Consider the following 54,712-nt stretch of genomic DNA (forward strand, 5'->3'; position numbering starts at 1 on the left):
GATGTGACTAACGTCCACCGCCGTCCGGCCCGCGTTCGTGACGATCGCGATACGCCCCTCTTCCTTGGGCCGGGTTGAGAAATTCCTAACAAAAATCAGAATTCTAATAAAGAGAAATATTTTGTCGCCGTTGCGTTGACCCCGGACTTGGGTGTTTCGCCAGAAATGACGCAAGGGATTGTGGCCGAGCGGTCAATCCGGTGCCGTCGGCACCGGCGTATTCTGAGCGACCGCCTTGGCCGGCGCGGCCGTCGTGGAATTGCGGCCGCCATTGGCCAGGTTGCGGCGAAGCGATGGCGGCGCCGCCTGCAGGGCAAAGATGATCGCGATCTGGGTCCGGTTCTGAAGGCGGTATTTGCGCATGATGTTGCCGATATGCGCCCGCACCGTGTTCTCCGAGATCTTGAGCTCGTACGCGATGTTCTTGTTCTGCATTCCGCGGGCGATCAGCGTCATCAGGTCCCGCTCGCGTGGCGTTGGTGTGATCGAATATTTCGGATCCGGACTCATAACTGCTCCTCCGTGGCCATTGGTCGATGCGAACACTCCAGCATATTCTCACTCCGTCTTGAGTGCCTCGATCGGGCTGAGCTTGGATGCCTTGTGGGCGGGATAAAAGCCGAAGATCAGGCCGGTCGCGATCGAGAAGGCGAGGGCAAGGCCGATCGCCTGACCGTCGATCGAGGTGATCCATCCTGCCATGCGAGCGACCGTCATCGAGAGCGTGACGCCGGCACCGACGCCGATCGCGCCGCCGAGCAGGCAGAGCACGAGGGCCTCGCAGAGAAACTGAAGACGGATGTCCCGCATCCGCCCGCCAAGCGCGCGGCGGATTCCGATCTCGCGCGTGCGCTCGGTGACCGAAACGATCATGACGTTCATGATGCTGATGCCGCCAACGAGCAGCGAGACCGAGGCGATGGCGACGAGCAGGAGCGCGACGGTGCGGATCGCTCCCTGCTGCGCTTCCATGGCGGCGGCCGGATCCTGGACCTTGAAGTCGTCCTCCTGGCCAGCGGGAATGCGGTGGCGCTGCCGCAGCAGGTTTTCGATCTCCGTTCGCGCCCCCGCCATCTGTCCGTCCGCGGCCACCTTGGCGATGATATAGGCGACCGAATCCCGGTTGATGTTGCTTGCGCTGCCGAGGAAGCGCAGCTTGGCCGTGGTGAGCGGCACGAAGGCGACGTCGTCCTGCGCCGGTCCCTTGCGATCGAGAACGCCGACCACTTCGAGCGGCACCTTCATGATCCTGATCTGTGCGCCGATCGGGTCTTCGCCGGGCGCGAACAGCTCATGCGCCACCGTGCTGCCGAGGATCACGACCTTGCCGGCGCCTGCCTCCTCGCTGCCGGAAAAATAGCGCCCGGTCGCAAGCTGCCAGTCGCGCACCATGAAGTGCCCGGTCGTCGTCCCGTTGATCGTCGTGTTCCAGTTCTTGCTCTCGTGAATGACCTGGGCCGTTCCTGCAATCGAGCCGGCCGCTGCCTGGATCTCGGGGATCTGCTCGAGGATCGCCTGCACGTCGCTCTCGGTCATGGTCAGCTTGCTGCCATCCTTGAGGCGCACGCCGCCCTGGTAGACCGCACCGGGGTTGATCATCAGCACGTTGGCGCCGATCGAGCGGATCTGCTCCTGCAGGCGAAGCTGCGCGCCGGACCCGATCGCAAACACCGTCACGATCGAGGCGACGCCGATCACGATGCCGAGCATGGTGAGGATGCTGCGCAACGGATTGAGGCGCAACGCGTGCAAAGCGATTTGAAAGCCCTGGAGCATGGTCATGGCGCAGCGTTCCGTTTCGGCAGGATCGGGACCAGCGTTTCGTCAGCGACGAGCTCGCCGTCGTGCAGGCGGATCGTGCGCCGGCACTGGGTCGCGATGCCGGGGTCATGCGTGATCATCACGATGGTCTGGCCGGACCGGTTCAGCGCGGCGAACAGGGCCAGTATCTCGGCGCCGGTACGGCTGTCGAGCGCGCCGGTCGGCTCGTCGGCGAGCACGATCAGCGGGGAGGCGATCAGGGCGCGCGCGATCGCGACGCGCTGCTGCTCACCGCCCGAGAGCTGTCGCGGGAAGTGGTGGGCCCGGTGCACCATGCCGACGGCCTCCAGGCTCTGCTCGGCGCGGGCCAGGCGTTCCTTGCGGCTGATGCCGCAATAGACCAGCGGCAGCGCGACGTTCTCAATCGCATTGTGGCGAGCGAGCAGATTGTAGGACTGGAATACGAAGCCGATGCTGCGGGCGCGCAGGGACGACCGGTGGTCTTCCGAGAGATCGGCGACGTCGGCTCCCTCGAGATAGAGCGCGCCCTCGCTCGGCAGGTCGAGCAGCCCGATCATGTTCATCAGCGTCGATTTTCCGGAGCCCGAGGGTCCCATCACCGCGACGATCTCGCCTCGTTCGATGTCGAAGCTGACATTGCGCACCGCAGTCACCGCTACTCCGTCGGCGCGATAGGTCCTGGAGACCGACTGCAGGCTGATGAGGGGCGGGAGGGCCGTCATGATCCGAACCTTATGCCGAGAAATTCCATGCCGGCCGGCCGGATGGCCTGACCCACGGCGACCTGGCTGCCCTCGACGAGGTCTCCGCTCCTGAGTGCGACCTGTTCGGTGCCGGCCGCGCCGACGGTCACCGGAATACGCCGGAGTGAGCCGCTGGCGGTGCGCGCCCACACGGCGCTGCGCGCCGCGGCGTCCGGCCGCGTGCCCGAGGGCTGGAAGCGCAATGCAGCAAGCGGCACTTTCAGCACGTCGTCCTGCCGCTCGATCACGATCTTTACCAGGGCGGTCATGCCGGGCAGCAACGCGCCGTCGAGATTGGAGGTGGCCAGGACGACGGTGTAGGTCACGACGTGCTGCTGGTTCTGCGGTGCCTTGCGCACCTGCCGCACCACCGCCTCGAAGCGACGGTCCGGGTAGGCATCCACCGTGAAATGCGCGCGCTGGTCGGGGGCGATGCGTCCGATATCGGCTTCGTCGACCTGCGCGTGGATTTCCATGTCCTCCAGTCGATGCGCGACCACGAACGTGGTGCGCGATTCCAGTCCGACCGCGAGCGTCTGGCCCTCGTTGACGAACCTGCCGACGACGACGCCATCGATCGGCGAGCGGATCACGGTGCGGTCGAGATCGGCCTGGGCCGCAGCGAGAACGGCCGCCTTTTCCGGCACGGCCATGCGTGCCTGCTGCAATTCCGCCTCGATCCGGCGGACGTCGGCCTGCGCCCCATCCACTGCATAGGAGTTGAGGGACATCAGAACCTCGGCCTCGCGTTCCTGGGCCAGACGCGCGGTGAACTCCGTCTGCGCGTCGTCGACCGTCGTCGTGGCCACCACGTTTTGCGACTGGAGTGCCTGCTTCCGCTGCAAGGTCTTTTGCGCCGAGCTCTTGACTGCCTGGGCACTCTCGAGCTTGGCGGCGAGCACGTCCCGGCTACCCCTTGCGTTTTGCAGATCGATCCTGGTGCGATCGAGCTTGGCCCGTGCGACGTCGACCAGAGAATTGGCAACGGCCAGAGAGGCCCGGGCTTCGTCGACCTTGGCCGCAAAGCTGCGCGGATCGATCAGGGCGAGCGGCTGATCCTTGCTGACCGTGTCGTTGAAATCGACATAGACCCGGGCGAGCTGCCCGGACAGCTGGGAACCCACCTCGATCGTCTTGACCGGCTGCAGGGCTCCGGTGACGGTGATGGTCTGCTCGATGCTGCCGCGCTGGATTGAGGCAAAGCGGAATACGGGGGCGTCCGATCCGAAGCTCCGTGCTTCCAGCCCCACGGGTCTGAGCAGCCGTTGGCTCGATGCGTAGGCAAGGGCCGCCTTCTGCGCCGCGGCCCCGGCCGCGTCGGTGATGACGGCCGGCCCCGCGGCGTAGACCGCGGCGAGGCCACATGCAGTTCCGAGCAAGGCAATAACTGGCACAAATCGCATATCAAAAACCCGCCTCTTGAAATGGCATCGTTGGCGGCAAAGGCAGAGATCGCGCTATGGTTGTAAACCCGCTATGGTTGTAAATCTTGAAAAACGCGGGCGATCGTCAGTGTGTCGCCGCTGCCGGGGCGACGGTCGGGTGCGCTTGATGATCCAGAAGTAAAGTCCGCGGGTGCTATTTTTCACGACTTGCCCGAAATGCATACGGAGCGTATCGATATGACGCGCGCGGTATCGAACTCGACAAGCTGACTGAACGTCTCGTCTGCTCTGGCCGAAGCGGCCAGCGCCCGGCGTTCAAGTCGGCACGTGGGTGGCGACGCCATGACGCACTCGGCGATACCGAAGTTCCCACGCCAGATCGTCGCGTTTCCGGTCGTCGCATTCCCAATCGCAGCATTGCCGATATCGCGCCTCGCCATGATGCCGCAGGTCGCGAGGGCGCATCCCCGCAATCACGAAACCCGATGTGTGAACACCTTCACTCGTCTTGAACGGGTGTTGGGCCTAAGACGTCGAAGCGGCGGATCGGAGCGACTCGCTCGATCCCCGCGAATTCATCCGAGCACCTTGATCTCGCTTGCAAGAAGAATGGATGGCTCGTTGCTTGTTCATCGAGCCCCAATCCGGGGAGCCCGTTTCCATGAGTTCAGGTCAAGCCACAGTTTATGTCATTGACGACGAGATCCAGATTCGAACCGCGATAGGAAGTCTCTGCGAGGAGACCGGGCATCAGGTGAAATTGTTTGCGTCGACCGACGAGTTTCTCGGGGAGACTATTTCCGGCGGGCCTTCATGCCTTGTGCTCGACGTCCGCTTTCCCGGCACGGCGCCGACCGGCCTCGAGCTTCAGCGCCGGCTCGCCGAGACGGGCGTGCTTATCCCGATCGTCTTCATCAGCGGCCATTCCGACGTCCGCGTCTCGGTCGAGGCCATGAAGCGCGGCGCAGTCGAGTTTCTTCCAAAACCCTTTCGCGAACAGGAGATCCTCGACGCGATCAGGCACGGCATCGAGCGCGACCGCAGGCGGCTCGAACGCGAAGATAGCGTGCGCGAAGCGCGCCAGCGCGTCGAGACGCTGACGGCGAGGGAGCGGGAGATCATGCTGTTGATGGCCGAAGGTCTCGTCGCCAAGCAGATCGCGGCGAGGCTCGGGGTGAGCGAAGTGACGGCCAAGGTCCATCGCACCAGGATGATGCGAAAACTGGAGCTTCGCTCGCCGATCGAGGTGGTGCGGTTGGTCGACAGCATGGGACGCGAAGAAGAGACGACACGAACCGGCACGGGACAACCGTACAGCTAGTGCCGCAGGCACCAAGGCGCCGCGCAACGTCTAGTCCGTACCGATTAGCATGAACTGCAGTCTGTCGCACGCAGCACGATCGGTTCAAAGTCGGTCCTGCGATGTCGGCCTCCTCCAAGACGGCATCCGAACCCAGTCAGAGATCTTAGCCAGAAAGGATATTCCATGCGCAAATTGTTTTTTGCTTCCGTTGCCGTGCTCGCCCTCTCCTCCGCCGCGCAGGCCGCCAACACTGCGACCACGGTGCAAGTGGGCGTCGTGAACGGTTCCAGCGTCTCGCAGCAGGGCCTCACCAACGACAGCTCGTCGACCAGCCAGCTCGGCATCATCAACAGCGCGACCACGATGCAGGGCACCAGCGCGGCCTCGCTCAACAACGGCAGCACGGTCAACCAGGTTGGCGTGCAGAACTCGGCGACGACCGGCCAAGTGGCGTTCGGCAACAACGGCAGCGCGATTACCCAGAACTCGTTCGGGCCTGCCGCGCTTCAGAACAACGCCGCCGCCGTCGGACAGCTCAGCGTGTTCGGCGTCAACAGCAGCACCGTCTCGCAGACGGCGCACTAAGCCAGCCCCGTTTGGCCGGACGCGTCATCTGCGGCGCGTCCGCGCCATCCTTGAAAGCACCGCCTCGGGCGGGACGACTCGGTGAGAGCTTGTCCGCCGACTTTCGCGGAGGAAATGTCATGCATCAAAAATATCTCGTTGCCACGATCGTCGCGTTCGGCTTGCTGACCGCTGTCGATGCCCAGGCCGGCAACTCGGCCAGCGTGCTGCAATTCGGCACCACCAACAACTCCTTCATCTCGCAGAGTGGCGGCACCAACAACAGCGCCACCACGATGCAATTCGGCGCCACCAATACTGCGACCACCCTGCAGACGGGCTCGCTCCTGACCGTCAACACCTCAGTGATCGGGCAGGGCGGCACCACCGCGACGGCGTCCAACACCGCGTTACTCGGCCAGGCCGGTGGCTCCAATTCGAGCCTGATCGGCCAGATCGGCGCGAACAACGCGGCGGCCGTCGGACAGCTCGGAATCCTGAACGGCTCGACGATTTTGCAGCAGACTCCTTGATCGCAAATCCATTTTCAGTCGCGAGGCATGTCATGAGACATTTTTCCGGCGCCGCCTGCGGCGCGTTTCTCACCTTGTGTTGCATAGGCGCCGGATCGGCCGGTGCCCAGACCGCCGACATCAAGACCATCGTGTCGCTCGGCGGCCCGCCGGTCGTGCTGAACCAGAACAGTCAACTCAACATGGCCGGCGTGTTCATGATAGGCAGCAGCACCAGCGCGACCGTCACTCAAAACGGCACGAACAACGCGACCGGAATCCTGCAATTCGGCGGGACGACGTCGGCATCGGTCGGGCAGGCGGGCGTGAACAATGTCGCGTTTGTCGGCCAGGCCGGCCAGTCGACCAGCAGTTTCCTGTCCCAGTTCGGTGCGTTCAACTCGGCGACTGTTGTCCAGAATAGCCATTGAGTTGGGCGCGACCTCAGCGTCGTCAGAAATGCAATGGGGGCAAGGCAATGATATGCGGTAGACTGCTCCTGGCATTGGCGGCATTGCTCGCCGCCGTCAGCGTCGCGTCCGAGGCATCCGCCGGATCTGTCCAGCGCGGCGTGACGAACCGGAACGTGAGCATCGAAACGATCGTGCAATTCGGCAACGACGTCCAGCCGGTCACGATCGAGGAGAACAGCAGCATCAATATTGCGCGTGTCATCCAGATCGGTGGCACGGGAACGGTCGATGCGACGATCATCCAGAACGGCACGCGAAATTATGTCGATGTGATCCAGGTGGGTGGCACCACCAATTTGGCGATCGGTCAGTCGGGTGTGAGCAACATCGCCGATATCACTCAGGTCGGCAATTCCACCAATGCCCTCCTGCTCCAGATCGGCGATATGAACACGGGAACGGTGCGACAATTCGGGCGCTTCAACTGGCTGTCGATATTTCAGTTCAGCCGGTGATCAGAAGGTGAGGTGCAATATGAGGTTCATCGTACTTGCAGCAGGAATGAGCATCATGATGGCAATGGCAGCGAGGCCGGCCGGAGCCGGCGAGTCAGGTGACGGCCACACCACGATGGTTCAGGACGAGAACGGCACGTCCGTCATCACCCAGAGCGGCGATCCGGCGCAGGCTGAGGTCAAGATCGAGAAGGAGCCTGGGCGCACGACGGTCTATCGTCGCAGCGGCGGCAACACCGCCATTGTGACGCAGGGCACCGGAAATCCACAGGACATGCTGGACTGGCTACGCAAGCAGCAGGGCCGCTGACGCACGAAGGCCCATCGTCCGTGATGGACGATGGGCCTCATCGTGAGCGGGCGTTACCAGCTGCGATAGACGCCGGTCAGGGTGCCGTTGTTGTTGCCCTCCGGGCCGACATCGCCCTGCGTCGAGCTCGGCGCGGGATGGTTGGTGCCGTTGAGCGCACTGTAAGGTCCGGCCACATCAGGATAGTACGCGCGTGGCTGAACCGGTTGGTAAGCGGGGGCGGTGCGATCCCAACCCGCGCGGGATCCGTTCCAATCATAGCCCTGGGCCGAGGCGGCCGTCGTGCCCGCGACGAGGGAAGCCGTGATCAGGCAGAGGAGTTTCGATTTGTTCTGCATTGGAGATGCTCCTTGCTGGTGTCGGGAGCCAACGACCGCAGTGCGGGAGCGTTCCGGGTGTTGTCGGCCGAAGCGATCAACTCCGATCAACTGGTTATGAAGTCCGTTTCCCGGGAACACGAGCGACATCAGCCGGAATCCCGGGCGTCTTCCCGCAGCTTGTTCCCTGTTCATCCCGTGCCTTAACCAATAATTAATTATACGTTTGCGGGTGGGCGACAGCCCGGCCTAGCGTGCGGTGGGGAGCCGCTATTCGCGAAGCCAAACGAGTTGGTGCGTATCATGATGTCGAGATCATTTGGGGCGTTGCTCGCCTCGCTCAGCGCAGCCGCGCTGCTCCTTGCCCCCAGCGTCGGTTTTGCCAGGCCGGGTGGCACCGTCGCGCATGCCGCCACGCCTTCCGGTCCGGCGGCGCGTCCGCCGATTGCGCCGGGCGCCAGGTTCCGTGGCCGCAACACGCCCTGGGTCTACTGGCCGGGCGGCGGCGGGTTCTACTATGACAATGCTGGCTACGGCCAGCCTTTCGCCGAGACCGCCCAACCCGTCTCCAGCGACGTGCGCTACACCTATACGTACGACGTTCCCTGGGACTGGACGCATCGCTTCCCGCCCAACGTGGTGCCGTCAGACCGGCCCTACGTGCCGAGCTGTCCGACGGAGCAGGTCACTGTGCCCGGCCGCGGCGGCGGCGAGCACACCGTCAACATCATGCGCTGCTACTGAGCAGCGAGTTCGGCTCAGCTAGCCCAGCTCAAAACTGGTCACGCCGAAGACGCGGTCGATCCGCAGCGGCGCGACCGGCCCCGTGTACATCCGCGCCGTCTCAAACACCGGCTTCAGCCCGAGCGATTCCGCGAGTGCAATCGCCTCGCGATTGACGGCGGGAACGTCGAGGAAGATTTCGCCGCCGTTTGCGCTTTCCAGCAAGGCCTGCACGATCGCGTCCGCCGCCGCGCGGTCGTCGGCGACGAGCGGGCCGATCTTGCGGCCGATCCGGCACGGCCGGATCACGCCCCATGCAGCGAGCTTGCCGTCGCGCAGCAGCGCGCGCCCGACATGTCCTGATGTGCCGATCCAGGCACGCAGGAAGGCACTGCGCGGAGCCGGAAAAACCGTTGCATCGTCGGCTTCAACGAGCGCGAGCGGGATCGTGTCGAGCGCAACGACATCGGCGGGCGGCCTCGATGGCGCGGCGACGAAGCCGCCATAGCGGACATTGGCGTGAGCAAGCTGGAAGCCGGACTTTCTGTAATTGTCCTGCTGTGCCACGACGCCGTCGAGGCCGATCACGCGAGCGCCCGCATGCGCGATCGCCGCGTTCCACATGCGCAGGCCGTGGCCTCTGTCGCGAAAACCCGATCGCACGATGTAGAAGCCGAGAAACGCGAAGCGATCGTCGTAGTTGACGCAGGAGACGGTCGCGACCGGCTCGCCGTCGATCTCGCCGACGAAGAAGCCCTTCGCGTCCGGGATCGCGAAACAGGCGGCGTCGGAGAGGCCCGGATTCCAGCCCTCGGCCGCGGCCCAGTCGACGGCGATGGCGATCTCCTCGGGGCGCAAATTGCGGATCTCCAAATCGCTCATCTTTCAAGTCGCCTTCGACGGTGGACCTTCCGGCCGGTCCGGCGGTAGAAGGCCTCATGATAGGCCGGGCCCACGGCTCGCCTCCACGATATCACAAGGATGATCGCTCATGGCAGCAGAGATGGCAGCAGAGAAGGTCGCACTCGTGACCGCCGGCGGCAGCGGCATGGGGGCAGGGGCTGCGCGCCGGCTCGCAGCCGACGGCTTTCGCGTCGCCATCCTGTCTTCTTCCGGCAAGGGCGAGGAGCTGGCAGCCGAGCTCGGCGGGTTGGGGGTCACCGGTTCCAACAAATCGAACGACGATCTGAAGCGGCTTGTCGATGGCGCGATGGCCAAATGGGGACGCATCGACGTGCTCGTCAACAGCGCGGGCCATGGGCCCCGGGCGGCGATCACGGAGATCACCGACGAGCAGTGGCACACCGGCCTCGACACCTATCTGCTCAACGTGATCCGTCCTACCCGGCTGGTGATGCCAATCATGCAGACGCAGAAGGGCGGCGCCATCATCAACATCTCGACCGCCTGGGCGTTCGAGCCGAGCGCGATGTTTCCGACCTCTGCGGTGTTCCGCGCTGGCCTCGCCGCCTTCACGAAGATCTTCACCGACACCCATGCCGCCGACAACATCCGGATGAACAATGTGCTGCCGGGCTGGATCGACAGCCTGCCGCAGCTGGATGCACGCCGCGACAGCGTGCCGATGCAGCGCTACGGCAAGGTCGAGGAGATCGCCGCGACGATCTCGTTCCTGGCGTCCGACGGCGCGGCCTATATCACGGGACAGAACATCCGCGTCGACGGCGGACTGACGCGTTCGGTCTGAGACGCGGAGCGTCGAATCGCGCGCGGGTTGTCGCGATGCGACAGTGGTGTGCGTCGCGCGTCACGGAGCAGGGATGACGCGTGGCCCTCCAGTCACACCCGACACGCGTTCGCGTGCCGCACGGCTCACACTACGTCACAGTCCCTATGAACTTCGCCGGAGCCCAAGACGGCGAGGGACCGGCAGCCTATGTCCAATCTGCGCCGGACAACTTCCGCACGCGCATTCGAAACGCGAGATCAATCGCGCGGGGCAAGGAGACTGGAATGAAGAAGTTTTTGCTGGCGGTTGCCGCGGTTGTTTTGGGCTCCGCATCCGTGCAGGCGGCCGACCTCGCGGCGCACTACACCAAGGCGCCAATGATGGCGACGGCCTACAACTGGACCGGCTTTTACGTCGGCGGCAATGTCGGCGGGCAATGGGGCAGCGCCGATCCGGCCACCTCGACCGCGTTCGATCCCGCCGGCTATTTCGCGGACACCAGTGTTACCGCGATTGCTGCAGTCGGCGCCCAGCGTGTCAACAGCTCCAGCGTCACCGGCGGTCTTACCGCCGGCTATAACTGGCAACTCAACAACGCCGTGCTCGGCCTGGAAGGCGATATCAACTATTTCGGCTTCAAGGGCAGTGCGACGGGTTCGGCGCTCTATCCGTGCTGCGCACCGACCGGCTTCACCGTGTCGTCGTCGGTCTCGGCCGACTGGCTCGCCACCATCCGCGGCCGCATCGGCTTCCTCGCGGCTCCGACCTGGCTGCTCTACGCCACCGGCGGTGCGGCGATCGCCGAGGTGAAGGGCAATTTCAACTTCGTGGACACGTTCGCTGCGGCGACGGAGTCGGCCGCGTTCCGCGACACACGCCTCGGCTGGACCGCAGGTGTCGGCACCGAATATGCCTTCGGCGGCGGCTGGTCGCTCAAGGCGGAATATCTCTACGTCGACCTCGGACGCAGCACCGTGACCAGCACCAATCTGCTTGGCGGCGCGTTTCCGACCAACGTCTTCACCCACTCGGTCGATCTCAAATCGAACATCGTGCGCGTCGGCGTGAACTATAAGTTCGGCGGACCCGTCGTTGCCAGGTACTGAGCATTCCCGTTCCGACCTGGCGTGGAAAGCCCCGGCTTAGCCGGGGCTTTCCGTTTTTCGCTAGGCGGACTCAGTGCGATGCCACCAGATGCGCCAATGCTGGCAGGATCCTGTAGCGCGCGATCTCGTGCGGATATTCGCCCCGATTGGCGAGCAGGACGATCCCGATCCGCTGCGCCGGCACCAGGCCGATATAGCCAGAGGCGTTGTTGAGCCCACCCGGCTTGTCGACGACGGTGACGCCCGGCAGACGCACCGTCTCCCAGGCCATTCCCTGCCCAAACTTGTCGTCGACGCGGAAAATCTCGTGCTGCGTCATCCGCAGGGCCTCGCGCAAGTGAGGCTCGGTCGACCGCCCATCGACGCAGGCCGCAACGAATGCGGCGAGATCCCGCGGCGAAGAAAACATCTGGCCGGTGCCGGGGAAATCAAAATAACTCTGCTGGTTGCCGATGGGGCCGATTGCCATGCCCTGATCCGAGTAGCCCTGGACCGCGAGCTGCATCCAGGCGTCGTCCATGGCGGCACGGCTGTCCTCGCCGCGTTCGGGCACGGAGGTCGCATTCATGCCGATCGGCTTGAGGATGTGTTGTTCAAACAGGGTTGCGATCGGAGCGCCGTAACAGCGCTCGAGCACGAGTTGAAGCAGCACGTAGCCGGCGTGGCTGTAGACGCGCTGCTTGCCGGGCGCTTCGCCGGCTTGCGGTCTCCAGCTGTTGAACATGTCGATGAGCTGCGCGCGGGAAAACGTGTCGCTCGGCCACGGCGGATGATCGGTCGGCAGCAGCATGCCTGAGGTGTGCGTGACGAGTTCGCCGACAGTGATGCGGCGAACATAGTCGCCGGTGAGCTCCGGCTGATATTTCGCCAGACGATCGTCGAGCCGCAGTTCGCCGCGGAGGGTGCCGAGCGCAACCAGCGTCGCCTCAAACGGCTTGCGTAGGGAACCGAGGTTGAACAGCGTGTCCGGCGTGACCGGCCTTCGCGTGGCGCTGTCGGCAAAGCCGTAATTGAAGTACTCGACATGGCTGCCGGCATAAAGTGCAGCGGCGAGACCGCCCGGCTGGTCCGGCGTCGCGGTCGGCGTCAGTTCGTTCGCAACGATGTCGCGCATCTGCGCGATCATGTCGGAATCCGCGGCGGCCCCGCGCGGCCATGCAAGCGCAAGGGGAACGAGCGCGGCCCGGGCGAGCGCCCGTCGGGTGAGATACGATGAGGTGACAACAGACGACACGGCTCTGGCGCAAGATTCGATGCGCCCCCGGTCCCTTGTAGCGGGAAGGACCGAGCCTCCCTATTCACGATTGCGCGTGGTGGGTTCCGCGCGAGTGGTCGGTAGCCCGGATGGAGCGAAGCGCAATCCGGAAAGTGCCGCAGCCGAGCTAGCGGCCCCGATTCGCTTCCCTTCATCCAGGCTACCAGTCGGCGAATTTAACTTAGCTAATTGGCTAACAATTGTTGACGCGAGATCATGGCAGCCCTATAGTTAGCCCCATGGCTAACCAACTATCCCGGCTCGATCAGGTTTTCGCGGCCCTTGCCGATCCCACCCGGCGGGCGATCGTGATGCGGCTCTGCGCCGGCGAGGCGTCGGTCGGCGAACTCGCCGATCCCTTCGCGATGGCGCTGCCGAGCTTCATGAAGCACATCCATGTGCTGGAGACGAGCGGTCTCGTCCTGTCGGAGAAATCCGGTCGCGTGCGCACCTGCCGCCTCAGTCCTGACGCGCTCCTCACTGCGGAGGACTGGTTCCAGCACCAGCGTGCGATCTGGGAGGCGCGGCTCGATCGCTTCGAAACCTATGTGATGAAGCTGAAGAAAGAGCGGGCGGCTGCCAAACGGCCGACCAAGACAAGTAGCAAGACGATCGACAAGACAACCAGACGGAAAGGTTCCTGACGATGACGAATTCTGCCAATCCCGCTCTGTCGCAATGGTCGCTCGACCGTGAGATCGTGATGTCGCGCGTGATCGACGCGCCGCGCGATCTGGTGTTCGAAGCGTGGTCCGACCCGAAGCATCTGCCGCAATGGTTCGGCCCGAAGGGCTTCAAGCTCGAGACCTTCGAGATCGACGTGCGGGTCGGCGGCGTCTGGCGCTTCAACATGATCGGCCCGGACGGCACGGTCTACCCGAACCGCATGCGCTTTCGCCGCATCGAACGGCCGTCGCTGATGGAGATGGATCACGGTACCGACCAGGACGAGGATCCCGGAATGTTCCGTTTCACCGTCACCTTCGCCGAGCAGAGCAACGGCAAGACGGTTCTGATGATGCGGCAGCTGGCGTCGAGCGCGGCGCAGCGCGACGGCATGATCAACTTCGGTGCCGTCGAATACGGCTACCAGACACTCGACAAGCTCGCGGCCTATGTGAGTGGGATGAAGAGGTAGGGCGAGCAGCCACTTCCTCTCTCATGCGGAGGAGGCCGCGGAGCGGCCGCCTCGAAGCACGAGGACCATTGGTGAAGCCTTCATTCTTCAAGGCGCGGGCCCCTCGGGATGAGGGGCGCTTCATTCCTTCGCGTCGTCCGTGACGATGTCGCCGAGTTTCTGCCAGCGCTGGCCGTCGAACTGCACCATCTGGAACTGCTTGTTGACGCGGTAGTCCGTCGGCGTCGTCGTCACCGAGATGCCCGGCAGCGTCAGGTCGAGTGCGATGTTGTTCAGGCTGGCGGCCTGGCGCATCACGTTCTCGCGCGTGAGATCGTCGCCGCATTGCTTCAGCACCTGCACCAGCAGCTGCGCGGTGATATAGCCGTAGACGTTCAGGTTCGAATCCTTGTCGCCCTCCGGGTAGTACTTGGCCATGAAGGCGAGATATCGCTTCATGCCGGGATCGTCCTTCCATTCGGGATCGGCTGAATCCTTGACATAACCGACGCTGACGACGCCCTTGGCGTTGTCGAGTCCGGCAGGTTTCAGCACCGCGCTGACCGAGGAGGCGTTGATGTCGATGATGTGCAGCGGCTTCCAGCCGATCTCGGCCACCTTCTTGATCGCCTGCGCGGCCTGTTTCGGCGTGGTGGCGCTGAACAGCACGTCGGCACCGGCATCCTTCAACCGCAGGATCTGCGAGTCGATGGTCGGCTCGGTGATCTCGTAGGACGTCTCGGCGACGATCATCTTCGCTTTGTCACCGAGACCTGCCTTGAAGCCGGCGAGGTAATCCTTGCCGAGATCGTCGTTCTGATAGAGCACGCCGATCCTGGCGTTCGGATGGTTCTTCAGAAGATATTGCGCGTAGATCCGGCCCTCGACGAGGTAGGACGGATTGAAGCCCATGGTCCAGGGGAAGTTCTTCGGATCGGTGAAACGCGCCGCGCCCGTTGCCGCGAAGAGCTGCGGGACCTTCTTGGCGTTGAGATATTTTTGCACGGCGACATTGGGCGCCGTGCCAATGATCTGGAAGGTCAGCAGCACCTCGTCGCTTTCGACAAGCTTGCGGGTCTGCTCAACCGTCTTCGGAGGCGAATAGGCATCGTCATACTGGATCAGATTGACCTTGCGGCCGTTGACGCCGCCCTGGTCGTTGATCATCTTCATGTAGGCGGCCTGGGTCTTGCCGATGACGGCATAGGCCGAGGCCGGCCCGCTGAGCGGGACGGTCTGGCCGACCTTGATCTCGGTGTCGGATGCGCCGGGATCGTATTTCTTCTGGGCCTGTGCCGCCGGGATCGATAGCGCGAGAACGATCGCGACTGCCGGGACACGGTTGAGAAGTACGTTTTTCATTTCCATTCCCTGTTCGTGACCGTCACTCGCCCTTGAGACCGGCCTCGCGGATCAGCCCGGTCCACTTTTTTGTTTCGTTGTCGATGAACTGACCGAACTCGGCCGCGGTGCCGGCGCGCACTTCGAGGCCCTGGGCGGTCAGCTTGTCCATGACCACCGGCTCGGCCAGCGCGCGCAAGACTTCGGCCTGCAGCTTGTCGACGATGGCCCGCGGCGTCGTCGAAGGCGCCATGAAACCGTACCAGCCGGCCGCGGCCACGTTGGGAAAACCCTGCTCGCGCAGGGTCGGCGCTTGCGGATAGAGCGCGCTGCGTTCGGCCGAGGCGACGCCGAGCACGATGAACTTTCCGCTCTGGATGTAGGGCAGTGCGGTCGGCAGCGCCGTCAGCGTGGCATCGACGCGGCCGGCGAGCAGCTCGGTGTAGGACGCGGCATCGCCACGGAAGGGAATGTTGAGACCCTTGACGCCGGCATCCCTGAACAGGAGTTCGCCGGCAAGATGCGGCTGCGAGCCGGCGCCGGGCGAGGCGAAGGTCAGGCCATCCGGCTTCGATTTGCCGTAGGCGATCAATTCGGGAAGCGTCTTGAACGGCGCATCCGCGCTGATGATCAGGAACAGCGGCGCGATCACAGCCATCGCGACGGGCTGCAGATCCTTGCGCTCATAGGTCAGCTTGCCGAACAGCGCTTCGGCGGTCGCGTAGGGCGCCGCGACATAGAGGAGGGTATAGCCGTCGCCCGGCGCATGCGCGACCGTGTCGTTGGCGATGCGGGTGCCGGCGCCCGGCTTGTTCTCTACGATGAACTGCTGGTGCAGGTTGCGGCCGAACTCTTCGGCCAGCAGCCGCAGCGAGATGTCGTTGGAGCCGCCGGGCCCGTAAGGCGAGATCAGCCGCACCATACGCGACGGCCAGGCGTCCTCAGCGCGTGCGGCGAATGGAAGTCCGGATATCGAAAGAGCGAGGGTGCCCAAAAATGTTCGCCGTGTGATGGTCATGGTGGCCTCCCGATGGCGGAGCGCCGATTGTCTTGTTCATCGCCTGGCGCTCTTCTTGTTCTGCTTTTGTGTTTCGGTCGTCGGTGCCGCCCCAATCATGGTGCGGATGCTGTCGGCAAGAGCGGCAATGCGCGGGCCGATCTCGCCCTCCAGCTGGCCGGGCTGGAGCCGGAATGCGGGGATGCCGCAATTGATCGAAAAGGCCTGCTTCGCCTCACGCGCATGAAACAGCGGCGCGGCGACGGCATGGATCGAGGCGATGTACTCGCCGAAGCAGGTGCAGAAGCCGCGGCTGATGCATTGTGCGAGGCCGGCGCGGTATGTCTCTCGGACGGCTGACCACAGCTCGGTATCCTCGCTTGCAATGCGCTCTTCGAGCAGCGCGGCATCGGCCTGCGGCAAGGTCGCCGCCGCGGCACGGCCCATCGCCGTCATCACCACGGAAATGGGCATGCCGATGTCGGGGACGTGCGGGCCGACGTCGCCGGAGCGCGCGGTCTCGACATAGATCATGGAGGTCGCATCGAGCAGGCCAATCGAGACCGTGCCGCGCACGCTTTGCGCCAGCTCCTGCATCATGGGACGTGCGACCTGGCGGAACTGCATGTCGGCGAGCAGCGGATGCGCCATGCGAAGGGCGCGCGCGCCGACGCGATATTTGGCGCGTTCGGAATCGTAGCGGAGGTAGCCGAGCTCGGCGAGCGTATGCGTCAGCCGCGCCACCGTTGGACGCGGAATCCCGGTCAGCGTCGACAGCTCCATGTTGCCGAGCTGCGTCGCTCCCGCCTTGAACGCTTCGAGCACCACGAGACCCTTTGCCAGCGTCGTCGCGAACGCGGCGTCGTCGATGCTGTCCGCCAGCACGGCGGCAGCGGACGAGGAGGCGCGGATCGGTTTGGACGCGGTTTTGGCCATCCAGGATTAATGAACCCGGTCGGGGCGGTTGTCCAATAGATTCATGAAATTGTATTTTGTGTCCACTATCCGGACACGCGGCGGCGTTGCCCGTGCGGATAAAATGTGCGCGACGAGCTCCGCCGCACACAGATTCTCGTCGTGATTCCGTGGGTTGTTGTGACAGGATTATTACGACTGAATGTCATATCGATTACAGCGGAGCGATTCATGTTGCAGTGGCAGGCGCGGACAAATCCCCTCGCGTGGTGGTGGGGGTCCCTGACGCTGGTCAGTGCTGCCAACATTCTCGCCTGGTTCATGCTGTACCGCGCGTTCTATCCCACGTCCGCCGGCAGCATCAGTGGCGGCTCCGACATCGGACTGATGTTCCTGCTCTGCGCCGGCTATGTCTTCGGCTGCGCCTTCCGCTCGTTCCTGCCGCGCGCCGACGTGCAGCGCATCTGTCTGTTCGACACCTGGCTCTCCAGCGTCTTCGTCGGCCGCACGGTCGCGACCGTGGCCGAACTGTGCTTCGCGGCGCAATGGGCGGTCATCCTGCATCAACTCGGGACCATGACGGGCGCCGAGACGGTTGTGAACATCGCGTGGGTGATCGTGCCCATCATCATCATCGCGGAGTGCTTCTCCTGGTATGCGGTGGTGACGACAAACTTCCTTTTCAACGCGATCGAGAACTCGCTGTGGGCGGTGACATTCTTCCTCGCGGGCATCGCGCTGTGCCGGCTGATGCCGGAATTCCAGGGGCCGGTGCGCTGGGCGCTGATTGCCGGCATCGTCGGCATCGCCTGCTTCCTTGCCTTCCTCGTCACCGTCGACGTGCCGATGTATCTCAGCCGCTGGCGGGCAGGGTATGAAGAGGGCAACCGGTTGCTCGGCTTCCTCGAAGGCCTGCATGACGTCTCGACGCGCTGGGTCGTGACCCACGACATCGCGCACTGGAAGGGCGAGCTGACCTGGATGTTCCTGTATTTCACCGCCGCCGTGTGGTCGAGCCTTGCGCTTTGTGCGCTCTACGCGATGGAAGGCTATCTCACGCGCTATCTGGCTTGAGCAATCAGGCCTCGCCGAGATCGACCTCCGTCAAGATGCCCTGGCGCAGCGCCAGCCGGACCAGCTCGATGTCGGATCCGACGCCGAGCTTGTCCTTGATCAGGGAATGCAGGTTCGCCACCGTCTTCGGGCTGACATGGAGCGTCTCGGCGATCTCCTCTGTCGTATTCTCGGCGAGCAGCAGCCGCAGCACCTCGAACTCGCGCGGCGTGAGGACGTCGGCGGCAGAGCTTTCCCCAGCCAGCCGGCTCAGCGCGAGCTCATGGTCGATGTCGGGGCTGATCGCAATCTTGCCGGCAAGCACGTCCATCACGGCGCGCACCAGCGTCTCCGGCGGACTGGTCTTCGTGACGTAGCCCCTGGCGCCGGCGCGGATCGCCTGCACGGCAAAGCCGGCATTCTCGTGCATGGTGAAGACGAGGATCCTCGCGCCCTTGTCCCACTGCCTGATGCGCCTGACCGCCTCGATGCCGCCGATGCCGGGCATGCTCAGATCCATGATGACGAGGTCGGGCGCCTCCGATTTGTAGAGACGATAGGCCTCGGCGCCGTCGGCGGCTTCGGCGATGACGCGAAGTCCCGGCTGCTTCTGGAGCACGGAGCGATAGCCCTCGCGGACGACGGAATGGTCGTCGACCAGCAGAATGGTCGCGCCGGCCGCGCTCATGCGGCGTGCTCCAGCGGCGGCCGATCGGCGGCTGCGAGCGGAATGACGACGCGCAGTGCGGAGCCGCCGTTCGGCTTGGCCTCGAAGCTCAATTGGCCGCGCAAGGCCGCGACGCGCTCGCGCATGCCGAGCAGGCCCATTCCGGATTTCGCGACGGGATCGGTCGTGCGTCCGTCATCGTCGATCGCAAGCGCGATCTCGCTCGCCCCCATCGTCAATTCCAGGCTGACCCGCGTGGCGACGGCATGCTTGGCGGCATTGGTGAGCGCCTCCTGCACGATCCGGTAGAGGCTGGCGCTGATCGTGGCCGGCAGGGTCTCGAATGCGCCGTCGAACCGGATCGAGAAGCGCGTCTCGCCGCGGCTGCGCCCGTTCCAGCCCGCGACCAGGCCTTCGAGGCTGGCGACGAGCCCGAGCTCCTCGACATCCGGCGGCCGCAGCCGGAACAGTGTGCCGCGCAACGTCTCCATCATGCCGGTTGCGGTCCGCGCGATGCCGTCGCATTCGCCAAGCAAGGAAGGGCAGTCCTGCGTGGCGGTCTGGCGGGCGGAGGAGGCGAGCGCCCGGATGGCGGCGAGCGACTGGCCGAACTCGTCATGCAGCTCGCGCGCGAGATGGCGGCGCTCCTCGTCCTGGAGCGCGATCAGCTTCCGCGTCAGCTCGCTGCGTTCGGCAAGTGCGGTCTCGAGGCTTTCGGCGAGATGGTTGAAGCCGTCGCGGATCGCGGAGAGCTCGGCAAGGTCGAACGGCGGCAGCCGCGTGGTGAGGTCGTTGGCGGCAATCCGCTCCAGGCCGGTGCGGATCATGCGGGTGGGGCGCAGCGCGCGTGCCAGCGCGGCGTAGACCAGGGCGCAGAGCAGCGGCAGCGCGATCGCCAGCGCCAGCATCAGGCGGCCGGCCTCGTGCCAGGCCTCCGCCGTCTGCACGGCCGGCTCGACCGAGACCACGGCGTCGCCAAGCTTCGCTCCGCGCACGATCACAGGCCGTGCCGCTTCGCGGCCGGGGTCGAACAGGCTGCGATAGAAGGCCGTGAAGGCTTGCGGCGGTGGGTTTGCCGGGGCGGGCGCGCCGCTGCAGAAGCGCTGGAGGATGTCGCCGCTCGTGCCGCGGAATGCCAGGCACAGGCCGGGCGTCATCACATAGGCCGAAACGGGGTCGAGGTTGGGAAAGTCCGAGCGCGGGCTGGCGACCCACTGGATCTTGCCCTGCTGTAGCTCCAGCGTCTTGGCGACGATGGCGGCGATGTCGTCGAGGCGCGCATGCGCCGCGCGGTCGGCCGTAATCAGGAAATAGGCGGAGATAACGGCGAAGCAGGCGGCCGATATCGCGGCCACGCGCAACGTCAGACGGACTTTGAGATCGAACCTCGGGCGGTTCCACATCGGCGGGCACCTGGTGCGAACGGGTTGTCGCGCCCGCATTAAACGGCAGAACGCACCTAGCGCAAAGCCGCTAGGCGCCAGTGCGGTGCACCGTCGTGAAATTTTCCCGGTCATCGCCGGGACCGGCGCTGCTGCGAGCCCTGATTACGCCGTCCAGATTGTGCGCCGCTCCGTCATACGAGGCACATTTATGCACCTGCGCCGGTTGATCCTCTCAGTCTGTCTCCTTGTCGTCCTTCCGCCGGCTTATGCGCTCGGTGCCGAGACTGCCGTCGGCGTCGCCATGGACGATTTCAGTTATACCGATACGTCAGCGGAGCCTGCCAACCAGACCGCCGCCCACGAGCGACGGCTGGCGGCCTTCATGGCTGCGCTCCGGCAAGATATCGGCGGAGACCGGCGCTACCGGCTCGTGCCCTCGGCCCAGGACGGCGCGGCGTTCAAGGTGATCGGCGGCATCCAGAAGACGAGCACACTGGTGCAATGGGCCAAGGTCGCCGTGATCGACGTTGGCGCCAGGAAGGTCGTGATGGACAAGCTCTACACCTTCCGCGGCGACAATGATGAATCATGGGAGCGTGCCGAGATCTTCGTGTCCCGCGAGATCATGGCCGCGCTCGGCGCACCCGCGCCGATCGCGCTGGCGGTGTTCGAATTCGAGCTCGAGGACAACACCGCGGCGCCGGCCGCCGGTCTCGCGGCCGCAGATGCATCCTATCTGGCCGAAGTGACCGGCAGTGTGCGCGATGCCCTTGGCCAATCCGGCCGCTACCGCCTCGTCGATGTCGGCAGCGCGAACGAGGAGGCGGTAAAGGCACGCGCTTTACGCGACTGCGGCGGCTGCGAAGCGGCGATGGCGCAAGGGCTCGGTGCGGATCAGTCTCTGATCGGGGTGGTGCGGCGGGTCAGCCGCACCGAATACACGCTCGGCTTCCAGGTGCGCGATGCCAGGACCGGCGCGGTGCTGGCACGCGGCGACAGCGGCCTGCGCCTGGGCGCGGACTATTCCTGGAAACGGGGCGCCGTGCGGCTGGTCAGCGACCGGCTGATCGAGAACCAATAGCAGCGCTCATCGATCAGAACGTCAATTGCACCTTCATCGACTGCGAGCGGTCGCTGGCGAGCTCGAACGCTGCGACCGCGTTCTCGAACGGCATGGTCGCCGTGATCAGCGGCTTGACGTCGATCAGGCCTTCGCCCATCAGCCGCACCGCCAGCTCGAATTCGGGATCGAAGCGGAAGGTGCCGCGGAGCTGCAATTCCTTGGCGACGATGGAGTTGATCGGCAGCGTCATTTCGCCGCCCAGGCCGAGCTGCACCAACGTGGCCCTGGGCCTGAGCACGTCGAGCGCGGTGCGGAGTGCGGCCTGGTTGCCCGAGGCTTCGAACAGCGTGTCGAACACACCCTTGCCGGTGCGCCACGGATCGAGCGCCGTCGCGCCGGCCGCGACATTGATGGCGTAAGTGGCGCCGAGCTTTTTGGCGACCGCAAGCGGCGCTTCCGCGACATCGGTGACCACGATCTCGGCCGCGCCGCCGAAGCGCGAGACCAAAATCATCAGCGCGCCGATCGGGCCGCAGCCGGTGATCAGCACGCGCTTGCCGAGCAGGGGCCCGGCCTGCTTGCCGGCATGCAGGCACACCGCGAGCGGCTCGGCGACCGCGGCTTCCGCCAGCGATAGCTCGTCGGCGATCGCAACGGCCTGCGCCGCATCGACCGTGATGAATTCGCGAAAGCCGCCCTGCACATGGGGAAAGCGCATCGCGCTGCCGAGGAAGCGCATGTCGAGGCACTGGTTGCGCATGCCTTCCTGGCAATGCAGGCACCGGCTGCACGGCTTGCTCGGATTGACCGCGACCCGAGTGCCCGGCTTCACGTTCGTGACGCCGTCACCGATGGCTGCGACCACGCCGGCGATCTCGTGCCCCAGCGCCATCGGTTGCTGGATGCGCACGACACCGAAGCCGCCGTGATGATAGTAGTGCAGATCGGAGCCGCAGATGCCGCCGTTCGCGATCTTGACGCGGACTTCGCCCGGACCGGGCGCTGCATCGGGGTAGCTATCGATCCGCAGATCTTTCGGTGCGTGAATGACGACGGCGCGCATGGTTAGCTCCCTCAGCGTTTCGCGGCTCACATCGCAGCGATCATGCCGCCATCGACATAGATGATCTGGCCGTTGACATAGGTCGAGGCATCCGACGCCAGGAAGATCGCAACGCCCACCAGCTCGTCCGGTCGGCCCCAGCGCTTGGAGGGAACGCGGCCCATCAGCCAGTTGTTGAAATCAGTGTTGTTGACCAGCGCCTCGTTCATGTCGGTCAGCATATAGCCGGGGCCGATCGCGTTGGCCTGGATGCCGTGCTGGGCCCATTCCACCGCCATCGAGCGGGTCAGGTTCTTGATGCCGCCCTTGGCGGCGGTGTAAGGCGCAATCGTGGGACGCGCGAGCTCGCTGCCGAGCGAGCCGATATTGATGATCTTGCCGTGCTTGCGCGGGATCATGCGCTTGGCCGCTTCGCGGCCGATGACGAAGGCGCTGGTGAGGTTGGTCTCGATCACCTTGCGCCACTCGTCGGTGGTGAACTCCACCAGCGGCTTGCGGTGCTGGATGCCGGCATTGTTGACGAGGATGTCGACCGCGATGCCCTTTTTGTCGAAGTCGTTGAAGGCGGCGACGATCGCAGGCTCGTCGGTGACATTGAACGGGGCGCCTTCCGCCTGATGTCCGGCGGCACGAAACTCGGCGACGGCCTGCTCGACACGCTTGGGATCGACGCCGTTGATGATCAGCTTGGCGCCGGCCTTGGCCATGCCCTCGGCAATGGCGCGGCCGAGGCCGCGGGAGGAGCCGGTCACGAGCGCGGTGCGGCCGGAAAGATCGAAGAGGGCGGTGCTCATCTCAAGAATCCTCAGACGTTGGAACGGCGCACGGTCAGATCGGAGCGGTCGAAGACGGCGGGCAGAAGGTCGACGCCGAGGCCGGGGCCTTCCATCGGATAGACAAAACCGTCCTTGATCGTGGGCATGGTGGTCACGAGCTCGTTGTACCAGCCCTTGTAGAAGGCGCGCACGGATTCCTGGATCAATGTGTTGGGCTGGCTGAACGACATGTGGATGGCGGCGATGAAGCCGATCGGGCCGATGCAGTCGTGGGGTGCGAAGGGCCGGTGATAGGTCTCGGCCATCGCCGCGATCTTGCGGCCCTCGGTGAGGCCGCCGGTCCAGCACAGATCCGCCATCACCACATGCATAGCGTCGCGGTCGAGCATGTCCTTGTAGGGGAAGCGCGACCCCAGCGTCTCGCTGGCGCAGACCCAGACGTCGGTGCAGCGGGCATATTCGGCCAGCGCCTGCGGCGAGTTCATACGGATCGGGTCTTCGTACCAGGTCGGCTTGTAGGGCTCGAGCGCGCGCGCGATCTGTTTTGCGGTTGGCAGGTTCCACAGCGAGTGAAGCTCGACCATGATCTCCATCTTGTCGCCGACCGCCTTTCGGATCTTCTCGAACGGCTCGATCGCCTGCTTCATCTGCGCGGCGGAGATGTAGAGACCCTTGTTCTCCTGCGCCGCCGGATCGAACGGCCAGATCTTCATGGCGGAGATGCCGCTCTCCAGCAGGTTTTCGGCAAGCGCGTCGGCGCGGTGCATGAAGCCGTCGAGGTCTTCGTAGGGACTCTTGGCAGCGCCAAGATTCCAGTTCGCGACCGGGCTGATATTGGTGGAGCGGACATATTGGGTGCCGGCGCAGGTGTTGTAGATGCGCTGCTTGTCGCGGCAGAGGCCGCCGAGCATCTGATGGACCGGCTGATTGCAGACCTTGCCGAACAGGTCCCACAGCGCGATGTCGATTGCCGAGGCCGCGCGATATTCGACGCCGGTGGACGACTGCGCCATCGGCAGGTTCAGCATGTCGCGATGGATCGCCTCGATGTGCAGCGGATTGCGGCCGAGCAGGCGGCCGGCAAAGGTGTCGTGGATCTGCGCCTCGACTGCGCCGGCGCCGTAAAAGGTTTCGCCGAGACCGATCATGCCCGTGTCGGTGTGGACGCGCACCCAGATGACGTTGGAGAATTCTTCGGTGCGCAGCGTCTCTATCGACGTGATTTTCACGGCAACTCCTCCCATAGCAGGCGCGCGCAGCGCCGTCTTGTTGTCATTGCGCACCGCAACATGGTGCGGGCAGGCGTCAAGTCTTACGCCCGCTTGTAATATATCACAACATGTTTTAGGGATATCACCAACAAGGCGGCCGCCCTGCAACGACGGCGCGGGCTGAGGGAGAGACGACATGGCAACGCGCAAGCGCGCGCTCGAGGTGGTGAGGAACGACGACGGCGAGGGCAAGCCCTCCCGGCGCAATCGTCTCAACTTCTTCGAGCTGGCCTATCAGAGGATCGAAGAGCTGCTCGTCCATTGCGAGCTCAAGCCAGGCCAGTTCATGACGATGCTGGAATTGCAGCACATCACCGGCTTCGGCCGTACGCCGGTTCATCACGCCGTCAATCGTCTCTCCGCCGATACGTTGATCATCATCCGACCGCGCCACGGTCTGCGCATTGCGCCGATCGATCTGGCACGCGAGCGCATGCTGCTGGCCTTGCGCCGCGACATGGAGCGCTTCGTGATCCGGCTTGCGGCCGATCGCGCCAGCCTCTCGCACCGCAATCAGGCGCTGCATATCGAGCGCCTTTTGCGCGAGCGCCGCGCCACTCTGACCCTCGACGAGTTCAACAGTATTGACCGCCGCATCGACGCGCTGGTGCTGGAGGCGGCAGGCGAGCCGTTTCTGGTGCACACGCTACGGCCGTTACACACGCTGTACCGGCGCATCGGCTACATCCACCACCGGTTCATGCCGGGACAGGCCGAACTGTCAGGCACGATCGATCGTCACCTCGCCATTCTCGCCGCGGTCGCCGGCCGCCGCGTCGAGGACGCGGTGAAGGCGAGCGATGCACTGATCGACTACATGGGCGAGATGTTCACCGGCATGGAGGTCGGGATCGACCCGCGCCTGCTCGATTGCAGCATCGAGCCGCTGCTTGGCACGTAAGAAAGTTTTGAAGAGAGGACCAAAGATGTCGACGATGGCGATGCCACAACCGACCGCGAGCGAAGCCGCGGTCCGCTACCTCATCACGAACTACAGTCCCAAGGGCAACAAGGTCGGCTGGCTGATGATGGCCTCGATCCTGGTCGAAGCCTGGGATCTCTATTCGATCGCCTTCGTGCTGATCTTCATCAAGGAGCAGTTCAATCCCGATCCGCTGATGCTGGGCCTGGCCGCGGCCGGTACGCAAGGCGGCGCCCTGATCGGTGCGCTGCTCGGCGGCTGGCTCTCCGACAAGATCGGCCGCCGCGTCATGTTCCTGGTGACGATGGTGCTGTTCATCGTGCTGGCGCTGGCGCAGGCCTTCGTGCCCAATGTGTTCTGGCTCGTCGTGATCCGCTTCTTGCTCGGCGTTCCGCTCGGTTCGGACATCTCGACCGGCTACACCTACATCATGGAATCCATGGCCAAGGGTGAGCGCGAAGTCATGGGCAACCGCTGGCAATTCATGTTCGCGGTCGGTGAGGTCCTGACGATCGGCGTCATCGTGATCTTCCTGCTGCTCGACATCAACCACGAAACGCTATGGCGGGTGACGCTCGGCCTCGGCGCGCTGCCGGCGCTGATCATCCTGATCATGCGGCACGACGTGCCGGAGACGGCGGTCTGGCTGGTGCAGAAGGGACGCTACCGCGAGGCCAAGCAGGTCGCGCGCGAGATGTTCAACGACGACCTCGCCATGCTGCCGGACCATGACGTGGAGGTGCCCAAGGTGTCCACCCGCGACTTCCTCGCCGACCTCAAGAAGGATCCGATCCGCTGGCGCGCCACGATCTACGGCTGGATCGCCTGCTTCGCGCAGGCCAGCGAGTTCTCGACCTTCGCGTTCTACCTGCCGGTGCTCTTCGTGATGGTCGGCGTGTCGAGCGTGCTCGGCATCAATCTGGTGACGATGGCGCTGTTCTCCTTCGCTGCCGTGTCGGGCTGGGTCGGTCCGCTGCTGACCCCGAAAATCGGCCACCGCGGCATCTCGATCGCGGGCTTCTCGATCGTGCTGGTCTCGCTGCTGGTCGCGGCCTTCGCGCTCTACACCGACAACAAGATCCTGCTGCCGTTCGCGGCTGCCGCGATGCTGTGGGGCCATTATTGGGATGCCTCCAACTGCATGACGATCCCGACCATGGTCGCCAAGCCGAAATATCGCGGCACCGCCAGCGGCTTCGCCTACATGTTCGTGAAGCTGCCGTCGTTCCTCGCGATCTTCCTGTTCCCGTCGTTGTTCGCGGCGATTGGGCAGGCGAATGCCACGCTGTTCGTCGCGATCTTCCCGCTGATCGGATTGCTTGCCGCAATCTTCATCCTGCCGGAAGTCTACGGCTACGAGAACGACTGATCTCGCAAGTTACCTGATCGCGGCCGCCAAGGCCGCGATCAGGGCCGGCGGCGTCACGAGCAGTCCGAGCTTGAGGAACGGCCAGGCGCCGACTTCGATCTTCTCCCGCCGCAGCGCCACCAGCCACAGGATGGTGGCGAGCGAACCGGTCACCGACAGATTGGGACCGAGATCGACGCCGATCAGGATGGCGCTCACGACCGGCGCGGGCAAGTGATCGCTGGCGGCGACCGAGCCGGCAACGAGACCGACGGGAAGATTATTGGCGATGTTGTCGGCGACCGCGGTGGCGATGCCGACGCTCCAGGCCGCCTTCGTCACGGATTGTCCGACAGCTTCATGCAGCAGCGCGCTGAGCTGCCCGATCACGCCGGTCTTGATCAGCGCTTCCACCATCACGAACAATCCGCCGACCAGCGGCAGCACGCTCCAGGAGACGCCGCGCAGCACGGGGAGCGGCGATTGCCGGTTGAGCAGCAGCACGATTGCGGCTGTCACCACGCCGCAAACGAAGGTCGGCAGGCCCAATTGCTTGTCCAACGCGGAGGCCGTGACCAGCACGACGCCGATCGCCACGATGCCGATGGCCGTCAGCTTGCCGCCGCGGCCGAGCTTGGGATGCGGCACTCTGCGCGCGATCGTCTCTTCCTTCAGGGCGCGGTGCTGGGTCAGGCGCAGCACGACATAAGTCAGCAGGATCGAGGCCGCCGAGGGCAGGGCGAACAGCCGCAGCCATTCGGTGAGCGCAGGCATGTGGGCGCCGAACACGACGAGATTGGCGGGGTTGGAGATCGGCAGCACGAAGCTCGCGGCATTGGCGATGAAGGCGCAGACGAAGAGATAAGGCAGCGGCTTGGCGCCGGCCGCACGCGTCGCGGCATAGACGGCGGGGGTCAGCACGATCGCGGTGGCGTCGTTCGAGAGCAGGACGGTGACGAGCGTGCCGACAATGTAGATCAGCAGGAACAGCCGCTGCGGCGAGCCGCCGGCATGTTCCACGGCGAGCGCTGCGAGATAGTCGAACAGGCCTTCGAGCCGCGCCAGCTCGGCGATCAGCATCATGCCGATCAGGAAAAGATAGACATCCACGCCTTTCTCGATGCCGGTGAGCGCATCCCGCCAGGGCAGCAGACCGAACAGCACGAGCGCACTGGCGCCGATGATGGCCCAGATCGCCTCCGGCAGGCGAAAGGGCCGGATGATGACGCCTGCGGTCGCGACGACGATGATGCTCCAGGCCCAGATGGCGTTAGACGGCACGTTCGATCCTTGAGATGTGTCGGTTCATTCGGCAGCGATAGCGGAAGCCGATGTCGATGTCTTCCCCCCGCGAGCGCGGACGGCTATCTGCGATTGCCGCGTCTCGGCCCGAGTTTCAGTCCACAATGTTGTTCAAAAGCCCGTTGGGTTGGAGCGGCGCGATAGCGCCGTCATTGCGAGGAGCACAGCGACGAAGCAATCCAGACTGTTTCCGCGGAAAGATTTTGGATTGTTTCGCTGCGCTCGCAACTACGGAGTTTGTGGCAGCTTCGTGCGACCATAACACTCATCGCGCCATCGACGGCTTTGCCGTGATTGCCTTGCGCAAGATGCGCGACAGGGCTTCGACCGAATACGGCTTCTGGATCAGCTCGAAACCGCGATCGGCGTTCTCGGCGAGAACGTTGCTGTAACCAGAGGTGAGCACGACGGGCAGGCCCGGATAGCGTTCGCGGATGATGCCGGCGAGCTCGACGCCGTTCATGCCGGGCATGATGACGTCGGAGAAAACGAGATCGACGGCGAACTCGTTCTCGCCGAGAATGGCGAGCGCCGCATTGGCGTTGGCGGCGCGGCGGACGACATAGCCGAGGTCTTCCAGCAGCTCGGTGGAGAACCGGCCGACCTCGTCGTCGTCTTCCACCACGAGCACGCGATAGCCGCGCCCGGTGGCCGCGGCCTCATAGGTCAGCGCCGCGGCTTCCTGATCTGTCGCGGGGCTGTGCGCCCGCGGCAGATAGATGGTGAAGGTCGCGCCTTCACCATGGGTGCTCGTCACGGCGATGTCGCCCTCGGACTGCTTTGCGAAGCCGAAGGCCTGGCTCAAGCCGAGGCCGGTGCCCTTGCCGACCTCCTTGGTGGTGAAGAACGGCTCGAAGATGGCTTCGATGTTTTCGGGCGCGATGCCGCTGCCAGTGTCGGCAACGGAGATCGCGACATAGTCGCCGCCGCGCGCCGGTTGCGTGCGGAGGTCGGGGATTCCCTGAACTTTCCGGACCGCAATGGTGAGACGGCCTTCGCCGTCCATGGCGTCGCGGGCGTTGATGGCGAGGTTGATCAGCGCGGTCTCGAATTGCGCGATATCGGCGACCGTGAAGCAGTCGCCATCGTGAACCTCCACCGCAATTTCGATGCGGCCACCGACCAGCGGCCGGACCAGCTGCGCGACCCCTTCAACCTGGCTGCCGACGTTGAAGATCTGCGGTTTCAGCGGCTGCCGGCGCGCAAACGCCAGCAGCTGGGCGGTCAGCTTGGAGGCGCGCTCGACGGTGTCCGAGATAGCATCGACATAGCGGCGACGGCGCTCCTCCGGCAGCTCGCGGCGGCGCAGGAAATCGGTGGCCGAGCGGATGATGGTGAGCAGATTGTTGAAGTCGTGCGCGACGCCGCCAGTGAGCTGGCCGATCGCCTCCATCTTCTGCGATTGCCGCAACGCTTCCTCGCCGCGGCGACGCTCGGTGATGTCCACAGCCTCAGGCACCGCGCCGGTGATGTTGCCGTGGCGGTCGAGCACCGGGCGCATGCCGAACTCGAAATCGCGCTCCCCGATGGGAAGGCGCAGGCGCATCTCCATCCGCACGGCTTCGCCCTTGAGCACGGTGTCGAAGGCCTCGCGCACTCGTGCGCCCATGCCCTCCGTCGTGCTGAACCAGGGCGTCTGCCACAACGGCTTTCCGATCACATCCGCAGGGCTCGCCTTGATGGCGTCGAGCACGGTCGTGTTGGCGTAAAGCAGCTCGCCACTGAGATTGACGAGGCCCTGATACTGGTTGCTGGTCTCCAGGATGGCGCGCAGCCGCGCCTCGTTGGATTCGAGTTCGGCGGTGCGCTGGACGATGCGTTCTTCCAGCGTCTCGTTGAGCTGCCGGAGCTCGATCTCGGCCTGTTTGGCCACCGTGATGTCATGGGCAACGCCGATGAAGCCGATATGCCTGCCGGTCGGGTCCCAGCGCGGCTGCGATTCCGAACGCAGCCAGCGCCATTCGCCGGCGGCGTTCTTGTAGCGGGCTTCCAGCACGAACGGTTTGAGTGATGCTTCGCCCTGAACGGATTGCTGTAGCACGTGGGGCAGGTCGTCCGGATGCAGCACCTTGCGCCAGTCGAAGGCAATGGCCTGGTCGTAGGGCAGGCCGACGAAATCGACATAGGCCTGGTTGGCGAAGGACCGTGTGCGGTCGAGTTTGGTGACCCAGATCGGCACCGGGGCGCTGTCGGCGATCAGCCGGAAGCGCTCTTCGCTCTCGCGCAGGGTCTCACGCACCAGCATCTGGTCGGTGACGTCGATATGGGCGCCGACGAGGCGAAGGGCGCGGCCGCCACCGTCCCGCTCGATCTTGGCGACGACGCGGATCCAGCGGGTCTCGCCGTCGCTGGGGCGGATGATGCGGTATTCTGCGGTATAGTCCTCACTGGTGCCGGACAGCGCTTCGATGAAGTGCATCACCGTAGCGTCCCGGTCGCCGGGATGAATGCGATTGATCCAGTCCTCGTGCGACTCGTCGGCAGCTTCCGGCGGCAGGCCGTGAAGCATCAGATATTCCGGCGAACGGCGGTTCTTGAAGCCTTCGCGGAAATCGACTTCGAGACCGCCGACCTTGCCGATGCGCTGGATGCGCGCAAGTTCGGCTTCGCGCTCCTGGAGCGCGCGATAGGCGTTGTCGCGCTCGCGCGCAACATCTTCCAGGTGCTGGCGCAGCTTTTCGGCGGCGATGGTCTCGGGCAAAGGATCGTTCAAGGCGTTGGCCGTTGTGATGCGAGAGCGCACGTGGCGGACCGATATTCACACAGACGTAGCGCGATGGCCATTGCTCAGAGGGAATATGGAAAGAAAGGCGTCGCCGGATGCAGTATGGTGGGCATGAGCGAACGCCAAGTCTGGCTATTTGTTCCGAACATTGGAACGATGAGCCCGCCGCGCGCGTATCCGCGAGGCGCCACAACTGTCATTCCCAAAAGCTCCCTTTCCGAAGAGGCTAAATCTTGAAGCTTTTTGTCTGCCAGGCCTGCGGCAACGTCCTCTATTTCGAGAACCGCACCTGTGAACGCTGCGGCCATCGGGTCGCGTTCCTGCCGGAGAAGGAGACGATGTCGGCGATCGAGCCCGACGGAGAGGTCTGGGCCACGCTCGCCGACAAGGGCAGCGGACGCATGCCGTGCCGTAATGCCGAATATGATTCCTGCAACTGGCTGACGGATGCAGGTGATACCACCGGCTATTGCCGCGCCTGCCGGCATAACGGCGTCGTGCCGGATCTGTCGGATCAGGCGCAACTCGCCGGCTGGCGCGAGCTGGAGATGGCGAAGCACCGGCTGTTCTATTCCCTGATCCGCTGGAAGCTGCCGCTCCAGACCCGGCAGGACAATCCCGAACATGGCCTGATCTTCAATTTCCTCGCCGACGATCCGCAGAGCGGGCAGAAGGTCCTGACCGGCCACGACAACGGCCTGATCACGATCGCGCTGACCGAGGCCGACGACATCGAGCGCGAGCGGCGCAGGCTGGAGATGGGCGAGCCCTACCGGACGCTGCTCGGGCATTTCCGCCACGAGGTCGGGCACTATTTCTGGGACGTGCTGGTGCGCGACGGCGGCATGCTGGACGAATGCCGCGCCGTGTTCGGCGACGATTCCGCCGATTACGGTCAGGCCTTGCAGCGCCACTATGCCGAAGGCGCCCCGCCGGACTGGCAGCAGAACTACGTTTCTGCCTACGCGACCACGCATCCCTGGGAAGATTTCGCCGAGACCTGGGCGCACTATCTTCACATCGTCGACACTCTGGAGATGGCTAGCGAGTTCGGCATGGAGGTGCGGCCCAGGGTGGACCGCGACGGGGAGTTGACGGCGCGCATCCGCTTCAACCCGTACGAAGCGAGGGACGTCGAGGCCATCGTCAACGCATGGCTGCCCTTCACCTTCGCCATGAACAGCGTCAACCGCGCCATGGGCATGCGCGATCTCTATCCGTTCATCCTCTCGCCGGTCGTTGTCGACAAGCTCGGCTTCATTCACGGCCTGGTCCGGAACGTGGGCAAGGCCGGGAAGCCGTAGGCCGTCCGGGGCCTGTCAGGCCCGTTTCGGTCTTGCTTCGGTCTTGCGCTGGTACGCCAGAGGGGCCGGATTTTGACCGTTGCCTCCAGCCTATTTTGATGTACCACGGGAGCCACACGGCCCCTCCCATAGGCTCCAACGGCCAGGGAAGGGTCCCGCCCAAGGTCGAGACTCAAGAAAAGCATGTTCAAACGCATTCTGATCGCCAATCGCGGCGAAATCGCCTGCCGGGTCATCAAGACCGCTCGCCGCATGGGAGTTCAGACGGTCGCGGTCTATTCCGAGGCCGACCGCGACGCTCTCCATGTCGAGATGGCCGACGAGGCCGTGCTGATCGGCCCGCCGGCTGCGGCCGAGAGTTATCTGGTGATCGAGAAGATCGTGGAGGCCTGCCGCAAGACCGGCGCCGAGGCCGTGCATCCCGGTTACGGCTTCCTGTCCGAGCGCGAGGCGTTTCCGCGCGCGCTGGAGGCGGCCGGCATCGTCTTCATCGGCCCCAACCCGGGCGCGATCGCGGCGATGGGCGACAAGATCGAATCCAAAAGGGCTGCCGCGAAGGCAAAAGTCTCGACCGTGCCCGGCTATCTCGGCGTCATCGAGGACGCTACGCACGCGGTCAAGATCGCTGACGAGATCGGCTATCCCGTGATGATCAAGGCCTCCGCCGGCGGCGGCGGCAAGGGCATGCGCATCGCGCATTCGACCTCCGAGGTCGCCGAAGGGTTCAACCTCGCCAAGGCGGAGGCCAAGGCCTCGTTCGGTGACGACCGGGTCTTCATCGAGAAGTTCATCGTCGATCCCCGCCATATCGAGATCCAGCTGCTCGGCGACAAGCACGGCAACGTGATCTATCTCGGCGAGCGCGAATGCTCGATCCAGCGCCGCAACCAGAAGGTCATCGAGGAAGCGCCGTCGCCGCTGCTCGACGAAGCCACCCGCCGTAAGATGGGCGAGCAGGCGGTCGCACTCGCCAAGGCGGTGAATTACGACTCCGCCGGCACCGTCGAATTCGTCGCGGGGCAGGACAAGAGCTTCTACTTCCTGGAGATGAACACGCGCCTCCAGGTCGAGCATCCTGTCACCGAGCTGGTCACCGGCGTCGACCTCGTCGAGCAGATGCTCCGCGTCGCCGCCGGCGAGAAGCTCGCCATTGCGCAGAAGGACGTCACGCTGACCGGCTGGGCAGTGGAGTCGCGCCTCTACGCGGAGGACCCGTTCCGCAACTTCCTGCCCTCGATCGGGCGCCTGGTGAAATACCGTCCGCCGGCGGAAGCGAGCCAGGACGGCATCACCGTGCGCAACGACACCGGCGTGCAGGAGGGCGGCGAGATCTCGATCCATTACGATCCGATGATCGCCAAGCTCGTCACCCACGCGCCGTCGCGCGCCGCCGCGATCGAGGCGCAGGCCACTGCGCTGGACTCGTTCTATGTGGACGGTATCCGCCACAACATCCCGTTCCTGTCGGCGCTGATGCATCATCCGCGCTGGCGCGAAGGCCGGCTCTCCACCGGCTTCATCGCCGAGGAATTCCCCAAGGGCTTTGCCGTGCGGGTGCCTGAAGGCGAGGTCGCACGGCGGCTCGCTGCGGTCGGCGCCGCCATCGATCACGTGCTCGGCGAGCGCAAGCGGCAGATCTCGGGGCAGATGGGCGGCCGCATCGTGCAGCGCGAGCGTCGCCGTGCGGTCTGGCTCGACCGCCAGGAGATCCTGCTGGAGATCGCGCGCGAGGGCGAGGCGGTCGCGGTGCGTTTCGTCAATGCTGACGGCAAGACCGGCAATGCGCATCTGTTGCAGTCGCCGTGGAAGCCGGGCGATCCTGTCTGGCAGGGCACCATCGACGGGCATGTCGTCGCGGTGCAGGTGCGCCCGATCGCGAACGGTATCCGCCTCGCGCATCAGGGCGTCGAGGTGCCGGTCTATGTCTGGACCGAAGCGGAAGCTGCCTCGGCGCGGCTGATGCCGGTGACCACGGCTGCCGACACCGGCAAGAAGCTGCTTTGTCCGATGCCCGGTCTCGTGGTCTCGATCGCGGTGACCGAAGGGCAGGAGGTCAAGGCCGGCGAGACGCTCGCGGTGGTCGAAGCCATGAAGATGCAGAACGTTCTGCGCGCCGAGCAGGACGGCACGGTGAAGAAGATCCACGCCAGCGCCGGCGCGACGCTCGCGGTGGATGCGCTGATTTTGGAGTTTGCGTAACGTCATTGCGAGGAGCCACCGGGTCCGCGCGAAGCGCGGCCCGATGACAGGCTCCGCGACGAAGCAATCCAGTCTGTCTCTGCGGATGCATTTCTGGATTGCTTCGCTTCGCTCGCAATGACGGAGTATGCTGCGGCGTCCGTGACCTAACCGAGACATCACCATGGCCTTTCGTTCCCGCCGCGAAAAACTGCGATCAATCCTGTCGGGCGGGACGTGCGTCCATCCCGGCTCGGTCTACGACGCTATCTCGATCCGCATCGCCGAGGATCTCGGTTTCCCGCTCGGCATGTTCGGCGGCTCGGTAGCTTCGCTCGCGGTGCTCGGCGACCCCGACATCACGCTGATCACGCTCACGGAACTTGCCGAGCAGATGCGGCGGATGTCGCGTGCTGCAGCGCTTCCGGTGTTGGTCGATGCCGATCACGGCTATGGCAACGCGCTCAACGTGCGTCGCACGGTGCAGGAGCTGGAAACGGCGGGCGCCGCCGGCCTCACCATCGAGGACACGCTGCTGCCGGCTGGCGTCGGCGAAGCGAAGACGCAGCTGATCTCGCTCGAGGAGGGCGTCGGCAAGATGAAGGCGGCACTCGACGGCCGCGGCGACCCCTCGCTCGTCATCATGGGCCGCACCGGTGCGGCCTCGATCACCTCGATCGAGGATGCGATCCGCCGCGCCAGAGCTTATGAGGCTACCGGCGTCGACGCGCTGTTCTTCACCGGCATCAAGTCGCGCGCCGAGCTCGAGGCCATCGTGTCTGCGACGCGCCTGCCGATCGTGCTCGGCGGCGCGCCGGAGGAGTTGAACGTGCTCGAATACCTCGCTGGCCAGCGCGTGCGCATCGCGCTTCAGGGCCACGCGCCGATCGCGGCCGCAACGCAGGCCGTCTACGAGACGCAGAAGGCGCTACGCGACGGCACTGCGCCGAAGAATCTCAAAGGTCTCCCATCGTCGGACTTGACCAGCCGCGTCACGCGGGAGGCCGACGTCAAGGCGCGGAGCGCCGATGTCCTCGGACTGAAACAATGAGCCGGGCGATCCTCCAGGTCATGATCCGCGGCCGCGTGCAGGGGGTAGGCTACCGGGCCTGGCTCGAGTATCAGGCGACGACGTGCGGTCTCGAAGGCTGGGTCCGCAACCGCCGTGACGGCAGCGTCGAAGCGCTGTTCGCGGGGCCGCCGAAGCACGTCGCGGACATGGTTGCGCTGTGCCGCCGCGGCCCGCCGTCCTCGCGCGTCGACAGCGTCACCAGCGAGACGGCCGACGTCGATGAACTGAACTTGCGCCGAGCAGGCGAGGCGTTTTCGGTGTTGCCGACGGTGTAGCTAAAGAATCACCGCGGCAGCTTGGCGATCGCTTCGCTCAATTCGTGGATCTCGTAGGGCTTGCGCAGGATCGGGAAATGGCCGCGCACGCCTGCGGCGACTTCGCTGTAGCCGGTGGCGAGCAGAATCGGCAGGCCGGGGCGGATCTGGCGGAGGTGATGGGCGAGGCTGAGCCCGTCCATCTTGCCGGGCATGACGATATCCGAGAACACGAAGTCGACGCCGTTCTTCTCGATCTCGCTCAAGGCGGCTTCGGCGTCCGCGACCCGGCGCACCTGATAGCCGAGCTGCTCTAGAAGGCCGATGCTGACGGCGGCGACGTCCGGATTGTCCTCGACCAGCAGCACCGTGCCGCTGCCTTGGAACGCCGGTTCTCCCGCCGCCTCACGCGATGGCTCGTCTTCTCCGCGCGGCAGCAGGATGGTGAAGGTCGTGCCCTTGCCGAGCGCGCTCGCGACCCGGACCGTGCCGCCGGCCTGATGGGCGAAGCCGTGCACCTGGGAGAGACCGAGGCCAGTGCCTTTTCCGATCGCCTTGGTCGTGAAGAACGGCTCGAAGATCTTGTCGAGAACGTCGGAGGGAATGCCGAGGCCGGTATCGGTGACGTCGATCGCGATGAATTCGCCCACGAGGGGGTCCTCGTCGAGCACGAGATTGCGCGCTGCGATCGTCACCGTGCCTCCGTCGGGCATCGCGTCGCGGGCATTGATGACAAGGTTGAGCAGCGCGGTCTCGAGCTCGGAAACGTCGGTCCTGATCGGCCAGACGTCGTCGCTGACGTCGAAAGCCAGGCGCACGGAGCTGCCGACGCCGGCATCGAGTACCTCGCGGATCGCCGCGATGCGGTCGGCGAAGTCGATCGCCTGCGGATTGACGCTCTGCCGCCGCGCGAAGGTGAGGAGCTGGTTGGTTAGCGCGGCGCCGCGCCTGGTAGCGGTTTCGATGGCCGAGATCGCGCGCTGAAGCTTGGCTTCGTCGTCGGCCCCTCGTTTCAGCATGTGGAGGCTGCCGCTGATGATCATCAGGAGGTTGTTGAAATCGTGGGCGACCCCGCCGGTGAGCTGACCGAGCGCGTCGAATTTCTGGGATTCGGCGAGCTGCTTCTGCATCGCCTCGAGCTTGAGCTGGGTATTGCGCCGCTCGGTGATGTCGCGCGTGATCTTGGCGAAGCCGACCAGCTCGCCGGCCTCGTAGATCGGATCGATCACGACGCTGGCCCAGAAGAAGGTGCCGTCCTTGCGGACGCGCCAGCCTTCCTCCTCGTAGCGGCCCTTTTCCCGCGCGATGCCGAGCGCACGGGCGGGCTTGCCGTTGGCGCGGTCGGTCTCGGTGTAGAACCGGGAAAAGTGTTGGCCGAGGATCTCCCCGGGTGAATAGCCCTTGATGCGCTCGCCGCCAATGTTCCAGCTGGTGATTCTCCCGGTGGGATCCAGCATGTAGAGTGCGTAGTCCGCAACTCCTTCAACTAACAGGCGGAAACTGCGTTCGCTTTCGAACAAATCCCTCTGCTGACTAGACTTCTCGACCATTCCCGGACCCTGCCTCAACGGGGGCAAACGCAGTAGGTGGCGGATTGTTCCCGGAGGTTGGAACATTTTTAGGCAACATTGCGCGTCCGTATGCAGGACGCGAGCCAGCAGACGCTCGCCCGCATTCGAGCCGGAAAGCCGTGCGCGTCAGACCGCCGCCACGCTACGGAACGTCGCCGCCACCGCACGCAGCGCCGCCAGCTTTGCGGGATCGCTGACCTTCGAATGGAGCATCACCTTTGAGCTGCCGAGTTTCGGCAGCTTGTGGGCGGGGCCGACGTCGACCAGGCCTACCGGCGCGATCCGTCGCGCCAGCGGCGCGATTGCAAGTCCGGCGAGCGCGGCTGCAACCACGGCGGTGACGCCGCCGCCGACGAAGCGCTCACGCCATTTCAGGCCGGCCTTGTCGAGCGCGCGCACAGCGATGGCGCGGACGCCGCAGGGCGGGGCGAGCGTCGCGAGCGGCAAAGGCTGCCCCTTTGGCACGGTGAAGCGTCGTGACGCGAACCAGCCGAATTCGTCCTCGGCCAGCGTCTCTCCGCCGCGCCGGCTGCCTTCCTGGCGCACGATCACCGCATCCAGTCGGCCCGCATCATAGGCCTCCTGCATCTCGCGCGAGAAGCCGATGATGACGGCAAGCGTGAGGTTCGACGACATCGCATGCAGGCGTTCGAGCAGGGGTACCAGCTCCGGCCCCGCAGCATGGTCGGAGATGCCGAGCGAGAGCGACTGCGCGACTGAGGCCTCGCCCGATAGCGCGCGGTCATGCGCCGCGATCAGCGCGCGGGCGCGCTCCAGGAACGTCGCGCCGTCTGCCGTGAGCCGCACCGCGCGCGGCGAGCGCTCGACGAGACGTTTTCCCAGCAGCGTCTCCAGCCGTTGCAGCTTGAGGCTGACAGCCGCCTGGGTCGTGCCGAGCGCTTCGGCGGTCCGCGTGAAACTCTGGAGGTCGGCGACCAGCAGGAAGGCCTGGACGGTGGCGATGTCGAGCGTTGCTATCATTACGATTTCTTATCACTGGTATCAACTGAGATAAGATACCAAAATGTCGAGGGCGGGTCTAGCTTCTCACCAACGCCGCGCAACATCTGCGCGACATCCGAGGAGAACGACCATGCCGCTGATCACCGTGTCCTACACCACCCCGCGCCAGTCGCCGCCGCTGAAGGCCGACATCGCGAGCGCCGTATCCGAGCTCACCGCAAAAATCCTGCACAAGGACCCTGAGGTCACGGCCATTATCGTGAAGTCGGTGGAGGCGAGCGACTGGTTCGCTGGCGGCAAGTCGCTCGCAGAGCAAAAGCTCGCGAGCTACTGGATCGACATTCACGTCAGCGAAGGCACCAACACCAAGGACGAGAAGGCCGCCTATCTCGCCGCGATGTTCCAGCGCATGGCCGGGATCCTGGGCCCGCTGCATCACGAGACCTATCTGCATGTCGACGAGGTCAAGGGCGACGCCTATGGCTTTGGCGGCCTGACCCAGGAGCGGCGCTACATCGCCGGCAAGCTCGAGGTTTCGCCGGAGAAGGCGTGAGGAGGGAGGCCGCGGGTGAATAACCGCACCCGCGGCCTGAACCGTTGCCAGGGATCGTCAGCTCGCTATGCGAAACTGAACTTCGTCCTTGTTCAGGAAACAGGTCTTGTCGAACAGCTTCAGGTCGAGCGGGTTCGGCAGCCTGACATCGTCCAGGTCAGGGCAGGGTTTGAGCGAGGAATCATAGGAACGGTCGATCTGCGAGATGAAGACGACGATCAATCCCTTGTCGTGCGCGAATGATTTCAACGCGCGCACCTGAACGGTGAGGTCGGGATTTTCCCGCCGCTGGTCCAGCAGCTGCAGATAGTCGATCACCACGACCGTGCCGCGCGGTGCTGCGGCCATCTGCTTGACGACATAGTCGGCACTGATGGCGTCGGAGCAATCGATCTCGAAGAGTTTTTCGAACCCCGCCAGATCCACGCCGATCGCCCGAAAGCGATCCAGAACGTCTTTCTCGGTGTATTCGAGCGAGAAGAACGCGGCGCGGTGGCCCGACCGCATCGCCTCTACGGCAAGCCCGAGGCTCATCAGGGTCTTGCCCTGGCCGGGACGCGCGCCCACCAGCACCAGGTCACCCGGTTGGAATTGCGGGAAAAGCCGGTTGGCCGGCGTCGCTGTGGCCGCTTTCGCCGCGAGCAGGCTCCATGCGGAAAAGCCTTGCGTCGCAGCGACGCGGTCGAGCGCATCGTGCAGCGGGATGCCTACCTCGCGGGACAAGCGCTTCGCTTTTCGTTTCAGATGATAAATGGGTGCAGACAGTCTCATCGCAAAAACCTCCCATTGCGAGCTGAAGCGCAACCCCTCCTTATGCCTTGGCGCTCGAACAGTCGGTCCGATGATCAATTCGCCCGGCATGACATCTGCTTTCCCGGCGGAGGGGGGAGGCGTGGGCGACACCGGAATCGAGGGTAGCTGATTCCGGGTTTGCCGAGAATGAGGGAGACCGAAGTTAGGCCGCTGCTTCCGGCATCAGCGCCTGGGTCGGCCCGAACAGCCCCTCGAAGGCTTGCCGAAGCGCCACGTCGACATCGCTCATCGTCAGGAGCTGGCCGAGATCGACCAGCGAGGTGACGCCGTAGCGGGGATCGGCGACGCCGCAGGGCACGATGCCGGCGAAATGTGACAGCTCCGGCTCGACATTGATGGCAATGCCGTGAAACGAGACCCAGCGCTTCAGCCGGACGCCGATCGCGGCGATCTTGTCCTCGTGCTCGGGTCCCTTGTCGGGCCGCTTGACCCAGACGCCGACCCGGTCCTCGCGCCGCTCGCCACGGATGTTGAAGGCGGCGAGCGTCTGCACAATCAGCTCCTCCAGGCTCGCGACATAGGCCCGGACATCCGGCCGGCGGCGCTTCAGGTCAAGCATGACATAGGCCACGCGCTGGCCGGGCCCGTGATAGGTGAGCTGGCCGCCGCGCCCGGTGGCAAAGGTCGGGAATCGGGCATCGAGCAGGTCGGTGGTCTTGCCCGAGGTGCCGGACGTGTAGAGCGGGGGGTGCTCCAGCAGCCAGACCAGCTCCGGGGCTGCACCGGCCGCGATCGCCGCGACGCGCGCCTCCATTTCGGCGACCGCCTCCGGATAGGGCACCGGCGCGTCCGAAATCCGCCATTCCACCGGCTCGCCGGTGGAAGCGGAAAACGGCGTCAAATCGAGCTCTTGGCGGGGGTGTTGGGGCGAATTAACCATTGGCTAACCATAACCGGGTGATGATCCCAGGAGCAAATACCAGTCCCTAGTCCTAGTCCCAAGTTGCGGTGGTGCTGAAGTGCCTACTCTCGACAAAGTCACCGTGGACCTCATGGTCGTCCTCGGGACGACGACCATGCCGATCCATCAGGTATTGCGTCTTTCCCGCGGCGCCATCATCGAGCTGGACGCAACCGAGGCCGACGAGGTCAAGGTTCTGGCCAATAATTTGCCGGTCGCCTCCGGGGTCGTGCTGGTCGACCGCAACCGCATCGCGGTCGAGGTCAAGCAGATGCTGCCACGTGTCCCGGGCACACGGTAGCGGCCCGGGCAGGCGTCGCGGCCCGGGCACGCGTCGCGGCCTGGGCACGCAGTAGCGGCCGGGCAGGCGGAAAAGGCCGATCCCGGCGCAAGGAGCCGGAACTTTCCTGCCAAGCTTGTGGAATTCAGGGCCTTTGGAGGCTTGTACCCCTCTGACGGATTTGTTAGATCGGCGCCGTTGATCCGGTTGGCCTTCAAGCCTCAAGCCGGCATCCCCAAAGCGCTCGTGGCGGAATTGGTAGACGCGCTGCCTTGAGGTGGCAGTGAGTAAAATCGTGGGGGTTCGAGTCCCTCCGAGCGCACCAAGCAAACAGACACGCGAAAGATTGTTTCGCGATTTTCGGTGCCCGCCCTGTTCGCGCTGCGGACCCTGGAACGGGGCCTCCCCAAGTCTTCGATGTTCGATCTCGCGGCCGAGGGTTCGCTCCCTCGGCGCGATCGGGCATGAAGTTGCCTGGCGAAGTTCGCTATGCCCTCACGTCCGGGTTCCCTTAGTTTGCCTGCGGTCGAGACTCCGGCTCGATCTGCGTGGCGGCGGGCTTAAACACCCTCGCCGGATGGCTGAAGATCTCGAATTCGTCGCCCCGCGCTATGCCGACAAGCGTGATCCCGCTGGCTTCGGCCGTTCGGACTGCGAGCGCGGTCGGTGCAGACATGGCAACGACGACGCCGGCGCCGATCGCGGCGGTTTTTTGCACCATCTCGACCGAAATCCGGCTGGTGAGAATGACGGCGCCAGCGCGGCCGGATGCTCCTTCCGTCGCGAGAGCGCCGGCAAGCTTGTCGAGGGCGTTGTGGCGCCCCACGTCCTCGCGCACCGTCATGGTCTTGCCGACTGGCTCGAAAAAACCCGCGGCGTGAGCGGCGCGTGTCTTGTAGTTGAGGATCTGTGACTCGCTGAGGGTTGCGACGGCCGTGCTGATCTGCTCCGCCGTGAGGTTCGCTGGCTGCTCGACGCACTGAACGATCCGCCCGGCTTCCCGCAAGCTGTCGATGCCGCACAGGCCGCAACCCGTCGGCCCGACCAGATGTCGCCGGCGCTCCTTCAGGCGGCGCCCGGCGTTCGTTCGCAGCCATAGCCGCAGTTCGATGCCGTCGCGACCGGGAACGACCGTGAGCTCCTCGATCTCGCCGATGTCCCCGATGATCCCTTCGGTCAGGCTGAATCCCACAGCAAGATCGGTCAGATCGGCGGGAGTTGCCATCACAACGGCGACGGTCGTTCCGTCGTAGACGAGTGCCACGGGACATTCCTCCGCCAGCATCCGCTCATCCCGCGTTCCGCTCGACGTCAGCCGGGGCATTCTCACGGATGCCGTGGGCATGGATGCGCGATCGTGTGCGCCGGATCGAGAGTCGTGCATGGGTGTTCGTCCTACGTCGATTCATCGACGCACGAACCGGAGCAAGGTTCCGAACGCTTGGAACTTGCCATCCCATCTCGGGTTTTGCGTGCAGGGCTTGCGATTGAAGGAAACGCCATGCGGCAAAAGGCAAAGGTCGAGAACTATGATGCGCCGGCAGGCGGCTGGGGCTCGCTCAAAGCCGTTGCCAGTATCCTGACACAGGAAGAGGTCGCCATTCTCGGCAGCGAGATCCTGCTCAAGCAGAACAAGCCGGACGGATTCATGTGCGTGAGCTGCTCCTGGGCCAAGCCGGCCAAGCCGCGTCCGTTCGAGTTCTGCGAAAACGGCGCCAAGGCGACCGCCTGGGAGATTACGCGCAAGACCGTGACACCGGAGTTCTTTGCGCAACATACGCTGGCTGAACTACGAACTTGGTCCGATCATCAGTTGGAGGAGCAGGGGCGCCTGACGACGCCGATGCGTTACGACAGGGCAAGCGACAAATATCTGCCGGTCGACTGGGAGGAGGCCTTTGCGGCTATCGGCGCCGAGCTGAACCGGCTCGATCCCCGTTCGGTCGTGATGTACACGTCTGGACGTGCCTCGCTCGAAACCAGCTACATGTACCAATTATTCGGCCGCATGTACGGCACCAACAATTTCCCCGACAGCTCGAACATGTGCCACGAAACCACGTCGGTGGCGCTGCCGGAGGTGATCGGAGTTCCGGTCGGGACCGTTCTGCTGGAGGATTTCGAGACTACCGGTTGCATCTTCTTCTTCGGCCACAACACGACCACCAATGCGCCGCGCATGCTGCATCCGCTCCAGGAGGCGGCGCAGCGCGGCGTGCCGATCATATCTTTCAATCCGCTGCGCGAGCGCGGCCTGGAGCGTTTCGTCAATCCGCAAAATCCGGTCCAGATGATCGCCGGCGGCACGCGCATCAGCTCGCAATATTATCAGGTGCGGGTCGGCGGTGATGCTGCGGCGATCGTCGGGATTTGCAAATGGGTGATCGAGGCGGACGACCTCGCGCGCAAGAATGAAGCTGCGCGCGTGGTGGATGTCGAATTCATCCAGCAGCACACGGCCGGCTTCGAGGAGTTCGCCGCATTCTGCCGTACACAGGATTGGGACGAGATCGAACGGGCCTCGGGGCTTTCGCGCGGTGCGCTGCGCGAAGCCGCGAACACCTATATGGAAGCCAAGGCTGTGATCGCCAATTACGGCATGGGCATCACCCAGCACAAGCACGGCGTCGAGACGAACAAGATGATCGTCAACCTGCTGCTGCTTCGCGGCAATATCGGCAAGCCGGGCGCGGGCATTTTGCCGATCCGGGGCCACTCCAACGTGCAGGGCCAGCGCACCGTCGGCATCTCCGAGAAGACCAAGCTGGTGCCGCTCGACAAGCTTGCGGAGCTTTACGGTTTCGAGCCGCCGCGGTGGGAGGGACTGTCCACCGTCGACGCCTGCCAGGGTATTCTGAAAGGCGACGTTCGCGGCTTCGTCGGCCTCGGCGGCAATTTCCTGCGCGCCGTTCCGGAGCGGTCCCTGATGGAGCCCGCCTGGTCCGGCCTGCGCCTGTCGGTGCAGATCGCGACCAAGCTCAACCGGACCCACCTCGTGCCGGGCGAGGTCACTTATCTGCTGCCGTGCCTCGGCCGGATCGAGATCGACCGGCAGGCCAGCGGCGCACAAGCGGTGTCGATGGAGGATTCCACCACCTGCATTCACGGATCCCGCGGCCAGCGCAAGCCGGTGGCCGACCATCTCCTGTCGGAGCCGGCGATCGTCGCCGCCCTGGCAAAGGCAACGTTGAAGCCCAACCCCAAGATCGATTGGGACGCCTGGGTCGCCGACTATTCGCGGGTTCGGGACGCCATCGAGCGCACCTATCCCGACCAGTTCAAGGACTTCAATGCGCGCATGTTCGAACCCGGCGGTTTTGCGCGGCCGCTCGCGGCGCGCGAGCGGAAGTGGAAGACCCCGAACGGCAAGGCCAACTTCACCGTTCCGAAGTCGGCCTTCGCGCCGCCGCGCGAGACCGACCGCGTCTATGAGCTGATGACACTGCGCGCGGACGGGCAGTTCAATACGACGATCTACGCCGAAGGCGATCGCTTTCGCGGCATCGAGGGCGGCCGCTACGTCGTGTTCATGAATCCCGCCGACATGGAGGGAGACGGGTTGAAAGCAGGAGATACCGTCACGCTGGTGACGGAGGCGGGCGACGGTGTCGAACGCAGCCTGAGCGAACTCCAAATCGTCCCCTATGGCATCCCGCGCAGGAGCATTGCGGCTTATTATCCGGAGTGCAACGTGCTCATTCCGCTCTGGCATTACGCGGAGGGCAGCAAGGTCCCTGCGGCAAAATCCATTCCGGTGCGTCTGTTCAAGGACATCCTTCCAGAGATCGTCGAGGCCGGAGAGGCTCCGATCTCGGCGTCGTGAACGCCGTCGATCACGCCCACAGGAGTGAAGGACGATGAGAGACAGCGCGTCGGACGTGACCGACATCAGCGACGCCGTTCACTTGTGCATCGACATGCAGAACATCTTCGCTCCGGGTGGCCTTTGGGAGACGCCATGGATGGCGCGAGTGTTGCCGACGATCGCCTCGATCGTTTCGCGCCATCAGGCCAGAACGATCTTCACGCGATTCATCACGCCGGAAGATCCGGAAGATCGTCCCGGACAGTGGCAGCGCTATTTTCGTCGCTGGCGCGAAGCGACCCGCAAACATCTGCCGCCATCCGGCCTCGAACTCGTGCCGGCTCTGAGCCGCTTCGTTCCGCCGGCTGCCGTCATCGACAAGCCGGCCTATTCCGCGTTCAGCAATCCTGGCCTCGCGAGCCTGCTGATCGACAAGAACGTCGGCACGGTCGTCATCACCGGGGCGGAGACGGACGTCTGCGTGCTCTCGACGGTCCTGAGCGCCGTCGATCTCGGCTTCAGGGTCGTCATCGTCGAGGATGCGCTGTGCAGCTCGTCCGACGTCGGCCATGATGCGCTGATGACGATGTATCGCACCCGCTTTCACGGCCAGGTCGATCTGATGACCGCCGAGGAATTGGCGGAGTTCTGGCGCGAGTAGGGCACGACCCGCTCAATTGACATTGTCGCCGAGCATGTTGCGGAAGGCGGCGGCGGCAATGCCGCTGGCGCCGTGCATCAGCGCGATCTCGCCCTGTTGCTCATGGCGGATGGCGTGGGCCATCACACGCAGGCGCAGATCGCCGCGGCTATGCCACATCTGGTCGGCCATCCTGACCGCGCCTGCGTGATGCTTGCTCATCGTCTCGACGAACACCGTGTCGAATTGGTCCGCCGGCGCGGCCTTGACCTGTCGCATCTCGGCCTGTGTCAGGAAGCCCGGCATGGCGGCACGTTCGTCCGAGCTGCAATCGGGCATCTCGGTGTCGAACCAGCTCAGCCACCACGTCTCGAAAATCCGGTTCTCGCCGGTCTGGCTTGCGACCATCAGCATCGCCAGCTTTCGCAGATGCGGGTCCTGCGCGCGCTCGGTGGCGATCCGGGCCAGCGCGATGCCCTGGGCGTGATGCGCAGTCATGTGACGGATGTAAGTCTGGTCCGCGTCCCTGTCGCGGCCCGCCCACTGCGGCTCGTAACCATGGCTGCCGAACAAGGCAGCCGCGCCGAGCAGTGCGATCAAAGCCAGCGCGCCGGTGATCCAGGCATTGGTGAAGCGAACATCGCGCGCGGGTGCTGCTCCCCCGGTCCAGCGCAGCCGGGCAAACAGGGGGTACATCACGGCCGAGGAGCCGTGGACGAGCAGGCCGATCCAGTAGGGCTGCTGCAGCGTGAACAGCGGTTGCCAAAACGGAAACAGGGGCACCAGCACGAACCATTCCATGCTTGACGAGAACACGGCCCAGGGCAGCGCGAGCAGCAGGATCGTCAGCGGCCGCAGGTCGGCGGTCCAGCGCCCGAGCACACCGAAGAACACCAGCGCCCAGGAGAAGTCCGCCCATTGGTGGAAGGCGATCCCGGCAAGGATCGCGCTCCACGACGGCTCTGCGCTGATCGCCCAATCGCGCGCGGGAATGGCGGCGACCGTCATCCAGTCGACCGCGGCATCGCGTCCGATGCGCGCGGCGAAGAGCTGGCTGACGATGGTCGAGAAGGTGCTGCTGATCAGGCCGAGTTCGGCAGCGGCGACCCAGCGCGAGCGTCGCCGTGAGGCGCCTTCATCACCGGTGCGAATTGACTTGGAAATGGCTGACGGCGCGGCAGCGTTCACGTCAGCTGATTGAGTTTCTTCAACGGATTGAGCTCGCTCGGCTTGCTCTGTTCGTCCCGGCCGCGCTCCGCTTGCTCCTTGCCTTCCTCATGGAGATTCTGATCGCCGACGATCTCGCCGACGGCCTGTTTCGCCTTGCCGGCGATCCGCTGACCGAGGCCCTTGGTCTTGCTCATGATCCGCCTCCTGGCTCACGCCGCCACCCCGGCGCTTGAAGGGGGTGAGCGCCGGGGCTGCGGTTTCGTCTATTCAGCCTCCGGCAGGGGGGACGTCGGAGGCGTGGATGAGACTCTCTGACGCGCGGATGGTTCCTCGGCCGTCACCGTGGCTCGAGTTCGATGATCACGCCTTCATTGCCGCGGAGCAGGATGGAGGCGTCCGGCAGCGGCTCGGACGGCAGGTCGAGATGCGTCGACATCAGCAGGCGGCCGCGACCTTGCCAATGCAATTTCCGCGGCTCGGCGGCAATGTTGAGCGCGACCAGAATTTCCTTGCCGCCATCCGTCCGCCTGTAGGCAAGAACGTCGTTCTGCGCGCGTAGGGGCTCGTAGCCGCCGTGGCGCAGGCACGCGCGCTCGCGCCGCAGTCGCATCAGCGCGCGAAACAGCGCCAGGATCGAACGTGGGTCGCGCTGCTGCGCGGCCACGTTGGCCGCGCCGTCGCGCGGCTCGAGCGGCAGCCATGGATCGCCGGTTGTAAAGCCGCCGTTGCTGCTGTCATCCCATCGCATCGGCGCGCGTTCGGGATCGCGGCAAAGGCCATACCCCGGCACGAGCTTCTCGAAGGGATCGTGGACGCGGTCGGGCGGAATGGGAACGCGCTTGCGGCCGATCTCGTCGCCCATGAAGAAGAAGGGCGTTCCCCGCAGCGTCATCAGCAGCATCGCCAGCACGCGCATTTGCGGCTCGCCGATTTGGCTCGCGATCCGTTGCTTGTCGTGACCACCGATCACCCAGACCGGCCATGCATGATCCGGGATGGCGTTGAAATACGCGTCGATCGTTGCTTGCAGGGACAGCGCGTCCCATTGCGAGTCCAGCAGTGCGAAATTGAGGGGCAGATGCAGGCGCGGTCGGTCGTTGCCGTAGAAGTGGCCGATGCGGTCGGTCTTGCCTTGGACTTCACCGCACAACATCCGCCCTGGATAGCCGTCGATCACCTCGCGAATGAATTCGATGCAATCCATCGTCTCCGGCCGGTCGTCCGTAAAGACGGGCGTCTGGCGCTGCGGCGGCGGCTTGCCTTTCGCTTGCGGGTTATGCGGATTGTCGCGCAGCAGCGCGTCCTTGATCAGGACCGCGCTGGCATCGACGCGAAAGCCGTCGACGCCGCGATCGAGCCAGAAGCGCATGACGTCGGCGATCGCGGCGCGCAGTTGCGGGTTGCGCCAGTTCAGATCAGGCTGCTCGACCAGGAAGGAGTGATAGTAATATTGCCGCCGCGCCTCGCACCATTCCCAGCCGCTGCCGCCGAAGCGGCTCAGCCAGTTGTTGGGCGGGCCGCCGTTCTCGGCTGCGTCGGCCCAGATGTACCAATCGGCCTTCGCGCTGTTCCGTGAGCTGCTGCTCTCGACGAACCATGCGTGATCGTTCGCGGTATGATTGGGCACGAGATCGAGGATCACGCGGATATCCGCCGCGTGCAGGGCCTTGAGCAGGCGGTCGAACGCCTCGAGGCTGCCGAACGCAGGATCGATCGAGCAGTAGTCGGAGATGTCGTAGCCGAGGTCGCGAAACGGGCTCTTGTAGACCGGCGTCAGCCACACCGCGTCGACGCCGAGCCATTTCAGATAGTTGATGCGGGATGTCAGGCCGGCGAGATCACCCTTGCCGTCGCCGTCCGAGTCCTGGAACGAGATCAGTGCGATTTCGTAGATGACGGCGGATTCCCACCACGCACCTTCGTTACGGGACGCTTCGCTCATTGTCTTGCATCACCTCGTCGCGCGTTCTCAGGTCCGTTCCGTCGCGGCGTGCGCTGCGATCTGCTTGGCCGCGGTTCGGGCGCTCTCGATGCCCTTGGGAAAGCCGCTGCGGTTCGGATACAGCTTGCGCCGTGCGTCGCGCGGCGGCCGCTGCGGCTTGGTGTCCTGCGCGGCGCGGTAATCGAGCATCGCGATGCCGCCGACCATCAGCAGCGCCAGCGCGATATTGCCCTTTTTGGGATTGTCCGCGGTCAGCCCCGAGAGCAGCGCGGCGGCATCGAGGCCGTCGCCGCCGACGCGGGCCCACAGGCCGGCGTTCTTCTCGACCGAGAGCGTCATGACCCCGGCCAGGATCTCGCGCAGGCCGAAGGTGCGGACCAGCGTCTCATGGCCCTCCATGCCCAGCGTTTCCGTGACGCGCCGCGGCGCGAAGAATTCCACGACGCCGAGACCGATGCTGAACCAGCCGAGCGCACGGGCGAGCTGGTCTTCGGGCCGCTTCAGGCTCGGGCCGCCCTCGACGATTTTCGGGTCGCCCTTGGTGCGAACGATGTTGGAGAAATGAAACATGGGTCTTGCTCCTCAGGGCTTCAGCACGACCTTGACGCAGGAGTCGCGCTTGTCGCGAAACACCTGGTACATCTCGGGGCCTTGGCTAAGCGGGACGGTGTGGGTGATGACGAAGGACGGATCGATCTGACCTTCCTCGATGCGATGGAGCAGGTCGTCGGTCCAGCGGTTGACGTGGGTCTGGCCGGTGCGCATCGTCAGGCCCTTGTTCATGAAGGCGCCCATCGGCAGCATGTCGGAGAATCCGCTGTACACGCCTGCCACCGAAATGATGCCGCCGGGCCGGCAGACATAGATCATCTCGCGCAGCACATGCGGCCGGTCGCTCTCCACCATGACCATCTGCTTGGCGCGGTCGAGCAGCGTGTCGGGCAGGGACGCCATCACATGCGACTCCATCCCGACGCAATCAATACACTTCTCAGGGCCTCTGCCGTCGGTGAGCTCCTCGAGTCGCTCGAGGACGCTTTCGGTTTCGAAGTTGATGGTGGTGGCGCCGCCCGCTTCGGCCATGCTGAGCCGCTCGGGCAGGCAATCGATCGCGATCACCTGGTTGGCGCCGAGGAGGATGGCGCTGCGGATCGCCATCTGCCCCACGGGACCGCAGCCCCAGATCGCGACCGTGTCGGTCGGCTCGATGTCGCATTGCACGGCGGCCTGCCAGCCGGTCGGGAAGATGTCGCTGAGAAACAGCAACTGCTCGTCGGGAATGCCCGCGGGCACCTTGATGTGCGTGGCGTCAGCGAACGGCACGCGCAAATATTCGGCCTGGCCGCCGGGATAGCCGCCGGTCAGGTGCGTATAGCCGAACAGGCCGGCGCCCGAATGACCAAACGCTTTTTCAGCGAGATGACTCTTGCGATTGGTGGTTTCGCAAACCGAGAAATTGCCACGCTTGCACTGGTCGCATTCGCCGCAAATGATTGTGAAGGGCACGACGATGCGGTCGCCCTTCTTCAGCTTGCCGTCGACGCCCGAGCCGACCTCGACCACTTCGCCCATGGTCTCGTGGCCCATGATGTCCCCGGGCAGCATGCCCGGAATGTAATTGTGAAAGAGGTGGAGGTCCGAGCCGCAGATGGCGCAGCTCGTGACTTTGATGATGGCATCCCGCGCGTCCTGAATCTCAGGATCGGTGACGGTGTCGCAGCGTATGTCTTCCTTGCCGTGCCAAACCAGCGCCTTCATCTCTGTCCTCCCGCGAGTTACGAGGCATCCAAGTCGAACAACGAACGATGGTTGCTATTGCACGTGGAAAATCTTCGCACCGCACATTCTCCGGCGTGAGGTTTGGCTTGGATAGGAACGAGAGGCGGTTGCAGCCATTGGAGCGTCATCAACGCCATCGCGAGGATACGAGAAGGATACGCTCATGCCCGCCAATCAACTCGCCGTCGTCACCGGCGCCTCCACCGGCATCGGGCTGGAACTCGCCAGATGCTGTGCCCAAGCAGGTTTCAACCTTGTCATTGCGGCGGACGAGCCCGAGATCGAGAGGGTGGCCGTCGATCTGCGCAGGCTCGGCAGCAGCGTCGAACCGGTCCAGGCCGATCTCGCCACCACCGAAGGCGTCGACAAGCTCTGCGCCGCGGTCGGCGACCGGCCGATCGACGCGCTGCTGGCCAATGCCGGCGTTGGTCTTGGCAAGGCCTTTCTCGACCAGGATTTTGCCAGGATCAAGCACCTCGTCGACACCAACATCACCGGCACGCTGTATCTGATCCATCGCGCCGGCAACGCGATGCTTCGCCGCAATTCGGGGCGCATCCTGATCACGGGCTCGATCGCGGGATTCACGCCGGGCAGTTTTCAGGCGGTCTACAACGCCAGCAAGGCGTTTCTTGATTCATTCTCATTCGCGCTCCGCGAGGAGTTGCGCGACAGCGGCGTCACCGTCACCTGCCTGATGCCTGGCGCCACGGAAACGGAGTTCTTCCGCCGCGCCGACATGATGGATACCAAGGTCGGCACCGAGCCGAAGGACAGTGCCTACGACGTCGCGAAGGCCGGCTTCGACGCCATGTTGCGCGGGGAGTCCGACATCGTGACCGGAATGAAGAACAAGATCCAGACCACGATCGCCAACGTCACGCCGAACGAGATGCTGGCCAAGCAGCATCGCAAGATGGCGGAGCCGGGCACGGCGAAGTCGTAGAACGATACCGTCGCAATCTAAGCTAACCGGTGCGGCGCGGACCGATAAGGAGGACGCCGATTCACATAGCCTAATGCGCAAAGCTCCCCGCGCCATAAGACTGGTTCGGCTGGAAAAAGGGGGCTGTGATGCCGATGGATCGCGTCGAACAGGCCTTTGTCGCAACGGCAATCACGGGTTTTCTCGTCATGATGGCGGCGATCGTCTGGATGATGATGGGTTGATGACCGGGAGGGCTGCTGATTTGCGGATCGCGTTGCCCTATGCTGCGGTGCTTCTGTGTCTGGCGGTGACCGCCTGGCTCGCTTTCGCGCATCTGTTCTGATCGCCGTCAGGCTCGGCCGTGCGGATCGGCGATCAGCGCCGCCAGCCTCTGTGCCATCGCAGGCATATCGATCGGTTTCTCCAGGATCGGCACGTCGTGGAATTCCGGACTGATCGTGACCTTGTCGTATCCGGTCGTGAAGAGGAAGGGGACGTTCCGTGCCTTCAGTTCGCGCGCGACCGGAAAGATCATCTCGCTGCGGATGTTCACGTCGAGCACGGCGGCATCCAGAACACTGCCGTCGTGCAGGATACGGAGTGCGTCGTTGAGATCGCCCACCGGGCCCGCGATGTCTGCGCCGAGCGCGCGACATGCTCTGCCAATGTCGTCGGCGAGAAAATATTCGTCCTCGACAATGAAGATGCGTCGCCCGCTGAGCGCCGACTCTGGACCTGACGATCGAGGCGACATCGCCATGGTGCCTTCCACCCCTTCGTTGCCGGTTCATAGGAACATAGGGCGGTGACCCGCCTTGGTACAAACGAATACAACCGATAGTGGGTTCCATGAGCAACCGCGACATCATCGTCATAGGTGGCTCGGCCGGCGCGACCGCGCCGCTGAAGCAGATCCTGGGCCGGCTGCCGCCGGATCTGCCCGCGGCGGTGTTCATCGTGCTGCACATCCCGGCGCAGGGCATCGGCATTCTCTCGACGGTGGCCAGCAGCGCCGGTCCGCTCCCGGTCCGGCAGGCCGAAAACGGCATGAAGATCGAGCCAGGCCGGGTTTATCTGGCCGCACCGGACCACCATCTGCTGCTGTCCGAGGATCGCGTATTCCTCGGGCGCGGCCCGCGCGAGAACATGGTCCGGCCGGCCATCGATGCCTTGTTTCGCTCGGCCGCCATCAATTACGGCCCCCGTGTGATCGGTGTGCTGCTCAGCGGCCTGTTGTCCGACGGTTCGGCCGGTCTCAACGCCATCAAGCGTTGCGGCGGGATTTCGGTGGTTCAGGACCCCTCGGATGCCATCGCCGATGAAATGCCAAGGAGCGCCCTCGAGGCGACCATCATCGATCTTTGCGTTCCCGGCGCCGGAATGGGCGACGTGCTGTCTGATCTCGCCAGGGAGGCTGCCGGCGCCGCACTGCCGATCCCGCCGGAGATCCGGCTCGAGGTCGAGATCGCGGCCGGCGAACGGATCGGCAGTGACCGTCTCGTCTCGATGGCCGATCCGGTTGCGCTGACCTGTCCGGCCTGCGGGGGCGTCCTGTCCGAGATGAAGGAATCGCACCCGATGCGCTTCCGTTGCCAGGTCGGTCACGCCTTCGCCGCCGACGTCCTCGCAAAAGAGCAGGAGGGGCAAGTGGATGAAGCCCTGCGGGTCGCACTGCGCATCATCGAGGAGCGGGCCGAGCTGGTGCAGCGCATGGCCGCCGACGGACGGCGCAACGGCCGGCCGGCGGTGGCCGAGATGTACCAGGCGCGCGCTGCCGAATATCGCGAATATGCCGACATGATCCGGCGCGTTGTGCTAAAGTCGCTCGATCCTCCCATTCGCAAGCGGGAGGCTTGAGGGTCGCGATGGCCATTTCCCTCGCCGAATGGACCGAGCAGCTCGATACCGAGCGCCGCCATCTGATCAAGGCCGATCGGGATATCGAGGAGGGTTCGCGGCGCATCCTCGATCAGGAGGCGCGCATCCGCGAGCTCAGTGCCGGCGGCCACGACGCGGGCCAGGCGGAACGGTTGGTCGAGGCGCTGAAGCAGACCCTCACGGAATGGCTGCGCCATCGCGTCCTGATCGAGCAGCGGATCGCCTATCTTCGGCAGCAAGTCGGTCCGGAGTGATCTGGGGGCGTTGGCGGGCCACCCAAGCTCAATGCCTAATGCCCAATGCTCGCTGTACGGAACGCAGCGTGACGTTTCCGCCTTGCACCTGTTGGGATAATATCAATTCTGCTATTTGCGGCGAGCGGGCGTCCTCTGGTTCCCGTCAATGAATGAGAGCTACCGAGACCATGCATGAAATCGGCGACCAGTCGGTCGAAAGAGAGCGCCAGACCAGGTCTCCGCTGATCATCGGGGTGGGCGCCGCGCCGACAGCTCTGGATAGCGTCGAGCGGTTCTTTTCCAGGCTGACCGTAAGCGCCGACCAGGCCGTCGTGCTCGCATTCCAGCATCATGAGGCCCTCGACGAGCCGCGGCTGCGCCAGATCGTGCGAAATTCCCACGGTGGCAAGATTTCCGACGTCGGCAACGGCCAGACCATCGAGGGTGGCACGATTTATCTGTGCCCGCCGGCGATGATCACGACGATCCAGGACGGTCGCTTCGGCGTCCGCCCGGCCGAGCAGGCGCCCGGCGAGCGGGCGACGATCGACAGCTTCCTGGTGTCGCTGGCGGAAGAACGCGCCGAGCAATCGATCGGCGTGATCCTGTCCGGCATCGGCGGCGATGGCACGTTGGGTACCGCGACACTGAAGGACCACGGCGGCCTTGCCATCGCCGAAAAAGGCGCGAGCGACGACGCGGATCATCTGAAGGACGCCGATACGCCGGCGGCGATCGCCGACTACGTGCTGACCGCCGAAGACATCGCCGAGCACATCCAGGTCTATGCCCGTCATCTGCGGCGGCTGGAGGAGAAGCAGGGGTTCGATGAGGTGCTGGCCGCTGCAGCGACCTCGCTGTCGCGCATCGCCGACATCCTGCGCAGCAAGACCGGCAATGATTTCCACGGCTACAAGCAGAACACCTTCCTGCGTCGCGTGCAGCGGCGGATGCAGGTGGTCCAGATCGGCGACATTTCCGCTTACGTCGATTTCCTGCGCAACGACCAGGACGAGGCGCAGCACCTCTTCAACGACCTCTTGATCGGCGTCACCGAATTCTTCCGCGACAAGCGTGAATTCGAGGTGCTGGAGAACCAGATCGTCCCGAAGCTCTTCGAAGGCAAGGACGCGAGCCAGCAGGTTCGCGTCTGGGTGCTCGGCTGCGCCACCGGCGAGGAGGCCTATTCGATCGGTATCCTCCTGCGCGAGCACATGGCCAAAATGGACTCCGTGCCGCAGGTTCAGATCTTCGCGACCGACATCGACGGACGGGCGTTGGCGGCCGCGCGCGTCGGCCGCTATCGCACCAAGATCGAGGCGGACATGACCAGCGAGCGCCTGGCGCGCTGGTTCGTGCGCGAAGGCGATACCTATTGCGTGGTCAAGGAGCTGCGCGAAATGTGCATCTTCTCGCAGCACAATGTGATCAAGGACGCACCGTTCTCCAAGCTCGATCTCGTCTCCTGCCGCAACCTGCTGATCTATCTTAATGCCGAACTGCAGAACCGGGTGATCCCGTTATTCCACTTCGCCCTTCTGCCGGATCGGTTCCTGTTCCTCGGCAATTCCGAGAACGTCACGCGGCATCCAAAACTGTTCGTACCGGTCGACCGCCGCGCCCGCATCTTCAAGAAGCTCGAGACCGGAACCCGGCTGCCGCCGGAATTTCCGATCACGACCGCCGCGGGGAGGGCAAACCTCGAGATAGCGCCGGCGCGCTCCTTCCGCCCTGATATCGGGCTGGAGCGTCGCGCGCAGCGGATCGCGGAGCGCTATGCGCCCGCCTATGTCATCGTCGACAGCAACTTTCAGGTCCTGCACTTTTCCGGGCGCACCGGACGCTACATCGAGCCGACGGCAGGCGCCGCCACGCTCGATCT

General features: G+C 64.6%; 55 protein-coding genes and 1 tRNA gene (1 of these 56 cut by a window edge). 28 read left to right on the forward strand and 28 right to left on the reverse strand.

Going from position 1 to position 54,712, the window contains the following annotated elements; genetic code table 11:
- Positions 1–192: 192 nt before the first annotated feature.
- From AC0L3B_RS27880 to AC0L3B_RS27895, 4 genes are read right to left on the reverse strand one after another with little or no spacing between them, the layout of a single operon-like run.
- On the reverse strand, positions 193–510 hold the full coding sequence (locus AC0L3B_RS27880) for a response regulator transcription factor (protein ID WP_204511440.1): 318 nt from the start codon (positions 508–510) through the stop codon (positions 193–195).
- Positions 511–558: 48 nt separating this feature from the next.
- A complete protein-coding gene (locus tag AC0L3B_RS27885) occupies positions 559–1,782 on the reverse strand; it encodes an ABC transporter permease (RefSeq protein WP_106944263.1) in 1,224 nt (407 codons plus the stop codon).
- Entirely contained in the window at positions 1,779–2,504 is a 726-nt protein-coding gene (locus AC0L3B_RS27890; protein WP_204511439.1) for an ABC transporter ATP-binding protein, read from the reverse strand. Before AC0L3B_RS27890 ends, AC0L3B_RS27885 begins: the two co-directional genes overlap by 4 nt.
- Positions 2,501–3,928 carry an efflux RND transporter periplasmic adaptor subunit gene (locus AC0L3B_RS27895; protein WP_085351325.1) on the reverse strand — a complete coding sequence of 476 codons (1,428 nt, stop codon included), beginning with the start codon at positions 3,926–3,928 and terminating at the stop codon, positions 2,501–2,503. The genes AC0L3B_RS27890 and AC0L3B_RS27895 overlap by 4 nt, the downstream gene beginning before the upstream one ends.
- A 643-nt stretch (positions 3,929–4,571) precedes the next feature.
- Here AC0L3B_RS27895 and AC0L3B_RS27900 point away from each other — a divergent pair.
- The 6 genes from AC0L3B_RS27900 (at position 4,572) to AC0L3B_RS27925 (ending at position 7,527) form a co-directional block, all read left to right on the forward strand.
- Complete coding sequence (locus AC0L3B_RS27900; RefSeq protein WP_018455266.1) at positions 4,572–5,231, forward strand: response regulator transcription factor; 660 nt, start codon at positions 4,572–4,574, stop codon at positions 5,229–5,231.
- A 165-nt stretch (positions 5,232–5,396) separates the two neighbouring features.
- A complete protein-coding gene (locus AC0L3B_RS27905) occupies positions 5,397–5,798 on the forward strand; it encodes a hypothetical protein (protein ID WP_018455265.1) in 402 nt (133 codons plus the stop codon).
- 119 nt (positions 5,799–5,917) lie between these two features.
- Entirely contained in the window at positions 5,918–6,310 is a 393-nt protein-coding gene (locus AC0L3B_RS27910; protein WP_204511438.1) for a curlin, read from the forward strand.
- 32 nt (positions 6,311–6,342) lie between these two features.
- Entirely contained in the window at positions 6,343–6,720 is a 378-nt protein-coding gene (locus AC0L3B_RS27915; RefSeq protein ID WP_247336127.1) for a curlin, read from the forward strand.
- Between the two features lie 83 nt (positions 6,721–6,803).
- Positions 6,804–7,217, forward strand: a complete 414-nt coding sequence (locus AC0L3B_RS27920; protein WP_274535547.1) for a curlin — start codon at positions 6,804–6,806, stop codon at positions 7,215–7,217.
- Positions 7,218–7,236: 19 nt separating this feature from the next.
- A complete protein-coding gene (locus AC0L3B_RS27925) occupies positions 7,237–7,527 on the forward strand; it encodes a hypothetical protein (RefSeq protein WP_204511437.1) in 291 nt (96 codons plus the stop codon).
- A 53-nt stretch (positions 7,528–7,580) separates the two neighbouring features.
- Here AC0L3B_RS27925 and AC0L3B_RS27930 read toward each other — a convergent pair whose 3' ends face one another.
- Positions 7,581–7,865 (reverse strand): hypothetical protein, encoded by a 285-nt coding sequence (locus tag AC0L3B_RS27930; RefSeq protein WP_018455258.1) that lies wholly within the window; start codon positions 7,863–7,865, stop codon positions 7,581–7,583.
- Positions 7,866–8,147: 282 nt separating this feature from the next.
- On the opposite strand from AC0L3B_RS27930, the gene AC0L3B_RS27935 reads away from it, so the two are divergent.
- Entirely contained in the window at positions 8,148–8,588 is a 441-nt protein-coding gene (locus AC0L3B_RS27935) for a hypothetical protein (protein WP_026232911.1), read from the forward strand.
- A gap of 18 nt (positions 8,589–8,606) precedes the next feature.
- Here AC0L3B_RS27935 and AC0L3B_RS27940 read toward each other — a convergent pair whose 3' ends face one another.
- Positions 8,607–9,449, reverse strand: a complete 843-nt coding sequence (locus tag AC0L3B_RS27940; RefSeq protein WP_473381434.1) for a GNAT family N-acetyltransferase — start codon at positions 9,447–9,449, stop codon at positions 8,607–8,609.
- A gap of 121 nt (positions 9,450–9,570) precedes the next feature.
- On the opposite strand from AC0L3B_RS27940, the gene AC0L3B_RS27945 reads away from it, so the two are divergent.
- Positions 9,571–10,275 carry an SDR family oxidoreductase gene (locus AC0L3B_RS27945; protein WP_473351625.1) on the forward strand — a complete coding sequence of 235 codons (705 nt, stop codon included), beginning with the start codon at positions 9,571–9,573 and terminating at the stop codon, positions 10,273–10,275.
- 266 nt (positions 10,276–10,541) lie between these two features.
- Positions 10,542–11,363 carry an outer membrane protein gene (locus AC0L3B_RS27950; protein ID WP_473381435.1) on the forward strand — a complete coding sequence of 274 codons (822 nt, stop codon included), beginning with the start codon at positions 10,542–10,544 and terminating at the stop codon, positions 11,361–11,363.
- A gap of 70 nt (positions 11,364–11,433) precedes the next feature.
- Here AC0L3B_RS27950 and AC0L3B_RS27955 read toward each other — a convergent pair whose 3' ends face one another.
- Complete coding sequence (locus tag AC0L3B_RS27955; RefSeq protein WP_473381436.1) at positions 11,434–12,489, reverse strand: serine hydrolase; 1,056 nt, start codon at positions 12,487–12,489, stop codon at positions 11,434–11,436.
- A 368-nt stretch (positions 12,490–12,857) separates the two neighbouring features.
- On the opposite strand from AC0L3B_RS27955, the gene AC0L3B_RS27960 reads away from it, so the two are divergent.
- Positions 12,858–13,262: an ArsR/SmtB family transcription factor gene (locus AC0L3B_RS27960; RefSeq protein WP_247452470.1), complete on the forward strand. Its 405-nt coding sequence runs from the start codon at positions 12,858–12,860 to the stop codon at positions 13,260–13,262.
- Positions 13,263–13,264: 2 nt separating this feature from the next.
- Complete coding sequence (locus AC0L3B_RS27965) at positions 13,265–13,756, forward strand: SRPBCC family protein (protein WP_018455251.1); 492 nt, start codon at positions 13,265–13,267, stop codon at positions 13,754–13,756.
- A 120-nt stretch (positions 13,757–13,876) separates the two neighbouring features.
- Here AC0L3B_RS27965 and AC0L3B_RS27970 read toward each other — a convergent pair whose 3' ends face one another.
- From AC0L3B_RS27970 to AC0L3B_RS27980, 3 genes are read right to left on the reverse strand one after another with little or no spacing between them, the layout of a single operon-like run.
- Positions 13,877–15,097 carry an ABC transporter substrate-binding protein gene (locus AC0L3B_RS27970; protein WP_204511431.1) on the reverse strand — a complete coding sequence of 407 codons (1,221 nt, stop codon included), beginning with the start codon at positions 15,095–15,097 and terminating at the stop codon, positions 13,877–13,879.
- Between the two features lie 22 nt (positions 15,098–15,119).
- Positions 15,120–16,094, reverse strand: a complete 975-nt coding sequence (locus AC0L3B_RS27975) for a Bug family tripartite tricarboxylate transporter substrate binding protein (RefSeq protein WP_026232910.1) — start codon at positions 16,092–16,094, stop codon at positions 15,120–15,122.
- A 36-nt stretch (positions 16,095–16,130) separates the two neighbouring features.
- Positions 16,131–17,009, reverse strand: coding sequence for an IclR family transcriptional regulator (locus AC0L3B_RS27980; protein ID WP_456654035.1), 879 nt, complete (start codon positions 17,007–17,009; stop codon positions 16,131–16,133).
- 210 nt (positions 17,010–17,219) lie between these two features.
- Here AC0L3B_RS27980 and AC0L3B_RS27985 point away from each other — a divergent pair, with 210 nt between their 5' ends.
- Entirely contained in the window at positions 17,220–18,062 is an 843-nt protein-coding gene (locus tag AC0L3B_RS27985) for a hypothetical protein (RefSeq protein WP_018455247.1), read from the forward strand.
- A gap of 4 nt (positions 18,063–18,066) precedes the next feature.
- On the opposite strand, the gene AC0L3B_RS27990 is transcribed toward AC0L3B_RS27985, so the two are convergent.
- Both AC0L3B_RS27990 and AC0L3B_RS27995 read right to left on the reverse strand, forming a co-directional pair.
- A complete protein-coding gene (locus AC0L3B_RS27990) occupies positions 18,067–18,729 on the reverse strand; it encodes a response regulator (RefSeq protein WP_018455246.1) in 663 nt (220 codons plus the stop codon).
- Positions 18,726–20,111 carry a HAMP domain-containing sensor histidine kinase gene (locus AC0L3B_RS27995; RefSeq protein WP_473381437.1) on the reverse strand — a complete coding sequence of 462 codons (1,386 nt, stop codon included), beginning with the start codon at positions 20,109–20,111 and terminating at the stop codon, positions 18,726–18,728. The genes AC0L3B_RS27990 and AC0L3B_RS27995 overlap by 4 nt, the downstream gene beginning before the upstream one ends.
- A 190-nt stretch (positions 20,112–20,301) precedes the next feature.
- Between AC0L3B_RS27995 and AC0L3B_RS28000 the strand changes: the two genes are divergently transcribed.
- The gene (locus AC0L3B_RS28000) at positions 20,302–21,174 is read left to right on the forward strand and encodes a DUF3280 domain-containing protein (RefSeq protein ID WP_018455244.1); all 873 of its coding nucleotides are present in this window, start codon (positions 20,302–20,304) and stop codon (positions 21,172–21,174) included.
- Between the two features lie 13 nt (positions 21,175–21,187).
- On the opposite strand, the gene AC0L3B_RS28005 is transcribed toward AC0L3B_RS28000, so the two are convergent.
- The 3 genes from AC0L3B_RS28005 to AC0L3B_RS28015 are packed head-to-tail and all read right to left on the reverse strand — an operon-like array spanning position 21,188 to position 24,224.
- The gene (locus AC0L3B_RS28005) at positions 21,188–22,219 is read right to left on the reverse strand and encodes an L-idonate 5-dehydrogenase (RefSeq protein ID WP_473381438.1); all 1,032 of its coding nucleotides are present in this window, start codon (positions 22,217–22,219) and stop codon (positions 21,188–21,190) included.
- A gap of 26 nt (positions 22,220–22,245) precedes the next feature.
- Positions 22,246–23,013 (reverse strand): SDR family oxidoreductase, encoded by a 768-nt coding sequence (locus AC0L3B_RS28010; RefSeq protein WP_473381439.1) that lies wholly within the window; start codon positions 23,011–23,013, stop codon positions 22,246–22,248.
- Between the two features lie 11 nt (positions 23,014–23,024).
- Positions 23,025–24,224, reverse strand: coding sequence for a mandelate racemase/muconate lactonizing enzyme family protein (locus tag AC0L3B_RS28015; RefSeq protein ID WP_018455241.1), 1,200 nt, complete (start codon positions 24,222–24,224; stop codon positions 23,025–23,027).
- 178 nt (positions 24,225–24,402) lie between these two features.
- On the opposite strand from AC0L3B_RS28015, the gene AC0L3B_RS28020 reads away from it, so the two are divergent.
- Positions 24,403–25,167, forward strand: coding sequence for a GntR family transcriptional regulator (locus tag AC0L3B_RS28020; protein ID WP_085351340.1), 765 nt, complete (start codon positions 24,403–24,405; stop codon positions 25,165–25,167).
- Positions 25,168–25,192: 25 nt separating this feature from the next.
- On the forward strand, positions 25,193–26,557 hold the full coding sequence (locus AC0L3B_RS28025; protein ID WP_085351341.1) for an MFS transporter: 1,365 nt from the start codon (positions 25,193–25,195) through the stop codon (positions 26,555–26,557).
- 9 nt (positions 26,558–26,566) lie between these two features.
- Here the strand turns inward: AC0L3B_RS28025 and AC0L3B_RS28030 are convergent, their stop codons facing one another.
- Complete coding sequence (locus AC0L3B_RS28030) at positions 26,567–27,817, reverse strand: arsenic transporter (protein ID WP_018455238.1); 1,251 nt, start codon at positions 27,815–27,817, stop codon at positions 26,567–26,569.
- A gap of 286 nt (positions 27,818–28,103) precedes the next feature.
- Positions 28,104–30,581 (reverse strand): PAS domain S-box protein, encoded by a 2,478-nt coding sequence (locus AC0L3B_RS28035; RefSeq protein ID WP_473381440.1) that lies wholly within the window; start codon positions 30,579–30,581, stop codon positions 28,104–28,106.
- 215 nt (positions 30,582–30,796) lie between these two features.
- Between AC0L3B_RS28035 and AC0L3B_RS28040 the strand changes: the two genes are divergently transcribed.
- The 4 genes from AC0L3B_RS28040 (at position 30,797) to AC0L3B_RS28055 (ending at position 35,392) form a co-directional block, all read left to right on the forward strand.
- On the forward strand, positions 30,797–31,867 hold the full coding sequence (locus AC0L3B_RS28040; RefSeq protein WP_473381441.1) for a zinc-binding metallopeptidase family protein: 1,071 nt from the start codon (positions 30,797–30,799) through the stop codon (positions 31,865–31,867).
- Positions 31,868–32,050: 183 nt separating this feature from the next.
- A complete protein-coding gene (locus AC0L3B_RS28045; RefSeq protein ID WP_018455235.1) occupies positions 32,051–34,066 on the forward strand; it encodes an acetyl-CoA carboxylase biotin carboxylase subunit in 2,016 nt (671 codons plus the stop codon).
- Between the two features lie 163 nt (positions 34,067–34,229).
- Positions 34,230–35,096 (forward strand): isocitrate lyase/PEP mutase family protein, encoded by an 867-nt coding sequence (locus AC0L3B_RS28050; RefSeq protein WP_473381442.1) that lies wholly within the window; start codon positions 34,230–34,232, stop codon positions 35,094–35,096.
- Positions 35,093–35,392, forward strand: a complete 300-nt coding sequence (locus tag AC0L3B_RS28055) for an acylphosphatase (protein ID WP_473381443.1) — start codon at positions 35,093–35,095, stop codon at positions 35,390–35,392. The genes AC0L3B_RS28050 and AC0L3B_RS28055 overlap by 4 nt, the downstream gene beginning before the upstream one ends.
- Before the next feature lie 8 nt (positions 35,393–35,400).
- On the opposite strand, the gene AC0L3B_RS28060 is transcribed toward AC0L3B_RS28055, so the two are convergent.
- Both AC0L3B_RS28060 and AC0L3B_RS28065 read right to left on the reverse strand, forming a co-directional pair.
- Entirely contained in the window at positions 35,401–36,921 is a 1,521-nt protein-coding gene (locus AC0L3B_RS28060) for an ATP-binding protein (RefSeq protein ID WP_473381444.1), read from the reverse strand.
- 147 nt (positions 36,922–37,068) lie between these two features.
- The gene (locus tag AC0L3B_RS28065) at positions 37,069–37,923 is read right to left on the reverse strand and encodes a LysR family transcriptional regulator (protein WP_456654040.1); all 855 of its coding nucleotides are present in this window, start codon (positions 37,921–37,923) and stop codon (positions 37,069–37,071) included.
- A gap of 112 nt (positions 37,924–38,035) precedes the next feature.
- Between AC0L3B_RS28065 and AC0L3B_RS28070 the strand changes: the two genes are divergently transcribed.
- Positions 38,036–38,458, forward strand: coding sequence for a tautomerase family protein (locus AC0L3B_RS28070; RefSeq protein ID WP_018455230.1), 423 nt, complete (start codon positions 38,036–38,038; stop codon positions 38,456–38,458).
- A gap of 57 nt (positions 38,459–38,515) precedes the next feature.
- Here the strand turns inward: AC0L3B_RS28070 and AC0L3B_RS28075 are convergent, their stop codons facing one another.
- On the reverse strand, positions 38,516–39,229 hold the full coding sequence (locus tag AC0L3B_RS28075) for a DNA helicase (RefSeq protein ID WP_456654041.1): 714 nt from the start codon (positions 39,227–39,229) through the stop codon (positions 38,516–38,518).
- Between the two features lie 184 nt (positions 39,230–39,413).
- Positions 39,414–40,151 (reverse strand): lipoyl(octanoyl) transferase LipB, encoded by a 738-nt coding sequence (gene lipB, locus AC0L3B_RS28080; RefSeq protein ID WP_247370551.1) that lies wholly within the window; start codon positions 40,149–40,151, stop codon positions 39,414–39,416.
- Between the two features lie 79 nt (positions 40,152–40,230).
- Here lipB and AC0L3B_RS28085 point away from each other — a divergent pair, with 79 nt between their 5' ends.
- Positions 40,231–40,473 (forward strand): FliM/FliN family flagellar motor switch protein, encoded by a 243-nt coding sequence (locus AC0L3B_RS28085; protein WP_085351347.1) that lies wholly within the window; start codon positions 40,231–40,233, stop codon positions 40,471–40,473.
- A 219-nt stretch (positions 40,474–40,692) separates the two neighbouring features.
- Positions 40,693–40,777: transfer RNA gene (locus tag AC0L3B_RS28090), tRNA-Leu, on the forward strand.
- Positions 40,778–40,963: 186 nt separating this feature from the next.
- On the opposite strand, the gene fdhD is transcribed toward AC0L3B_RS28090, so the two are convergent.
- Positions 40,964–41,797, reverse strand: coding sequence for a formate dehydrogenase accessory sulfurtransferase FdhD (gene fdhD, locus AC0L3B_RS28095; RefSeq protein WP_039799364.1), 834 nt, complete (start codon positions 41,795–41,797; stop codon positions 40,964–40,966).
- 156 nt (positions 41,798–41,953) lie between these two features.
- On the opposite strand from fdhD, the gene AC0L3B_RS28100 reads away from it, so the two are divergent.
- Both AC0L3B_RS28100 and AC0L3B_RS28105 read left to right on the forward strand, forming a co-directional pair.
- Positions 41,954–44,275 (forward strand): FdhF/YdeP family oxidoreductase, encoded by a 2,322-nt coding sequence (locus AC0L3B_RS28100; RefSeq protein WP_018455225.1) that lies wholly within the window; start codon positions 41,954–41,956, stop codon positions 44,273–44,275.
- A 34-nt stretch (positions 44,276–44,309) separates the two neighbouring features.
- Positions 44,310–44,918 carry a cysteine hydrolase family protein gene (locus AC0L3B_RS28105; RefSeq protein ID WP_018455224.1) on the forward strand — a complete coding sequence of 203 codons (609 nt, stop codon included), beginning with the start codon at positions 44,310–44,312 and terminating at the stop codon, positions 44,916–44,918.
- 12 nt (positions 44,919–44,930) lie between these two features.
- On the opposite strand, the gene AC0L3B_RS28110 is transcribed toward AC0L3B_RS28105, so the two are convergent.
- The 5 genes from AC0L3B_RS28110 to AC0L3B_RS28130 form a co-directional block, all read right to left on the reverse strand.
- Positions 44,931–46,085, reverse strand: a complete 1,155-nt coding sequence (locus AC0L3B_RS28110; protein ID WP_473381445.1) for a DUF305 domain-containing protein — start codon at positions 46,083–46,085, stop codon at positions 44,931–44,933.
- Positions 46,082–46,261: a CsbD family protein gene (locus AC0L3B_RS28115; RefSeq protein WP_085351350.1), complete on the reverse strand. Its 180-nt coding sequence runs from the start codon at positions 46,259–46,261 to the stop codon at positions 46,082–46,084. Before AC0L3B_RS28115 ends, AC0L3B_RS28110 begins: the two co-directional genes overlap by 4 nt.
- Positions 46,262–46,404: 143 nt before the next feature.
- The gene (locus AC0L3B_RS28120; protein WP_473381446.1) at positions 46,405–48,009 is read right to left on the reverse strand and encodes an alpha-amylase family glycosyl hydrolase; all 1,605 of its coding nucleotides are present in this window, start codon (positions 48,007–48,009) and stop codon (positions 46,405–46,407) included.
- A 27-nt stretch (positions 48,010–48,036) separates the two neighbouring features.
- A complete protein-coding gene (locus AC0L3B_RS28125; RefSeq protein ID WP_204511419.1) occupies positions 48,037–48,579 on the reverse strand; it encodes a hypothetical protein in 543 nt (180 codons plus the stop codon).
- Positions 48,580–48,591: 12 nt separating this feature from the next.
- The gene (locus AC0L3B_RS28130) at positions 48,592–49,767 is read right to left on the reverse strand and encodes a zinc-dependent alcohol dehydrogenase (RefSeq protein ID WP_018455218.1); all 1,176 of its coding nucleotides are present in this window, start codon (positions 49,765–49,767) and stop codon (positions 48,592–48,594) included.
- A gap of 184 nt (positions 49,768–49,951) precedes the next feature.
- Between AC0L3B_RS28130 and AC0L3B_RS28135 the strand changes: the two genes are divergently transcribed.
- Positions 49,952–50,734 (forward strand): SDR family NAD(P)-dependent oxidoreductase, encoded by a 783-nt coding sequence (locus AC0L3B_RS28135; RefSeq protein WP_085351353.1) that lies wholly within the window; start codon positions 49,952–49,954, stop codon positions 50,732–50,734.
- Positions 50,735–51,065: 331 nt separating this feature from the next.
- On the opposite strand, the gene AC0L3B_RS28140 is transcribed toward AC0L3B_RS28135, so the two are convergent.
- Positions 51,066–51,476, reverse strand: coding sequence for a response regulator (locus tag AC0L3B_RS28140; RefSeq protein WP_083926391.1), 411 nt, complete (start codon positions 51,474–51,476; stop codon positions 51,066–51,068).
- Positions 51,477–51,565: 89 nt separating this feature from the next.
- On the opposite strand from AC0L3B_RS28140, the gene AC0L3B_RS28145 reads away from it, so the two are divergent.
- The 3 genes from AC0L3B_RS28145 to AC0L3B_RS28155 all read left to right on the forward strand — a co-directional run.
- Positions 51,566–52,573, forward strand: coding sequence for a chemotaxis protein CheB (locus AC0L3B_RS28145; RefSeq protein WP_018455214.1), 1,008 nt, complete (start codon positions 51,566–51,568; stop codon positions 52,571–52,573).
- Between the two features lie 8 nt (positions 52,574–52,581).
- Entirely contained in the window at positions 52,582–52,848 is a 267-nt protein-coding gene (locus AC0L3B_RS28150) for a hypothetical protein (RefSeq protein WP_018455213.1), read from the forward strand.
- Positions 52,849–53,018: 170 nt separating this feature from the next.
- Positions 53,019–54,712: the 5' portion of a CheR family methyltransferase gene (locus AC0L3B_RS28155; RefSeq protein ID WP_473381447.1), read on the forward strand. 1,474 nt of this gene lie beyond the right edge of the window; only the first 1,694 of its 3,168 coding nucleotides appear in the window; its start codon is at positions 53,019–53,021; the stop codon falls past the right edge of the window.

This window comes from Bradyrhizobium sp. Kon56, from assembly GCF_055807635.1.

Excerpts from the sequence above, each read along its gene's own strand:
- AC0L3B_RS27880 (WP_204511440.1), bottom strand. The coding sequence starts at position 510 with ATGAGTCCGGATCCGAAATATTCGATCACACCAACGCCACGCGAGCGG.
- AC0L3B_RS27885 (WP_106944263.1), bottom strand. The coding sequence starts at position 1,782 with ATGACCATGCTCCAGGGCTTTCAAATCGCTTTGCACGCGTTGCGCCTC.
- AC0L3B_RS27890 (WP_204511439.1), bottom strand. The coding sequence starts at position 2,504 with ATGACGGCCCTCCCGCCCCTCATCAGCCTGCAGTCGGTCTCCAGGACC.
- AC0L3B_RS27895 (WP_085351325.1), bottom strand. The coding sequence starts at position 3,928 with ATGCGATTTGTGCCAGTTATTGCCTTGCTCGGAACTGCATGTGGCCTC.
- AC0L3B_RS27900 (WP_018455266.1), top strand. The coding sequence starts at position 4,572 with ATGAGTTCAGGTCAAGCCACAGTTTATGTCATTGACGACGAGATCCAG.
- AC0L3B_RS27905 (WP_018455265.1), top strand. The coding sequence starts at position 5,397 with ATGCGCAAATTGTTTTTTGCTTCCGTTGCCGTGCTCGCCCTCTCCTCC.
- AC0L3B_RS27910 (WP_204511438.1), top strand. The coding sequence starts at position 5,918 with ATGCATCAAAAATATCTCGTTGCCACGATCGTCGCGTTCGGCTTGCTG.
- AC0L3B_RS27915 (WP_247336127.1), top strand. The coding sequence starts at position 6,343 with ATGAGACATTTTTCCGGCGCCGCCTGCGGCGCGTTTCTCACCTTGTGT.
- AC0L3B_RS27925 (WP_204511437.1), top strand. The coding sequence starts at position 7,237 with ATGAGGTTCATCGTACTTGCAGCAGGAATGAGCATCATGATGGCAATG.
- AC0L3B_RS27930 (WP_018455258.1), bottom strand. The coding sequence starts at position 7,865 with ATGCAGAACAAATCGAAACTCCTCTGCCTGATCACGGCTTCCCTCGTC.
- AC0L3B_RS27935 (WP_026232911.1), top strand. The coding sequence starts at position 8,148 with ATGATGTCGAGATCATTTGGGGCGTTGCTCGCCTCGCTCAGCGCAGCC.
- AC0L3B_RS27940 (WP_473381434.1), bottom strand. The coding sequence starts at position 9,449 with ATGAGCGATTTGGAGATCCGCAATTTGCGCCCCGAGGAGATCGCCATC.
- AC0L3B_RS27945 (WP_473351625.1), top strand. The coding sequence starts at position 9,571 with ATGGCAGCAGAGAAGGTCGCACTCGTGACCGCCGGCGGCAGCGGCATG.
- AC0L3B_RS27950 (WP_473381435.1), top strand. The coding sequence starts at position 10,542 with ATGAAGAAGTTTTTGCTGGCGGTTGCCGCGGTTGTTTTGGGCTCCGCA.
- AC0L3B_RS27955 (WP_473381436.1), bottom strand. The coding sequence starts at position 12,489 with ATGATCGCGCAGATGCGCGACATCGTTGCGAACGAACTGACGCCGACC.
- AC0L3B_RS27960 (WP_247452470.1), top strand. The coding sequence starts at position 12,858 with ATGGCTAACCAACTATCCCGGCTCGATCAGGTTTTCGCGGCCCTTGCC.
- AC0L3B_RS27965 (WP_018455251.1), top strand. The coding sequence starts at position 13,265 with ATGACGAATTCTGCCAATCCCGCTCTGTCGCAATGGTCGCTCGACCGT.
- AC0L3B_RS27970 (WP_204511431.1), bottom strand. The coding sequence starts at position 15,097 with ATGAAAAACGTACTTCTCAACCGTGTCCCGGCAGTCGCGATCGTTCTC.
- AC0L3B_RS27975 (WP_026232910.1), bottom strand. The coding sequence starts at position 16,094 with ATGACCATCACACGGCGAACATTTTTGGGCACCCTCGCTCTTTCGATA.
- AC0L3B_RS27980 (WP_456654035.1), bottom strand. The coding sequence starts at position 17,009 with ATGGCCAAAACCGCGTCCAAACCGATCCGCGCCTCCTCGTCCGCTGCC.
- AC0L3B_RS27985 (WP_018455247.1), top strand. The coding sequence starts at position 17,220 with ATGTTGCAGTGGCAGGCGCGGACAAATCCCCTCGCGTGGTGGTGGGGG.
- AC0L3B_RS27990 (WP_018455246.1), bottom strand. The coding sequence starts at position 18,729 with ATGAGCGCGGCCGGCGCGACCATTCTGCTGGTCGACGACCATTCCGTC.
- AC0L3B_RS27995 (WP_473381437.1), bottom strand. The coding sequence starts at position 20,111 with ATGTGGAACCGCCCGAGGTTCGATCTCAAAGTCCGTCTGACGTTGCGC.
- AC0L3B_RS28000 (WP_018455244.1), top strand. The coding sequence starts at position 20,302 with ATGCACCTGCGCCGGTTGATCCTCTCAGTCTGTCTCCTTGTCGTCCTT.
- AC0L3B_RS28005 (WP_473381438.1), bottom strand. The coding sequence starts at position 22,219 with ATGCGCGCCGTCGTCATTCACGCACCGAAAGATCTGCGGATCGATAGC.
- AC0L3B_RS28010 (WP_473381439.1), bottom strand. The coding sequence starts at position 23,013 with ATGAGCACCGCCCTCTTCGATCTTTCCGGCCGCACCGCGCTCGTGACC.
- AC0L3B_RS28020 (WP_085351340.1), top strand. The coding sequence starts at position 24,403 with ATGGCAACGCGCAAGCGCGCGCTCGAGGTGGTGAGGAACGACGACGGC.
- AC0L3B_RS28025 (WP_085351341.1), top strand. The coding sequence starts at position 25,193 with ATGTCGACGATGGCGATGCCACAACCGACCGCGAGCGAAGCCGCGGTC.
- AC0L3B_RS28045 (WP_018455235.1), top strand. The coding sequence starts at position 32,051 with ATGTTCAAACGCATTCTGATCGCCAATCGCGGCGAAATCGCCTGCCGG.
- AC0L3B_RS28050 (WP_473381442.1), top strand. The coding sequence starts at position 34,230 with ATGGCCTTTCGTTCCCGCCGCGAAAAACTGCGATCAATCCTGTCGGGC.
- AC0L3B_RS28055 (WP_473381443.1), top strand. The coding sequence starts at position 35,093 with ATGAGCCGGGCGATCCTCCAGGTCATGATCCGCGGCCGCGTGCAGGGG.
- AC0L3B_RS28060 (WP_473381444.1), bottom strand. The coding sequence starts at position 36,921 with ATGGTCGAGAAGTCTAGTCAGCAGAGGGATTTGTTCGAAAGCGAACGC.
- AC0L3B_RS28065 (WP_456654040.1), bottom strand. The coding sequence starts at position 37,923 with ATGATAGCAACGCTCGACATCGCCACCGTCCAGGCCTTCCTGCTGGTC.
- AC0L3B_RS28070 (WP_018455230.1), top strand. The coding sequence starts at position 38,036 with ATGCCGCTGATCACCGTGTCCTACACCACCCCGCGCCAGTCGCCGCCG.
- AC0L3B_RS28075 (WP_456654041.1), bottom strand. The coding sequence starts at position 39,229 with ATGAGACTGTCTGCACCCATTTATCATCTGAAACGAAAAGCGAAGCGC.
- lipB (WP_247370551.1), bottom strand. The coding sequence starts at position 40,151 with ATGGTTAATTCGCCCCAACACCCCCGCCAAGAGCTCGATTTGACGCCG.
- fdhD (WP_039799364.1), bottom strand. The coding sequence starts at position 41,797 with ATGCCCACGGCATCCGTGAGAATGCCCCGGCTGACGTCGAGCGGAACG.
- AC0L3B_RS28100 (WP_018455225.1), top strand. The coding sequence starts at position 41,954 with ATGCGGCAAAAGGCAAAGGTCGAGAACTATGATGCGCCGGCAGGCGGC.
- AC0L3B_RS28105 (WP_018455224.1), top strand. The coding sequence starts at position 44,310 with ATGAGAGACAGCGCGTCGGACGTGACCGACATCAGCGACGCCGTTCAC.
- AC0L3B_RS28115 (WP_085351350.1), bottom strand. The coding sequence starts at position 46,261 with ATGAGCAAGACCAAGGGCCTCGGTCAGCGGATCGCCGGCAAGGCGAAA.
- AC0L3B_RS28120 (WP_473381446.1), bottom strand. The coding sequence starts at position 48,009 with ATGAGCGAAGCGTCCCGTAACGAAGGTGCGTGGTGGGAATCCGCCGTC.
- AC0L3B_RS28125 (WP_204511419.1), bottom strand. The coding sequence starts at position 48,579 with ATGTTTCATTTCTCCAACATCGTTCGCACCAAGGGCGACCCGAAAATC.
- AC0L3B_RS28130 (WP_018455218.1), bottom strand. The coding sequence starts at position 49,767 with ATGAAGGCGCTGGTTTGGCACGGCAAGGAAGACATACGCTGCGACACC.
- AC0L3B_RS28135 (WP_085351353.1), top strand. The coding sequence starts at position 49,952 with ATGCCCGCCAATCAACTCGCCGTCGTCACCGGCGCCTCCACCGGCATC.
- AC0L3B_RS28140 (WP_083926391.1), bottom strand. The coding sequence starts at position 51,476 with ATGGCGATGTCGCCTCGATCGTCAGGTCCAGAGTCGGCGCTCAGCGGG.
- AC0L3B_RS28145 (WP_018455214.1), top strand. The coding sequence starts at position 51,566 with ATGAGCAACCGCGACATCATCGTCATAGGTGGCTCGGCCGGCGCGACC.
- AC0L3B_RS28150 (WP_018455213.1), top strand. The coding sequence starts at position 52,582 with ATGGCCATTTCCCTCGCCGAATGGACCGAGCAGCTCGATACCGAGCGC.